45 protein-coding genes, 2 tRNA genes, 3 rRNA genes and 6 pseudogenes (1 of these 56 cut by a window edge) are annotated in these 57,671 nt (G+C 41.4%); 50 read left to right on the top strand and 6 right to left on the bottom strand.

Annotation, left to right across the window (positions count from 1 at the left end; all coding sequences use genetic code 11):
- Positions 1 to 30 precede the first annotated feature (30 nt).
- The 15 genes from ADJ67_07550 to ADJ67_07480 all read left to right on the top strand — a co-directional run bounded on the left by ADJ67_07550 (position 31) and on the right by ADJ67_07480 (position 9,118).
- Positions 31 to 585 carry an antitermination protein NusG gene (locus ADJ67_07550; GenBank protein AKT47717.1) on the top strand — a complete coding sequence of 185 codons (555 nt, stop codon included), beginning with the start codon at positions 31 to 33 and terminating at the stop codon, positions 583 to 585.
- A 25-nt stretch (positions 586 to 610) separates the two neighbouring features.
- Positions 611 to 1,036, top strand: coding sequence for a 50S ribosomal protein L11 (locus tag ADJ67_07545; GenBank protein AKT47490.1), 426 nt, complete (start codon positions 611 to 613; stop codon positions 1,034 to 1,036).
- An 80-nt stretch (positions 1,037 to 1,116) separates the two neighbouring features.
- Complete coding sequence (locus ADJ67_07540) at positions 1,117 to 1,812, top strand: 50S ribosomal protein L1 (protein AKT47489.1); 696 nt, start codon at positions 1,117 to 1,119, stop codon at positions 1,810 to 1,812.
- Between the two features lie 175 nt (positions 1,813 to 1,987).
- The gene (locus ADJ67_07535; GenBank protein AKT47488.1) at positions 1,988 to 2,482 is read left to right on the top strand and encodes a 50S ribosomal protein L10; all 495 of its coding nucleotides are present in this window, start codon (positions 1,988 to 1,990) and stop codon (positions 2,480 to 2,482) included.
- A gap of 44 nt (positions 2,483 to 2,526) precedes the next feature.
- Positions 2,527 to 2,892 (top strand): 50S ribosomal protein L7/L12, encoded by a 366-nt coding sequence (gene rplL / locus ADJ67_07530; protein ID AKT47487.1) that lies wholly within the window; start codon positions 2,527 to 2,529, stop codon positions 2,890 to 2,892.
- A 99-nt stretch (positions 2,893 to 2,991) separates the two neighbouring features.
- Positions 2,992 to 3,615 (top strand): hypothetical protein, encoded by a 624-nt coding sequence (locus tag ADJ67_07525; GenBank protein ID AKT47486.1) that lies wholly within the window; start codon positions 2,992 to 2,994, stop codon positions 3,613 to 3,615.
- Positions 3,608 to 4,090, top strand: coding sequence for a hypothetical protein (locus ADJ67_07520; protein ID AKT47485.1), 483 nt, complete (start codon positions 3,608 to 3,610; stop codon positions 4,088 to 4,090). Before ADJ67_07525 ends, ADJ67_07520 begins: the two co-directional genes overlap by 8 nt.
- A gap of 2 nt (positions 4,091 to 4,092) precedes the next feature.
- Positions 4,093 to 4,641, top strand: coding sequence for a hypothetical protein (locus ADJ67_07515; GenBank protein ID AKT47484.1), 549 nt, complete (start codon positions 4,093 to 4,095; stop codon positions 4,639 to 4,641).
- A 119-nt stretch (positions 4,642 to 4,760) separates the two neighbouring features.
- Entirely contained in the window at positions 4,761 to 5,396 is a 636-nt protein-coding gene (locus ADJ67_07510; protein AKT47483.1) for a CAAX protease, read from the top strand.
- Positions 5,397 to 5,516: 120 nt separating this feature from the next.
- Positions 5,517 to 5,792: a hypothetical protein gene (locus ADJ67_07505; protein AKT47482.1), complete on the top strand. Its 276-nt coding sequence runs from the start codon at positions 5,517 to 5,519 to the stop codon at positions 5,790 to 5,792.
- 51 nt (positions 5,793 to 5,843) lie between these two features.
- Positions 5,844 to 6,149, top strand: coding sequence for a hypothetical protein (locus ADJ67_07500; protein ID AKT47481.1), 306 nt, complete (start codon positions 5,844 to 5,846; stop codon positions 6,147 to 6,149).
- Positions 6,139 to 7,797 carry a hypothetical protein gene (locus ADJ67_07495; protein AKT47480.1) on the top strand — a complete coding sequence of 553 codons (1,659 nt, stop codon included), beginning with the start codon at positions 6,139 to 6,141 and terminating at the stop codon, positions 7,795 to 7,797. The genes ADJ67_07500 and ADJ67_07495 overlap by 11 nt, the downstream gene beginning before the upstream one ends.
- A complete protein-coding gene (locus tag ADJ67_07490) occupies positions 7,785 to 8,198 on the top strand; it encodes a hypothetical protein (GenBank protein AKT47479.1) in 414 nt (137 codons plus the stop codon). The genes ADJ67_07495 and ADJ67_07490 overlap by 13 nt, the downstream gene beginning before the upstream one ends.
- 273 nt (positions 8,199 to 8,471) lie before the next feature.
- The gene (locus ADJ67_07485) at positions 8,472 to 8,708 is read left to right on the top strand and encodes a hypothetical protein (GenBank protein AKT47478.1); all 237 of its coding nucleotides are present in this window, start codon (positions 8,472 to 8,474) and stop codon (positions 8,706 to 8,708) included.
- Positions 8,696 to 9,118 carry a hypothetical protein gene (locus ADJ67_07480; protein AKT47477.1) on the top strand — a complete coding sequence of 141 codons (423 nt, stop codon included), beginning with the start codon at positions 8,696 to 8,698 and terminating at the stop codon, positions 9,116 to 9,118. Before ADJ67_07485 ends, ADJ67_07480 begins: the two co-directional genes overlap by 13 nt.
- Before the next feature lie 248 nt (positions 9,119 to 9,366).
- Here ADJ67_07480 and ADJ67_07475 read toward each other — a convergent pair whose 3' ends face one another.
- Entirely contained in the window at positions 9,367 to 9,675 is a 309-nt protein-coding gene (locus ADJ67_07475) for a hypothetical protein (protein AKT47476.1), read from the bottom strand.
- Positions 9,676 to 9,907: 232 nt separating this feature from the next.
- Between ADJ67_07475 and ADJ67_07470 the strand changes: the two genes are divergently transcribed.
- From ADJ67_07470 to glnQ, 9 genes are all read left to right on the top strand, one after another.
- Complete coding sequence (locus tag ADJ67_07470; protein ID AKT47475.1) at positions 9,908 to 13,591, top strand: DNA-directed RNA polymerase subunit beta; 3,684 nt, start codon at positions 9,908 to 9,910, stop codon at positions 13,589 to 13,591.
- Positions 13,592 to 13,608: 17 nt separating this feature from the next.
- Positions 13,609 to 17,493, top strand: coding sequence for a DNA-directed RNA polymerase subunit alpha/beta' (locus tag ADJ67_07465; GenBank protein AKT47474.1), 3,885 nt, complete (start codon positions 13,609 to 13,611; stop codon positions 17,491 to 17,493).
- A gap of 122 nt (positions 17,494 to 17,615) precedes the next feature.
- Positions 17,616 to 18,032: a 30S ribosomal protein S12 gene (locus tag ADJ67_07460; GenBank protein AKT47473.1), complete on the top strand. Its 417-nt coding sequence runs from the start codon at positions 17,616 to 17,618 to the stop codon at positions 18,030 to 18,032.
- A gap of 261 nt (positions 18,033 to 18,293) precedes the next feature.
- A complete protein-coding gene (locus tag ADJ67_07455; GenBank protein AKT47472.1) occupies positions 18,294 to 18,764 on the top strand; it encodes a 30S ribosomal protein S7 in 471 nt (156 codons plus the stop codon).
- Positions 18,765 to 18,787: 23 nt separating this feature from the next.
- Positions 18,788 to 20,860 (top strand): elongation factor G, encoded by a 2,073-nt coding sequence (gene fusA, locus ADJ67_07450; GenBank protein ID AKT47471.1) that lies wholly within the window; start codon positions 18,788 to 18,790, stop codon positions 20,858 to 20,860.
- A gap of 21 nt (positions 20,861 to 20,881) precedes the next feature.
- Positions 20,882 to 22,075: an elongation factor Tu gene (tuf, locus tag ADJ67_07445; protein AKT47470.1), complete on the top strand. Its 1,194-nt coding sequence runs from the start codon at positions 20,882 to 20,884 to the stop codon at positions 22,073 to 22,075.
- Positions 22,076 to 22,246: 171 nt separating this feature from the next.
- Complete coding sequence (locus ADJ67_07440; GenBank protein ID AKT47716.1) at positions 22,247 to 23,083, top strand: amino acid ABC transporter substrate-binding protein; 837 nt, start codon at positions 22,247 to 22,249, stop codon at positions 23,081 to 23,083.
- Positions 23,084 to 23,086: 3 nt separating this feature from the next.
- On the top strand, positions 23,087 to 23,746 hold the full coding sequence (locus ADJ67_07435; GenBank protein ID AKT47469.1) for an amino acid ABC transporter permease: 660 nt from the start codon (positions 23,087 to 23,089) through the stop codon (positions 23,744 to 23,746).
- 26 nt (positions 23,747 to 23,772) lie between these two features.
- Entirely contained in the window at positions 23,773 to 24,480 is a 708-nt protein-coding gene (gene glnQ / locus ADJ67_07430; GenBank protein AKT47468.1) for a glutamine ABC transporter ATP-binding protein, read from the top strand.
- 373 nt (positions 24,481 to 24,853) lie between these two features.
- On the opposite strand, the pseudogene ADJ67_07425 reads toward glnQ, so the two are convergent.
- Positions 24,854 to 25,555, bottom strand: a pseudogene (locus ADJ67_07425) (hypothetical protein).
- Positions 25,556 to 25,713: 158 nt separating this feature from the next.
- Between ADJ67_07425 and ADJ67_07420 the strand changes: the two are divergent.
- The 21 genes and pseudogenes from ADJ67_07420 (at position 25,714) to ADJ67_07320 (ending at position 48,731) form a co-directional block, all read left to right on the top strand.
- Entirely contained in the window at positions 25,714 to 26,436 is a 723-nt protein-coding gene (locus ADJ67_07420) for an NAD-dependent deacetylase (protein ID AKT47467.1), read from the top strand.
- Positions 26,436 to 27,188: a hypothetical protein gene (locus ADJ67_07415; GenBank protein ID AKT47466.1), complete on the top strand. Its 753-nt coding sequence runs from the start codon at positions 26,436 to 26,438 to the stop codon at positions 27,186 to 27,188. Before ADJ67_07420 ends, ADJ67_07415 begins: the two co-directional genes overlap by 1 nt.
- A gap of 350 nt (positions 27,189 to 27,538) precedes the next feature.
- Positions 27,539 to 28,120 (top strand): annotated as a pseudogene (locus ADJ67_07410) (hypothetical protein).
- A gap of 138 nt (positions 28,121 to 28,258) precedes the next feature.
- Positions 28,259 to 29,443: an acetyl-CoA acetyltransferase gene (locus ADJ67_07405; GenBank protein ID AKT47465.1), complete on the top strand. Its 1,185-nt coding sequence runs from the start codon at positions 28,259 to 28,261 to the stop codon at positions 29,441 to 29,443.
- Between the two features lie 144 nt (positions 29,444 to 29,587).
- Positions 29,588 to 30,139: a hypothetical protein gene (locus ADJ67_07400; GenBank protein AKT47464.1), complete on the top strand. Its 552-nt coding sequence runs from the start codon at positions 29,588 to 29,590 to the stop codon at positions 30,137 to 30,139.
- 2 nt (positions 30,140 to 30,141) lie between these two features.
- Complete coding sequence (locus ADJ67_07395) at positions 30,142 to 31,182, top strand: amino acid lyase (GenBank protein ID AKT47463.1); 1,041 nt, start codon at positions 30,142 to 30,144, stop codon at positions 31,180 to 31,182.
- 94 nt (positions 31,183 to 31,276) lie between these two features.
- Entirely contained in the window at positions 31,277 to 32,293 is a 1,017-nt protein-coding gene (locus ADJ67_07390) for a rod shape-determining protein MreB (protein ID AKT47462.1), read from the top strand.
- Positions 32,294 to 32,479: 186 nt separating this feature from the next.
- Complete coding sequence (locus tag ADJ67_07385) at positions 32,480 to 33,643, top strand: N-6 DNA methylase (GenBank protein ID AKT47461.1); 1,164 nt, start codon at positions 32,480 to 32,482, stop codon at positions 33,641 to 33,643.
- Positions 33,612 to 35,384: pseudogene (locus tag ADJ67_07380) on the top strand (hypothetical protein). Before ADJ67_07385 ends, ADJ67_07380 begins: the two are co-directional and overlap by 32 nt.
- A gap of 912 nt (positions 35,385 to 36,296) precedes the next feature.
- A 16S ribosomal RNA gene (locus tag ADJ67_07375) occupies positions 36,297 to 37,815 on the top strand.
- Positions 37,816 to 37,858: 43 nt separating this feature from the next.
- Positions 37,859 to 37,934, top strand: a tRNA-Ala gene (locus tag ADJ67_07370).
- A 222-nt stretch (positions 37,935 to 38,156) separates the two neighbouring features.
- Positions 38,157 to 41,045, top strand: a 23S ribosomal RNA gene (locus tag ADJ67_07365).
- A gap of 53 nt (positions 41,046 to 41,098) precedes the next feature.
- Positions 41,099 to 41,215 (top strand): 5S ribosomal RNA (locus tag ADJ67_07360).
- Together the 16S, 23S and 5S rRNA genes with 1 tRNA gene alongside form the textbook arrangement of a ribosomal RNA operon.
- Before the next feature lie 280 nt (positions 41,216 to 41,495).
- Positions 41,496 to 42,128, top strand: coding sequence for a hypothetical protein (locus tag ADJ67_07355; GenBank protein ID AKT47715.1), 633 nt, complete (start codon positions 41,496 to 41,498; stop codon positions 42,126 to 42,128).
- Between the two features lie 14 nt (positions 42,129 to 42,142).
- Positions 42,143 to 42,616: pseudogene (locus ADJ67_07350) on the top strand (hypothetical protein).
- A gap of 345 nt (positions 42,617 to 42,961) precedes the next feature.
- On the top strand, positions 42,962 to 43,921 hold the full coding sequence (locus ADJ67_07345; GenBank protein ID AKT47460.1) for a stage 0 sporulation protein: 960 nt from the start codon (positions 42,962 to 42,964) through the stop codon (positions 43,919 to 43,921).
- A 1-nt stretch (position 43,922) separates the two neighbouring features.
- Positions 43,923 to 44,666, top strand: a complete 744-nt coding sequence (locus tag ADJ67_07340; protein AKT47459.1) for a hypothetical protein — start codon at positions 43,923 to 43,925, stop codon at positions 44,664 to 44,666.
- A gap of 80 nt (positions 44,667 to 44,746) precedes the next feature.
- Positions 44,747 to 45,070: a hypothetical protein gene (locus ADJ67_07335; protein ID AKT47458.1), complete on the top strand. Its 324-nt coding sequence runs from the start codon at positions 44,747 to 44,749 to the stop codon at positions 45,068 to 45,070.
- A 17-nt stretch (positions 45,071 to 45,087) separates the two neighbouring features.
- On the top strand, positions 45,088 to 45,330 hold the full coding sequence (locus tag ADJ67_07330; GenBank protein ID AKT47457.1) for an AbrB family transcriptional regulator: 243 nt from the start codon (positions 45,088 to 45,090) through the stop codon (positions 45,328 to 45,330).
- 37 nt (positions 45,331 to 45,367) lie between these two features.
- The gene (locus ADJ67_07325) at positions 45,368 to 46,633 is read left to right on the top strand and encodes a UDP-N-acetylglucosamine 1-carboxyvinyltransferase (protein ID AKT47456.1); all 1,266 of its coding nucleotides are present in this window, start codon (positions 45,368 to 45,370) and stop codon (positions 46,631 to 46,633) included.
- A gap of 118 nt (positions 46,634 to 46,751) precedes the next feature.
- Positions 46,752 to 48,731, top strand: a complete 1,980-nt coding sequence (locus ADJ67_07320) for a fructose 1,6-bisphosphatase (GenBank protein AKT47455.1) — start codon at positions 46,752 to 46,754, stop codon at positions 48,729 to 48,731.
- Between the two features lie 224 nt (positions 48,732 to 48,955).
- On the opposite strand, the gene ADJ67_07315 is transcribed toward ADJ67_07320, so the two are convergent.
- A complete protein-coding gene (locus ADJ67_07315) occupies positions 48,956 to 50,296 on the bottom strand; it encodes a hypothetical protein (protein ID AKT47454.1) in 1,341 nt (446 codons plus the stop codon).
- Between the two features lie 479 nt (positions 50,297 to 50,775).
- Here ADJ67_07315 and ADJ67_07310 point away from each other — a divergent pair.
- From ADJ67_07310 to ADJ67_07300, 3 genes and pseudogenes are all read left to right on the top strand, one after another.
- Positions 50,776 to 51,894: pseudogene (locus tag ADJ67_07310) on the top strand (hypothetical protein).
- Between the two features lie 167 nt (positions 51,895 to 52,061).
- On the top strand, positions 52,062 to 52,775 hold the full coding sequence (locus ADJ67_07305; protein ID AKT47453.1) for an isochorismatase: 714 nt from the start codon (positions 52,062 to 52,064) through the stop codon (positions 52,773 to 52,775).
- A 19-nt stretch (positions 52,776 to 52,794) separates the two neighbouring features.
- Entirely contained in the window at positions 52,795 to 53,994 is a 1,200-nt protein-coding gene (locus ADJ67_07300) for a hypothetical protein (GenBank protein ID AKT47452.1), read from the top strand.
- 128 nt (positions 53,995 to 54,122) lie between these two features.
- Here ADJ67_07300 and ADJ67_07295 read toward each other — a convergent pair.
- The 3 genes from ADJ67_07295 to ADJ67_07285 form a co-directional block, all read right to left on the bottom strand.
- A tRNA-Arg gene (locus ADJ67_07295) sits at positions 54,123 to 54,199 on the bottom strand.
- Positions 54,200 to 54,488: 289 nt separating this feature from the next.
- Entirely contained in the window at positions 54,489 to 55,682 is a 1,194-nt protein-coding gene (locus ADJ67_07290; protein ID AKT47451.1) for a F420-0--gamma-glutamyl ligase, read from the bottom strand.
- 120 nt (positions 55,683 to 55,802) lie between these two features.
- On the bottom strand, positions 55,803 to 56,114 hold the full coding sequence (locus tag ADJ67_07285; GenBank protein AKT47450.1) for a hypothetical protein: 312 nt from the start codon (positions 56,112 to 56,114) through the stop codon (positions 55,803 to 55,805).
- A 298-nt stretch (positions 56,115 to 56,412) separates the two neighbouring features.
- Between ADJ67_07285 and ADJ67_07280 the strand changes: the two are divergent.
- Together ADJ67_07280 and ADJ67_07275 are read left to right on the top strand one after the other, a co-directional pair.
- Positions 56,413 to 56,655: pseudogene (locus tag ADJ67_07280) on the top strand (hypothetical protein).
- A gap of 690 nt (positions 56,656 to 57,345) precedes the next feature.
- Positions 57,346 to 57,671, top strand: partial view of an aminopeptidase gene (locus tag ADJ67_07275; protein ID AKT47449.1) — the start only. The gene runs 1,012 nt beyond the window's last position; only the first 326 of its 1,338 coding nucleotides appear in the window; its start codon is at positions 57,346 to 57,348; its stop codon lies beyond the right edge, outside the window.

Below are 57,671 nucleotides of genomic sequence, written 5' to 3'. Positions count from 1 at the left end.
AGGTGCAAAATGTCAGATTCAGAAAAAAACATACTTTCACCTTTAGAGGAAGAAGGTCTTAGAGGTGATGGCAATGCCAAGTGGTATGTCGTACACACTTATTCAGGTCATGAGAACAAGGTAAAAGTAAATATCGAAAAAATGGTCGAGAATCGTGGCATGCAGGATTTGATTCTTGATATCGTAGTACCAACGGAAGACAGAGTTGAAATCAAAGAAGGCCAAAGAAAGATTAAGACCAAAAAAATGTTTCCGGGATACGTCATCATTAAGATGATCGTAAATAACGAGTCCTGGTATCTTGTACGTAACACACAAGGCGTAACAGGATTTGTTGGTCATGGCTCGAACCCTATCCCGCTAACCGATACAGAGGTTGCGAGAATGGGAATCGAAAAGGTTTATATCGATCTGGATGTCGAGGTCGGTGACACAGTACGCGTTATCAGCGGACCATTTGAGAGCTTCATGGGTGAGGTTCTTGATATCAGCAAAGAGAAACAAATACTTACTGTCAGAGTTTCGATGTTTGGTAGAGATACTCCGGTTGAACTTGAGTTCGGCCAGGTAGATAAAATCCTATAGAATTCTATAGAGAAAGGAGAAACACATGGCTAAGAAAATAACAGGCTACATTAAGTTGCAGATTGAAGCAGGCAAGGCTAATCCAGCGCCACCAGTAGGTCCGGCACTAGGTCAGCACGGTGTAAACATCATGGACTTTTGTAAGCAGTTCAATGCAAAGACACAGGATCAGCCAGGAATGATCATTCCAGTAGTAATCACTGTTTATGCGGACAGAAGCTTTTCGTTCATTACAAAGACACCACCAGCAGCAGTATTGCTAAAGAAAGCAGCCGGATTGGCTTCAGGTTCAGGAGAACCAAACAAGACAAAGGTTGCAAAGCTTTCAAGAGCACAGGTAGAAGAAATCGCAAAGACAAAGATGCCAGATCTTAACGCAGCTAACCTAGAATCAGCTACAAGCATGATTGCAGGAACAGCAAGAAGTATGGGAATCGTTGTCGAAGACTAATTTTCTGGGAGGTCAGTAGGTTGTGCAAGAAAATGCAACCTAAGCGCAAGCAGGCCGATAGAACCAGCAGGAGGTAAAATATGCCAAAGAGAGGTAAGGGCTACAAGAACGTAGCAGAGAAAGTAGATAGAGCTACTTTATACGATGTACCTGGCGCTATGGCTAAGGTCGTAGAGACAGGACATGCAAAATTTGATGAAACAGTAGAAGTCCACATCAGACTTGGTGTAGACGGAAGACACGCTGACCAGCAGGTAAGAGGAGCACTTGTACTTCCACACGGAACAGGTAAGGAAGTAAAGGTTCTCGTTTTCGCTAAGGGTGCTAAGGCAGAAGAGGCGGAAAAGGCTGGAGCAGATTATGTAGGAGCAGATGAACTCGCTCAGAAGATCCAGAGTGAAAACTGGTTTGACTTCGATGTAGTAGTTGCTACACCGGACATGATGGGTGTTGTAGGTAAGCTAGGACGTGTACTCGGACCTAAGGGACTTATGCCAAACCCAAAATCAGGAACAGTTACAATGGACCTAGAGAGAGCATTGGCTGACATTAAGGCAGGTAAGGTTGAGTACCGTTTGGATAGACAGAACATCGTTCACACTATCATCGGTAAGAAATCATTCGGTCCAGAGAAACTACAGGAGAACTTCAAGGCACTAATCGAAGCTATTATCAAGGCTAAGCCAGCTACAGCAAAGGGTCAGTACATGAAGAGCATCTCAGTTTCCACAACAATGGGACCTGGAATCAAGGTTAACCCTGCAATTCTTGACTAAGCTCAAATTTAGTAATTTAATATTGAGAACTAAACCGTAGACAGCAGGTGTCGAAAGACTTAATTTCCTGCCGAGGTACAATACATAGATATTGACCCCGTCTACAAAATGATGGGGTTTTTTGTTGAGTACCGCATGCTATTCGCAATGTACACATTGCAGAAAGGAGAACTAAATGTCAGACGTAGCAAAACAACAGAAACAGCTAGTAATCGACGAGATTAAAGCTAAACTTGACGGAGCACAGTCTGCAATCCTTGTTGATTACATGGGAATCACAGTAGAGCAGGCAGACAAGATGAGAAGAGCTCTTCGTGAGGCAGATGTCGACTACACTGTATATAAGAATACTCTCGTAAAGAGAGCAATCGAAGGAACAGACTTCGAGTCATTGAAGGACCACCTTGCAGGACCAAGCGCTATTGCAATCAGCAAGACTGATGCAACAGCTCCAGCAAGAACACTTAACGGTCTAATTAAGGAAATCCCAGCAGTAGAATTCAAGGCAGGTGTTGTAGAAGGAACATTCTATGACAAGGCAGGCGTTGAAGCTATCGCTAACATTCCTTCAAGAGATGAGCTTATTGCTAAGTTCATGGGAAGCATTCAGTCACCAGTTTCAACATTTGTTAGAACACTTCAGGCTGTTGCTGATGCAAAAACAGAATAGTATTTAAAGTAAAATCAACATTATAAAATAAAAGGAGAATAATAATGGATAAGGATAAGATCATAGAAGCCATCAAAGGTATGACAGTACTAGAGCTAAATGAGCTCGTTAAAGCATGTGAAGAAGAGTTCGGCGTATCTGCTGCTGCTCCTGTAGCTGTAGCTGGTGCTGTAGCTGGTGGAGATGCTGGCGCTGAGCAGACAGAGTTCAACGTTGTACTTGCAGAAGTAGGTGCAGAGAAGATTAAGGTTATCAAGGTTGTAAGAGAAATTACAGGTCTTGGACTTAAGGAAGCTAAGGCTCTTGTAGACGGAGCTCCTGGCGTTCTAAAGGAAGGCGTTGAGAAGGCTGAAGCTGATGCAATGAAGGCTCAGCTTGAGGAAGTTGGCGCAAAGGTAGAACTTAAATAGTTCTAGGCTCGACTAAATATCTCGGGCTTTGGTTGAAACCAATTTCAATGGGAGCTGCTTATTATAGTGGCTCCCTTTTGTTTTACGGAGGGGAATATTATGACACAGCAGAGTATTGCAAAAAAGGGAATAGCAATTAACGGAGCACTTATCATAGCAACAGTTATTGCATTTATACTTGTAAGAATAACAAACTACATAATAGAGTATTCATATACAGATACAAATATTGCATTTATATTTAATTTACAGCGTTTCACATTCATTGGACTTGAGGTTATCTCAGCGGTTGCTATCGTACTAGCAATTGTACTTTTCATAAAAAGCAACATGAAGATGATGGGATTCATCTTGCTAGCTGTATCAGCAGGTGTCGCTTTGGTACTAGCGCTGAACTATGTGGTTCTCGGAATCATAACATGGGTTCTATCAGGACTTTCAATCAGCATGCTAAGAAAAGTTGGTGCTGAAAGTGAGTTCGAAAGAGGACTAAATTCAAGAAATTCAATGCACCAGTTTACTACTGCAAACCCAAATAACAGCTTTAATAACATAAACAATCAGAATGCTGCACCAGCGCCTACAGCTACACCAGTTGCAGAGCAGGCGTCAGAGACTGACCCAGTAACACCAGTAGAGGAGGCTCCGGTAGCACCTGTGACAGAAGCCCCAGTAGAAAATACAGCTTCTGTTGATGGCACAGAGAATACAATAAATGAATAATATTGATTCAAAGTTTTTTTCGAATATAGATGCATCAAAGAGAGTTACAAGGCTTGCAGGTGCGTATATAACTATTAGTATACTTAGGGTTCTCTTGTATATTGGATTTAAGATCTTTTCTGAAGATATATTCTTTGTGCAGGGTGGCTTTATGTATGTTGATCTAGATATGCTTGGCTTATCTAGTATAGTTTCACTGATTATATATGGATTATGCACTGTTGTGATAATCCTAGTATCGGCTATACTGCTGGCATCAAACTTCAAACTCATAACAGAAGATGCAAAGGAACTTAAGCAAAGCAGGCGCATGTGGGTATACCTAACTGTGATGATTGCAGATATACTAATCTCAGTTGGATTTGCATGCTCAGTGATATTGATTGGAGCCTTCGCTTTGGTTATGATCGCGATGTCAGCTGTGGAAATAAGTACTTTTGTATGGCTAATTGTAGCCCGAAGAAATGAGGAGTAGTAATGAGCAATTTTGTAGACGGTGAAGTTAGAATCTCAGAGCCGCTTAACTTAGTTTCAATTGCTCTTGGCGGTGTCCTTGGTGAAAAGGCGGGAACCCGTGTTTCAAGGGTACGCCTCGATAAAGCAGGAATAAAGAGATATCAAAAAACGGAAGAGGGGAAATGCCTAAAACCTTTTTTGATTGCTACATCAAGCATAGAACTTGATCTCAGACAGTCTCTGAGGACTGAATCAGTTTTGAGATATCGCTTGGGAAAGACCGGATGGGGGAATCCTATATTTGTACTACTGATGGTAGAGTGCGTTATCTTTTTGGTACTTGGTATAGCAATGGGCGTGATGCTAGAATTTCTAATGATGACTGTGGTAATATCTGCATTTGCAGCTGTTATAGGATTGTATGCAGCAGGTTATATATATTTACTAAGAAAAAATATCGAGAAAAATTTTCATAAGAACTTTCTTCCAAGACTTGACCGATATATAGATATTGTAAGATTGAAGCAAATGGAAGATGGAACATATCAAGATGAGTCGGAAGAAGACTAATTGACCTTAAAATGCAGCTTGCCAGAATGTTAAGCTTTGGCTTGCTGCTTTTGTATTTGTCGTATGTTTTATTGCTTGCAATTGATATCAAATGTTAAAATTAACTTGGAGCATGTAGTATGGATAGTAAGTACATAAAATCAAATATCTTCCCGATTATTGTGGAAAGCTTATTTATATTAGCGTGCTTGTTCTTTCGAAAATATTGTATATATATATTTTTTTTATTTTATATAGCACTGGCAGTATATTTCAAGCAGAGAAAAGATTTTTCAATCAAAGAATGGTTGAATTCCGTAAAAAAAGGACGCATTTTTTGGAAGCAAGTTCTGCTTACAATACTGTTCTGCGCTCATGCTTTTGCATTTACAAACGTCTTATCTAATATATTTCCACAACTTAATAACGGAATGATTAAGTTAAGAGTAAATAATTGGTTCAAGCTTATTCTATTTACATTTTCTACAATAATCCTACCACCAATTGTAGAAGAAAGTTTCTACAGGAAGAATCTCATATCATTCAAAAACAGAAGAATATTGGTTTTAACAACTCTTTTTAGTATGTTTTTATATGCTTTGGAACATGCACTTGCAATTTGGGGAATATTTCTATGTATGATATGGGCTTTGCCATTAAGCATTTCCTATATTAAAACTAAGAATATATATGTTGTGATGACCGCACATTTTATATGTAACATTGTTGTAAACGGTATGGCGATTGTAAAGTTATGTTTTTTTCTACTACATTGATAACTAAGACTAGTGTGATGGAACCGAAGTAACAAGTGGTTGATAAAGAGAATATATCTATAAAAAAAGTATATTGCATGATATAATACGATAAATAAGGTTTTCTTAAACGGAGATAATATGAGTAAGAATATAAAATTAGATTCCAGTTATGATGATTTTCTGAAAAAAAATAAGTCAAATATTAGTGATTTTACTTCCTTGAATTTTGATAATGACGATTATTCTCATTTATCTGTGAAATCTAATATGAGTAAAACAGAGGATATGTTAAATCAAATTTATCGTAAGTATCAAGACATAGCTCGTGTTGATGCGAGCAATTTTGCAAAGCTTGGGAAACAGTTTAAAGATTTAGATGAAGAAATTGCAAGAGATTTAGATAATACAAATTAGTGAATGAATTTTGCGTAGGTATTATAGGTATTAAAAGAGGGCTTAGGTAGTATGGACAAGTTAGAACAACAGATTGAAGATTTAGACACATTGATAAAGAGCTGTAAGAATGAGTTCGATGATATGGAGAAGCAAAGATTTCATCGCTTAAATCGGATTGACGAAGAAGCTTATAGATTCAGTACAGATAGAAACATAACTGCGAAACTTGATGAGCAGCGTAGTTTGGAGAGAAACATAAGGTATGAACAAGATGAGGTGCTGAACTCGTTACTACATTATCGCAGGAAATTATTCAATGAGAAGGAAGAAACAGAATACAACCAACGGCGAGAGGGTGTGAGCAATGGGGCTTAAAGTTGATCCCAAACTAATTCAGGCAGAAGCCAAAAGTATAACAGACAATGCAAATAAATACTATTCCTTAGTAAGCGGTATAAGAGATTCAATGAACTTTCTTGTAACAAACAGTACATCCGAAGGATTAGCTATTTCGGCTGCGAAAAATCAGGCTCATGCACATATAATTGCAATCGATTATTTCGAACATATTTCGGTAGAAATCCTTATGCAATACCAGAAGCTTGTAACAGCGATTTCTAATAATGAAATCACTGAGCAGCTTGATGAAGATGAGCTAAGGGCATTAATTAACCAAAAGCAGGAAGACTATCACTTCTATGATAGCATGGTCGATAATATAAGGACGATACAACGGAATTTTGAATTCTGTTCATCAGTATTTGATTTACTCAAAAGTCACTACAAAGCGGCTCGAGACAATGCTCTTTCGTTAAAGAAAGATTATGAGAAAAAGCTCAGTAACCTTATTAATTTGGAAAAAGCTAGCAGTTCGTATTATTCCTCAGTTAATACGATGATCAAGAAACAGAATATGTTACTATATGACCTATCTATCGCCGGGGCTAAAGGCAAATTTCCTAAAACGAAGCTTGCAAATGCACTATCAATATATTCAGCAATTCGAGACCATAACATAGATCCGAATAAGTTGTTATTTTGTAAGGATGCGAGTGGTAAAAAAGTAATATCTGTGGAAGCGATTGGGCTGTTTGCAGATACCGAGAAGAAAAATATGTCTCCGCTCCAGCTTTCTATGTATAACTATATTATTAATCATATACACTCAAGTAAATGTACGACTCATGATTTGGATAATATTATTGAGGGATATTATGGACAGGAAATTAGAACAAAAAGGGGTGATAGTATAGTTTCACTCAGGCAGCTCAAAAAATCTGCACCGAACCTCGTTTCAGACTTAAATGAAAACCTAACTAAGTTAACTAAGAACGGTAAATCAAATAATAAATTGGTCGAAATAACCGAGTTTGTAAATACCGTTTTTAAAGAAACAGAGGTGACCAAAGTCGGACAAGTTAAATACCATAATGGATATTCAATAAAGATTCATACCTATCGATATGAATATGGAGCTTGGAAATATGAAAATGGTGTTGCTCATAGTTCGACTAGAGCAGTAAGCTGTACAAAAGATATTACGGTGCATACCTTCGGAAAAGGACTTGTAGGTGCATGGGAATACAAGAATGCGGTACTGGGAGACTATATATCTAAAAATAAATTTTCTACAAGAAAAATAATGGCGAAGACAGGACTTAATCTTGCACAAGATTATATTTCTATCCCGGGACTTTCTTCGCTTATGGATTTTGCTAGCGATATGAATAATGACTATAATGCTAGAATTCTTGCAGAAAATATAATTAAAGTTGAATTAGCAACAACAACAGATTCATATGTCACTCAAGTTAATGATGAGTGTGTCATAAGATTTGGACCAAATACAGAAGCTGTTATGAGATATATGGATAATAAAGGCTATCCATTAAAAGGCTCAATGAAAGATAATATTGAAAGTTTAAGAAAATATGGTAAGCACAGAAATAAAGATTCAACTGTACTTGTTGTCAAAGATATTATTAATGGATTAGATAAAGGAGGTTACAAATGGATAGACTAAATAATAGGTTTGCTTTAGTTATTTGCGTTTCTATATTTTTCTCACTAACTTCACTTTTTTATATATACAAAACATCGAATTTTATTTATGCTAAACAATATATAATTCAAGTAGACATGAATATGTACTTATTGAGCCTTGACTGTCAAGTTTCAGAGTTTGAAATAATCAATGGGGAGATCATCTACAGTGTAAAAACGGGACCCAACACTAATGAGATTATAAAATATCTAAACAGTGAAGGTTATCACATATCAATTAAAGAGAAAAATAATAAAGCGAAACAGCTGATTGACTTTCAAAAGGATTATCGTGCTAAACACAGAATCAAAGGTAAGTTCAAGGATATTAGCGAGAATATACGGATTGATATGAAAGCCTCTGGATACCAATGGAGATGACCTTGTTTTTTAAAATCTATAGCTGTTTACGTTTTACAAGGGAGATTTAAGAAAATGAGCACTAAGCGAAAAATTATATTATGTGTACTTTTATTTATTAATATAGTATGTCTAGCATTTGTAGTGCGAAACTATCTAGAGTTGAAGAGCTTACATGAAGCGCTAGAAAGTATAGAAATCAAATAGTATTTAAGATTAATAATGAGAACACCATATTAGAATATTGGTAAAAATTAACGCAGGATACATTCAAACTTTTTTTAATGAATAAGGATGTATCCGTCGTTTTTTAGTACTGCATTAATTCAAGTAGAGAATAAAATAAAAGTCGGTAATGATGCTGTAATGAAATATATGAATGATAAAGGTTATCCTTTAGAAGGAACAATGAAGGAAAATATTGATAATATGATAAAATATGGTAAAGATATAAACAGAAACTCAACTGTACAGATTAGGGATCATATTATAAAAGAGCTTAGAGAAGGAGGCTACAAGTGGATAGATTAAATAAAAGATTTGCTTTAATTGTATTAGTTTCGATATTTATATCCATTTATTCGTGCTACTCCATACTTAGAATGAGTAATGCTATATATAATACAAAACTCTTAATCAATTTAGACATGAATATGTATTTATTGAGCCTTGACTGTCAAGTTTCAGAGTTTGAAATAAGAAATGGAGAGATCATCTACAGTGTAAAAATGGGGCCTAACACTAATGAGATTATGAAATATCTAAACAGTGAAGGTTATTACATATCAATTAAAGAAAAAAATAATAAAGCAAAACAGCTGATTGACTTTCAAAAATATTATCGTTCTAAAAACAATATAAAGGGAATGTATAAAGGTGTATATATTAGAGATAAGATACGCGAGGATATGACAAAAGCTGGATATCAGTGGGAATACTAACGAATATTGCGTGCATGTTGAGTTTTGTTACAAGGGAGATTTAAGAAAATGAGCACTAAGCGTAAATTTTCCATATGCCTCGCTACTTGGAAATACTGACCGTTGCCCCTTTAGTTTTTTTCACAGGCTCAATCAAATCATACCCTATGGAGAGATTTTTGCACCTACACGATAATTTAAAGTGCCGATTTAAAAGGCGACGTGCCGGAACGAGATATTCCGACGCGTCGCTTTTTTATGCGGTCTCTCTATTTTTTACTCTTTCTCTTGTAGTATTTTCTTTTAGAGCCTTCAAGCTTATTGCCAAAGAATAATCGGGTGCAGGTGCAGGTTTCTTCTGTTTGAGTTTTCTTGGAAAACAAACCGGATTGCTTTCCGTCAGCCCATATAACAAGACGTCCTGTATAAGCTTCCGCAAGCGCTATAACCGGAGCAAGCAGAGGGATAAATGCATAAGGAGCGTATTGTATAGGGGAAACTCCAAGCATCAATGTGTGGTGAGCACCGCATGATGTCCAAAGTATCATCGGGGACCATGCCTTAACATGATCAAACAAATTCGTCTCTGAAACACCTGCGGTAAGGTTAGTGGAATCTGAGAGAGGTGAAAATTTATCTCCCATAGCTGCGCCGGATATACACATACCGGTCGTTATTGCTGTACCTATAAAATGAATGTCAGGGGTTGATGTAAAATGAATGTCAAGTGGTTGACCTATTGATTTTATTGTGATAAAATAATAGACTGCCACACGAATGTAAACTGTTGAGACGTAAGGAGTGATGAAAATGCCAAAACCTATAGAAGTAGGTAGAAAAGAGCGTATGACCTTCTCTAAAATTAATGAAGTTAGTGAAATGCCTAACCTCATTGATATTCAGACAAAATCATACAAATGGTTCTTGGATGAAGGATTGAAGGAAGTATTTGAAGACATCTCCCCAATCAAGGATTATGCGAATAATCTCGTATTGGAATTCATTGATTATTCCCTAAGCGATCCCCCAAAGTACGAGCAGGAGGAGTGCAAGGAGAGAGATGTAACATACGCAGCACCACTGAAGGTAAGAGTTAGATTGGTTAACAAGGAAACTGGCGAAGTGAAGGAACAAGAAGTCTTCATGGGCGATTTCCCTTTGATGACCGAAAAAGGTACTTTCATATATAACGGTGCAGAGAGAGTTATTGTAACCCAGCTCGTGCGTTCACCTGGGCCATACTTCAGCGTCGAGACAGATAAATCGAATAGAAAGCTATATTCTTCACAGATTATACCTAACAGGGGTGCATGGTTAGAGTACGAAACCGATGCGGTAGAGACCCTTTCTGTTAGAGTTGACAGAACTCGTAAGCAGCCTCTTACAACTCTGCTAAGAGCTTTAGGTATCGCATCTGACAAGGAGATTATTGATATCTTTGGTCCAGATGAGAGACTTCTTAAGACACTTGAGAAGGATTCAACGACTGACTACGAGAGTGGACTAAGAGAGATATACAGGAGACTTAGACCTGGTGAACCACCTACAGTGGACAGCGCCAAGTCACTTTTGAATTCCCTATTTTTTGACCCTAAGAGATACGACCTCGCTAAGGTTGGAAGATATAAATACAATAAGAAATTAGGCCTGGCAAATAGATTGGTAGATGCAGTAGTGGCAGAAGATGTAATCGATCCAAGCACAGGTGAGATTTTGATTGAGAAGGATGGCAGAGTTTCAAGAACTCTTGCTAAGACTATAGAAGATGCAGGTGTTAACTATGTAATGGTTTACGCTATGCACGATGATTCTCATGAGAATGTGACAAAGGTAATAGGTAATAACTTCGTTGACATTAAGGGCTTTGTTGATTTTGATGTTACTGAGCTTGGCGTGGCTGAGAAGGTTTACTATCCTGTTCTCATGGAAATCCTAAACGAAAATGATGACGAAGAGGAAGTAAGACGTCAGCTTAGACTTCGCAGAGATGAGCTTTCACCTAAGAACATCATCATGGCTGATATTATCGCTTCAGTCAGCTATTTGCTGAACCTGAACTATGGTATAGGTGGAGTTGATGATATAGATCATCTCGGAAATAGAAGACTTAGAACTGTTGGAGAATTGCTTCAGAATCAGTTCAGAATCGGTCTTGCTAGAATGGAGAGAGTTGTTAAGGAGAGAATGACAATTCAGGATCTAGAGCTCGCTACACCTCAGGCTTTGATGAATATCAGACCTGTGACTGCTGCGATTAAGGAGTTCTTCGGAAGCTCACAGCTTTCACAGTTCATGGACCAGAACAATCCACTCGCAGAACTTACACATAAGAGAAGACTTTCAGCTCTTGGACCAGGTGGTCTGTCAAGAGAAAGAGCTGGCTTTGAAGTTAGAGACGTACACCATTCTCACTACGGAAGAATGTGTCCTATAGAGACTCCGGAAGGACCAAACATCGGTCTTATCGGTTCGCTTACAACATACGGAATTATCAATGAGTACGGATTCATTGAAACCCCATATAGAGTTGTTAAGAAGGGCGAGGGCATCGTAACTGAAGAAATCAGATATATAGATGCTGATGATGAAGAGCTAATGATTGTAGCTCAGGCTAATGAGCCTCTTGACGAAAACGGCAGATTTATCAATGCAAAGGTTGCAGCAAGAGGTAATGCTGGCGAAATCGCTATGTTCCCAAGAGAAGTTGTCGATATGATGGACGTATCACCTAAGCAGGTAGTTTCAGTAGCTACTGCTATGATTCCGTTCCTAGAAAACGACGATGCTAACCGTGCTTTGATGGGATCCAACATGCAGCGTCAGGCGGTTCCTCTACTCGTAACTGAGGCGCCATACGTTGGTACAGGAATGGAGTACAAGGCAGCTAGAGACTCTGGTGTTGTTTCACTTGCTAAGCATGCAGGAACAATCGAGTTTGTAGATGCTGATGAGATTCGTATTAGAAGAGATGACAATAACGAAGTAGACGAATACAAGCTACTCAAGTTCAAGCGTTCAAACCAGGGAACATGCATCAACCAGAGACCTATTGTTAGTCATGGCGAGCATGTTGAAGAGGGTGAAGTAATCGCTGATGGTCCTTCAACAGATCTAGGTGAAATTGCTCTAGGTAAGAATCTTTTGATTGGATTCATGACTTGGGAAGGCTACAACTACGAGGATGCTATCATCCTTAACGAAAGACTTCTTATGGACGATGTTTTGACATCACTTCATATCGTTGAATACGAGTCAGAGGCAAGAGATACTAAGCTCGGACCTGAAGAAATTACAAGAGATATTCCTAATGTCGGTGAAGACGCACTTAGGGACCTAGACGAGGATGGAATCATTCGCATAGGTGCTGAAGTAAACGCTACTGACATTCTGGTTGGTAAGGTTACACCTAAGGGAGAGAACGACCTGAGCGCAGAAGAGAGACTCCTAAGAGCTATCTTCGGCGAAAAGGCTAGAGAAGTAAGAGATACTTCTCTGAAGGTTCCACATGGTGAAACTGGTATAGTTGTTGATGTTAAAATCTTTACAAGAGAGAACGGGGATGAGCTAAATCCTGGCGTTAACAAGCTTGTAAGAGTATATATCGCAACAAAGAGAAAGATTAATGTCGGAGATAAGATGGCCGGCCGTCACGGTAACAAGGGTGTCATCTCAAGAATCCTACCGGAAGAGGATATGCCATTCATGGAGAATGGCAACAGCCTTCAGGTCATGCTGAATCCTTTGGGCGTACCTTCCCGAATGAACGTAGGACAGGTACTTGAGGTTCACCTTGGTCTTGCAGCAAAGACAAAGGGCTGGTACATCGCAACACCTGTATTTGATGGAGCATCTGAGAAGGATATTCGTGAGCTATTAGTAGATTGCGGATACTCTGAGACAGGTAAACTTAAGCTCAGAGACGGTAGAACAGGTGAATACTTTGATAATGCAGTAACTGTAGGATACATGTACATGCTGAAACTTCACCATCTTGTTGATGATAAGATTCACGCAAGAAGTACGGGTCCTTACTCACTCGTTACGCAGCAGCCTCTGGGTGGTAAAGCTCAGTTCGGTGGACAGCGTTTCGGAGAGATGGAAGTTTGGGCGCTAGAAGCATACGGCGCTGCATATACACTTCAAGAGATTCTTACTGTCAAGTCCGATGATATCGTCGGAAGAGTGCAGACCTATGAGTCAATCGTTAAGGGCGAGAATATTCCTGAACCAGGAATTCCTGAGTCCTTCAAGGTTCTCATCAAGGAAATGCAGTCACTTGCACTGGATGTAAGAGTTCTCGATGAAGACAACAAGGAATTGGAACTCAGGGAGTTCTCAGAGTACGAAGGACCTTCGGGAATCGACAGCATCATGGATGTTGACAATCGCATCGAGAATGAGCAGGAACTCTATTCTAAGGGATTCGGATTGAGCGAAGAAGGTCAAGAAGAGAGTGAAGAGGACTCAGCTGACCAATCAGATATAGAAATATAAGAAAGGGGCGCAGAGCTTTGACAGAAGTATCAAATAAGAAACCGAATAATTATGAATTAAATCATTTTGATTCGCTGCAGATTAAGCTTGCTTCAACAGATAAGATTTTAGAGTGGTCTCACGGTGAAGTAACAAAGCCAGAGACAATAAACTACAGAACTCTGAAACCAGAACGCGATGGCCTCTTTTGTGAACGCATCTTCGGACCTATGAAGGACTGGGAGTGCCACTGTGGTAAATACAAGAGAATCAGATATAAGGGTATAGTCTGCGACCGTTGCGGCGTAGAAGTTACAAAGGCTAAGGTAAGAAGAGAGAGAATGGGCCACATTGAACTTGCGGCTCCAGTTTCTCACATCTGGTACTTTAAGGGTATCCCTTCGAGGATGGGTCTTGTCCTAGACATTACTCCAAGAAATCTTGAGAAGGTGCTCTACTTTGCAGCTTACATCGTAACTGATCCAGGAGATACATCTTTAGCATACAAGGAAATCCTATCGGAAATCGAATATCGTGAGGCTAAGGAACAGTTCGGAGACAGATTCAAAGCAGCTATGGGTGCTGAGGCTGTTAGAACACTTCTTCAGAATATCGATATTGATGAGCTATCAGCTGATCTACGCGAAAAGCTTCAAGATGCAAGCGGACAGAAGAAGATTCGTATCGTTAGACGTCTTGAGGTTGTAGAAGCACTGAGACTTTCAGACAACAAGCCTGAGTGGATGATTATGGAAGTTGTTCCAGTAATTCCACCAGATCTTCGTCCAATGGTACAGCTCGACGGTGGCAGATTTGCAACATCAGATCTGAATGACCTTTACAGAAGAGTAATTAACAGAAACAACCGTCTCAAGAGACTTCTTGAACTCGGAGCGCCTGACATCATCGTCAGAAACGAGAAGAGAATGCTTCAAGAGGCAGTTGATTCACTAATAGATAATGGACGTCGTGGAAGACCTGTTACAGGACCTGGTTCAAGAGCGCTCAAGTCACTATCTGACATGCTCAAGGGTAAGCAGGGACGTTTCCGTCAGAACCTTCTTGGTAAGCGTGTAGACTACTCAGGACGTTCGGTTATCGTTGTAGGTCCAGAGCTAAAGTTCTACCAGTGCGGTCTTCCAAAGAAGATGGCGCTAGAGCTTTTCAAGCCTTTCATCATGAAGGAACTAGTAGCTCAGGGCTATGCACACAATATCAAAAATGCTAAGAAACTCGTAGAGAAGGTTAAGCCAGAAGTTTGGGACGTTCTCGAAGAGGTAATCAAAGAGCATCCAGTAATGCTCAACCGTGCGCCGACCCTTCACAGACTAGGTATTCAGGCATTTGAGCCAGTACTAGTAGAAGGTAAGGCAATCAAGCTTCATCCGCTCGTTTGTACGCCATTTAACGCAGACTTTGACGGAGACCAGATGGCTGTCCACGTACCGCTATCTGTAGAAGCACAGGCTGAGGCTAGATTCCTAATGTTGTCAGTTAACAACATTCTGGCACCAAAGGACGGCTCACCTATCACAGCACCTACACAGGATATGATTCTAGGTGCATACTACTTGACATATCCAGGTACAGCTCGCAAGGTTGAAGTCGTAAATGGTAAGGAACGTACAGTTTATGCTATGGACGAGTTCACAGATGTTAAGCTTTCTGAGGCTAACAAGGTAGCTGGCTTTGAGAGAATACCTGAAAAGGGTGACGGCAAGGTCTTCACAGATATGGATGAAATGATCATGGCATATCACGATGGAGTAGTAAACATTCACGCTAAGGTAAAGGTTAGAATGTTTGATGGTCCAGAAGATCTTCGCGGCGGACTAGTAGAGTCAACAGTAGGTAGATTCATATACAACCAGGGACTTCCACAGGACCTAGGTTACATAGACAGAAGCAAGGATCCATATTCACTAGAGGTTAACTTCCTCTGTGGAAAGAAGAAGCTAGGCGAGATAATCGACAAGTGCTTCAAGGTTCATGCAAACACAGGAACCGTTTTGATGCTTGACTACATCAAGTCTATGGGATACAAGTACTCAACAAAGGCTGCTGTTTCTATCGGTATCGATGACATGAAAATTCCTGACAGCAAGTGGGAAATCATCGAGGCTGCTCAGCAGGAAGTTGATAAGTACGAAAAGGCATATAGAGCAGGTCTTGTATCAAATTCAGAAAGATACGAGCAAATCATCAAAATCTGGAATAAGACAACAGATGACGTCGCAGACGCTTTGATGGATTCGCTAGAGCCTGCAAATAACCTAAATATCATGGCAACATCAGGAGCCAGAGGTAGTAAGAACCAGATCAGACAGATCGGTGGTATGCGTGGACTTATGGCGAACGCTACAGGACACACGGTAGAGATTCCTATCAAGGCTAACTTCCGTGAAGGTCTATCAGTACTCGAGTACTTTATTTCATCAAATGGTGCTCGTAAGGGTCTTGCCGATACAGCTCTTCGTACAGCCGATTCAGGTTACCTAACAAGAAGACTTGTAGACGTTTCACATAACGTAATCGTAAGAGATATAGATTGCGGAAGCACAGAGGGTGTCGAAGTAAGAGCGTTTGTGGATGGTAAGGAAATTATCGAACCGTTAAATCAGAGAATCGCGGGAAGAACTGCACTAAACGATATAGTTGATCCAAGAGATGGACGTGTTATCGTTAAAGCTAACGAGGAAATCGGCGATGATCAGTCACTAGAGGTAGTAGAAGCAGGTATTGAAGCTGTAACAATTAGATCAGCAATGACATGTAACAGTAAATCAGGTATCTGTGCTAAGTGCTACGGAAGAAACCTTGCGACAGGTGAGCATGTTAATATCGGTGAATCAATCGGTATCATAGCTGCTCAGTCAATCGGTGAGCCTGGTACACAGCTTACAATGAGAACCTTCCATACTGGTGGTGTCGCTGGATCTGATATTACACACGGTCTTCCTAGAGTAGAGGAGCTATTTGAGGCAAGAAAGCCAAAGGGACTTGCAGAAATCTGTGAGGAAGATGGTGTTGTCCGCGAAATCAAAGCTAGAACAGATAACAAGACAGAGGTTATCGTTCGAAGCGAAGAGGAAGGCGATAAGACCTACATCGTTCCTTACGGAGCTCGCCTTGCAGTAAAGGTTGGAGACGAAGTAAAGAAGGGTGGAAACATCACAAGTGGTCCGCTCAATCCACATGATATCATGAGACTGAACGGAGTAGAGGGTGTTTACCAGTACCTACTCAAGGAAGTTCAGCGTGTATATAAGAACCAGGGTGTAGACATCAACGATAAGCACATTGAGATTATCGCTAGCCAGATGCTATCAAAGTTCAAGATTGAAGATCCAGGTGATACAGATCTTCTCCCAGGTAGCATGTACACTAGACTGGAACTTGCAGAAGCTAACAGCAATGCTGAGGCTGAGGGCAAGGCACCAGCTAGCGGAAAGCGAGTTCTGCTCGGAATCACGAAGGCATCGCTTGCAACAAATTCGTTCTTGTCAGCGGCTTCATTCCAGGAAACAACAAGAGTGCTTACAGATGCTGCTATCAAGGGTAAGAACGATAAGCTACTCGGACTCAAGGAAAATGTTATCATCGGTAAGCTCATACCTGCAGGTACAGGTATGAAGAAGTACCGCAACATCAATCTTGATTACGGTGAGCATCAGGCTGACATCGACGAATACCTAAGCGAGGTTGAAGCGCAGAGAGAAGCTGAGAGAAGAGCTCGTGAGGAAGAAAAGAGTGTTCAGCAGATTAGACCACAGAGCGATGTGGAGCCAATCTTCGAGGAAATAGACGAAGATGAGAGCGTATCCGTTAACGAATACATTTCAAATCTTGAGGATATAGAAATCGGAGAAATCGCAAGTGAGACAGATTTCGAAGAACAGGTAGAAGCACCTGAAGAAGAATAGTTTCATCGCTTGCACATCGAGAAAATTTATGGTAGAATAAGGTTTGGTTTTCACTAAACTGGCCCTGATATTCATGAGGGTCAGTTTAGCTGTAAATAATATATCAAGGAAAGGAGAAATCAATGCCTACAATCAATCAATTAGTACGTCAGGGCAGAACAAGTGCTGTAAAGAAATCTACTGCACCAGCTCTCGGAAAGGGTATGAATGCTCTTAAGAGAACAGCAACAGATACTCATTCACCACAGAAGAGAGGCGTTTGCACATCTGTTAAGACAGTAACACCTAAGAAGCCTAACTCAGCTCTTAGAAAAGTTGCCAGAGTACGTCTAACTAACGGAATTGAGGTAACAGCGTACATTCCTGGAATCGGTCACAACCTTCAGGAGCACAGCGTAGTGCTTATCAGAGGTGGAAGAGTTAAGGACCTCCCTGGTGTAAGATATCACATCATCAGAGGAACACTCGACACAGCTGGAGTTAATGACAGAGGTCAGGCTCGTTCAAAGTACGGTGCCAAGAAACCAAAGAAAAAGTAAGTAAATTATTGATTCAAGCAATCGGGAACTAAGCCCTTGATATATTTTATATTGAGCGCCACGGCAAATAGCGTTTAGCGAATTTTGTCGAGTACCCCCGGACAGACTGAATGACCACAAGATTGCCGGGTCATCCAGAGTAATCGACCAGAGCACTTACGCTTTGAGTATCGGTGAAGAGAAGTCGTGCAATTAGTAGCATACCGCGAATGAGATATCGAAGTTTATATTTTGATGTTAATAAGCGAGGGAGGAAGAGAAGTGCCAAGAAAAGGAAACACACCAAAACGTATAGTACTTCCTGATCCAGTATACGGAAATCTTGTTGTAGCAAAGCTTATCAACAGTATCATGCTAGATGGTAAGAAGGGCGTAGCTCAGGCTATCGTTTACGGAGCTTTCGACAAGGTGAAGGAAATCACTGGTGAAGAACCATTGGAAGTATTTGATAAGGCAATGAACAACATCATGCCTGTTTTAGAAGTAAAAGCAAGAAGAATCGGTGGTGCGAACTATCAGGTACCTATTGAGGTTAGACCTGAGAGAAGACAGACACTTGCACTAAGATGGCTCACAGCAGCTGTTAGAGCAAGAGGCGAGAGAACCATGGCAGAGAGACTTGCAAAGGAACTGATTGACGCAGCTAACAGCACAGGCGCATCAGTTAAGAAGAAAGAAGATACACATAGAATGGCAGAGGCTAATAAGGCATTTGCACATTTCAGATGGTAGTTTGATTAGACGGAGGAAAAGTAATGGCAGGTAGAGAATTCTCATTAGAGAACACAAGAAATATCGGTATCATGGCTCACATCGATGCTGGTAAGACTACCACAACCGAAAGAATCCTCTTCTATACAGGTAAGTCACACAAGATTGGTGAGACACATGACGGCGCAGCTGTTATGGACTGGATGGAACAGGAACAGGAACGTGGTATTACCATTACTTCTGCTGCGACTACTGCACAGTGGAAGGGAAACAGAATCAATATCATTGATACTCCAGGCCACGTAGACTTTACAGTTGAAGTAGAAAGATCGCTTAGAGTACTTGACGGTGCGGTTACAGTACTCTGCGCTAAGGGTGGTGTTGAACCACAGTCCGAAACAGTTTGGAGACAGGCTGAAAAATACGGAGTTCCAAGAATGATTTTCATCAACAAGATGGATATCCTAGGAGCTAATTTCTACAGGGTAGTAGATATGGTAAAGGATAGACTTAAGGCTAACGCCGTGCCTGTTCAGCTACCAATCGGAGTAGAAGAAACATTCGTAGGTATCATTGACTTGGTAACTATGAAGGCGGAAATTTATAAGGATGATCTCGGAAAAGAATTCGAGATTACAGATATTCCTGAAGATATGATGGAAATAGCTCAGGAGTGGAGAGAAAAGATGATTGAGTCAGTTGCTGAGTGCGACGAAGAACTCATGATGAAGTTCCTCGATGGTGAAGAGCTGACAATCGAAGAAGTGAAGACAACTATCCGTAAGCAGACAATTGATTGCCAGATGGTTCCTGTATTCTGCGGATCAGCTTACAGAAACAAGGGTGTACAGATGATGCTCGATGGAGTTATCGACTATATGCCATCACCAGTTGATATCCCAGCTATCAAGGGTGTTGACCCTGTTACTGGAGAAGAGGCTGAAAGACCTTCATCAGATGAGGCTCCATTCTCAGCACTAGCGTTTAAGATCATGGCTGACCCATTCGTAGGAAAGCTTGCGTTCTTCAGAGTATATTCAGGAACTATTGAATCAGGCTCATATGTTTATAACTCAACAAAGGGCAAGAAGGGAAGACTCGGAAGAATCCTTCAGATGCACGCTAACAAGAGAGAGGAAATCGAGAAGGTTTACTCAGGAGATATCGCTGCAGCTGTAGGTCTAAAGGATGTTACAACAGGTGACACACTCTGCGACGAAAAGGATGAAATTGTTCTTGAGTCAATGGAATTCCCAGATCCAGTAATTGAGATTGCTATCGAGCCTAAGACAAAGGCAGGTCAGGAAAAGATGGGTATCGCTTTGGCAAAGCTTGCTGAAGAAGATCCAACTTTCAAGACATACACAAACGAAGATACAGGACAGACCATCATCGCAGGTATGGGTGAGCTCCACCTAGAAATCATCGTAGATAGACTTCTTCGTGAGTTCAAGGTAGAGGCTAACGTAGGTAAGCCACAGGTTTCATACAAAGAAACAATTACAGAAACTGCAGATGTCGATCACAAGTATGCTAAGCAGTCTGGTGGTCACGGTCAGTACGGTCACGTTAAGATCAAGGTATTCCCACGCGAGCCAGGTGCTGGATTCGAGTTCATCAACTCAATCGTCGGCGGTGCGGTTCCTAAGGAATATATCGGACCTATCGAGGCAGGTATCAAAGAAGCGATGGAGACTGGTCCAGTTGCTGGATATCAGGTAGTCGATGTAGGTGTTGAACTATATGATGGTTCATACCACGAAGTTGACTCATCTGAAATGGCATTTAAGGTAGCAGCATCCATGGCATTTAGAGAAGCAGCAAAGAAGGGTAAGCCAGTTCTCCTTGAGCCTATATTCAAGGTAGAGGTAACCGTTCCGGATGAGTATATGGGCGATGTAATCGGTGATATCTCTTCAAGAAGAGGAAGAATCGAAGGCTCAGATATGAACAACGGCGCTGTAGCAGTTAGAGGTATGGTACCTCTATCAGAAATGTTTGGATATGCAACAGACCTTAGATCTAAGACACAGGGTCGTGGTGTATATGTAATGCAGTTTGACCACTTTGAGAAGCTTCCAGATAACCTTGTTGAAAAGGTTAATGCAAGCAAGTAACCTAATTGGAGGAATATAATAATGGCAAAACAGAAATTTGAAAGAAACAAACCACATATCAATATCGGTACAATCGGACACGTAGACCACGGTAAGACAACACTTACAGCTGCGATCACAACAACACTAAACCAGAGATATGGACTAGGTGAGAAGGTTGAGTTCGACAAGATCGATAAGGCACCAGAAGAGAAGGAAAGAGGAATCACAATCTCAACATCACACGTTGAGTATGAGACACCAAACCGCCACTACGCGCACGTTGACTGCCCAGGCCACGCTGACTATGTAAAGAACATGATCACAGGTGCTGCACAGATGGACGGAGCTATCCTAGTAGTAGCAGCAACAGATGGACCAATGCCACAGACAAGAGAGCACATCCTTCTATCAAGACAGGTAGGCGTACCATACATCATCGTATTCCTAAACAAGTGCGATATGGTAGATGACGAAGAACTTCTAGATCTAGTAGAGATGGAAGTAAGAGAACTACTATCAGAGTATGACTTCCCAGGAGATGACACACCAATCATCAGAGGATCAGCGCTTAAGGCACTAGAAGATCCAGCAAGCGAGTGGGGAGACAAGATTGTAGAGCTATTCGAAGCAGTAGATAGCTACATCCCAGAACCAGAAAGAGATAACGATAAGCCATTCCTAATGCCAGTAGAGGACGTATTCTCAATCACAGGAAGAGGAACAGTAGCAACAGGAAGAGTTGAGAGAGGCGTACTAAAGGTTGGTGAGGAAGTAGAAATCATCGGACTCACAGAAGAGAAGAGAAAAGTAGTAGTAACAGGTCTAGAGATGTTCAGAAAGCTTCTAGATGAGGCAGAGACAGGAGACAATGTAGGAGCACTACTAAGAGGTGTACAGAGAAACGAAATCGAAAGAGGACAGGTTCTAGCAGCACCAGGAACAATTCACCCACATACAAAGTTCAAGGGACAGGTATACGTACTAAAGAAGGAAGAAGGCGGAAGACATACACCATTCTTTAACGGATACAGACCACAGTTCTACTTCAGAACAACAGACGTAACAGGAGACCTAAAGTTACCAGAAGGAACAGAGATGTGCATGCCTGGAGATAACGTAATCATGGAGATTGATTTGATCACACCAATCGCTATCGAAGAAGGCCTAAGATTCGCTATCAGAGAAGGTGGCAGAACAGTAGGTTCAGGTGTTGTAACAGAGATCATCGAGTAATAGGTCAAATTACAAGTAGACATAAGATGCCGGCACAACAGTGCCGGTATTTTTTATAAAAATTTAAAAAACGGTGTTGACAGTTTGAATTTTCAATGGTATATTTAACACATTAATACTTTAGCACGATAAATCAATAAAGTGAAGGGAAATAAAATGGCTAAGAATAGAATGTTTATAGGAGAAACAAAAGGAAAGAGAAGTAAGAGATTTATAATCTCAGCGGTTATATTAACTTTGATTATGACATGTGCTTTGACAGCATGCGGAGGCAAGGATGATACGAAGAAGGAATCTAAAGACACCTTGGTTGTGGGGCTTGACGATACCTTTGCTCCTATGGGCTTCCGAGATGCGAAGGGCAAGCTAGTTGGCTTTGATATTGATATGGCAAAGGCTGTCGGAAAGAAGCTAAATATGAAGGTCGACTTCAAGGCAATTGATTGGGATTCAAAGGAGATGGAGTTAAAGTCAGGATCTATTGACTGTGTATGGAATGGAATGTCAGTTACACCTGAAAGAAAAGAAAAGATGGCTCTTTCAGCTAAGTATCTAGATAACAAGATTGTGGTAATGGCACTAAATTCATCGGATGTTGATGTTAAGGATTCTAGTGAACTTGCTAATCTAAAGATAGGAACACAGGTTGATTCATCAGCTCTTGCCATGATTAAGGCTGATAAGAACTACAAGAGTTTTGCAGATAATGTATCTGAGTATGACACATATGATGATGCAATCATGGACCTAAGGGCAGGACGTGTAGATGTAATCGTTGTAGACCAAGTGCTTGGTGAGTATGCAAACAAGAATCTTGATGGCATTATGAAGAAATGCGAGTTCTCATTTGGAAACGATTACTATGTAATAGGTTTTGAGAAGAGTAATACAAAGATGCGCGATAAAGTCAATAAGGCGCTCAAGGAACTAATAGATGATGGAACTGCATCAGAGATAAGCAAGAAGTGGTTCGGAGAAGATATAGTTGTTTACGAAGAAGTGAAATAGAAAATGAATACAATTTTAGAATACTTACCATTTTTACTTAGCGGAGCAAAGGTAACAGTTGCTATATTCGTTTTGACACTGGTACTTTCACTGCCACTAGGGTTACCATTTGCGCTGGGAAGCGAGAGTAAAATCCTGCCGATAAGATGGTTTTGCAAAATATACATATGGATTTTTAGAGGAACTCCGCTGATACTGCAGCTTTACTTCTTCTACTATTTCTTCCCAATAAGCCTTGGAGTAAAAATCAATCCATTTCTTGCAGTAATTCTGACATTTGTTTTGAATTACGCAGCGTATTTCGGAGAGATTTATAGGGGCGGAATTGCAAGCGTAGATGAGGGACAGTATGAGGCAGCAGAGGCACTTGGTATATCAAAGTTTGCAACTATGAAGGACATCATCCTTCCGCAGACTATGAAGGCAGTGCTTCCACCAGTTGTAAATGAAGCAATTACGCTTGTAAAAGACACAGCGCTTGCGTCGACAATAGGTACCGTAATCGATTTGATGAGATCAACAAGCACAACGGTAAACAGACTTACAGATATGACACCATTTGTTGTAGCAGCGGTAATATATCTAATTATGACAGGGGCTTTAACCTTTGGTGCAGGTAAGTTAGAAAAGTATTTTAAAAAGTATGATGCAAAGTCAGCATAGAGAATTTTGCAAGAGAGAGTTAAGGGATGAGTTACACACTTAGAGCGGACAATATAAGTAAGCGATTCGGAACAGAAGATGCAGTCAAAGGCGTTAAGCTCAATATCAAAAAAGGAGAGACTGTTGCGATTATCGGACCTTCGGGATCAGGGAAAAGCACATTCCTAAGATGCATAGGTGGACTTGAAAAAGTGACATCGGGAAACCTAGAGCTAGATGGAAAATGCGGGATGGTTTTTCAAAACTTTAACCTTTTTCCACACATGACATGCCTTGAGAATATAAGCTATGCTCCGGTGAAGGTAAAGAAAATAAAGCGCAAAGATGCTGAGGAAAAAGCAAAGAAGCTGCTTGCTATGGTCGGACTAAGCGATAAGGAAGGCGCGTATCCAGCTCAGCTTTCTGGCGGACAAAAACAAAGAGTTGCAATAGCAAGGGCTTTAGCCATGGAGCCTGATTTGATGCTCTTTGATGAACCGACATCGGCACTCGATCCCGAGACAACAGGAGAGGTGCTTTCCGTGATGAAAGATCTCTCCTGCCAGGATATGACAATGATTGTTGTAACTCACGAGATGAACTTTGCAAGAGAGGTTGCAGACCGCATAATCTTTATGGATGCGGGAACTATTGTTGAGGAAGGAAGCTCTAGGGAAATCTTCGAAAACCCTAAGAGTGAGAGACTATCCAATTTCCTTGGCGCAACGCTCAGGTTTACAGGAGCTCAAAGCTAAGAAGCAATTTTGCAGCGCTTATCTCAGCAGGGAGAAGTTTCTTGATATAAGATTTGTTGAATATCGAGACTTCTCCATTTTCTTTGAGATTTTTGGCTATCAAAATAACCACTGTTTTCTTATTGAGGCTATTTAGGTATGCTTTGATAGTATTTGGATTTAGTTCCTGCTCTTTCAAAGCATCGCTGCGCTTGTTGAACTCTATAATAATATCAACAAGTCTTGCGATAAAACTTTTTCTCGTATATAGAATCAAAGGATCTAGCTCAAATATTGATGCTAGATCATCTATTTTTTTGAGAGTCTTCTTGTCGAATTCCTTCTTAGCAAAGCTATAAAGCTCGCCGTCGTAAATTCCGAAGACCTTCATTGCATCTAGATATCCAAGCCTCATAATATTCTCTGTGTTATCAGGATCAAATACGAGGAAGGAGCCGAGGTCCCATTTAGGGCTTATGAGCTTGATGTTTTCGGAGCTAGACATTTCCTTGTCCTTGTCATATCTACCGACTGCATCAAGATAGATTGCAATGATATTCGTTGCACCGCGCTCAACTGCCATGTGGATTGGCATATTGTTTTCGTAGCCACCATCGATATAGGTTTTTCCATCGATTTTATGAGGTTTTAGTGCAGGAAATGCAGAAGAGCTAGCAATTATATAGTCGCCAATCTTACCCTTTGGAATTTCATCCTTCCAGAGATAGTGAGGCTTCATTGCCGGTACTTCTACAGTCAAAAGGCCAAAGTCCATAGAACTATTTCTTATCTTATCCTCATCAAGATAGGTGTCGACAAGTTCCTTAAGGCCGCTGACGCCTGCACCGCCCTGTTTGAAAAATTCGGCTGCAAATTCCGTAATCTGGGCATCAGGCTTTACATCAAAGACTTTGTCGGTCTCGAGCCTACGCCAAAGTCCGGAAGCAAGGAAGGGATCTCCTTGTACTACCATGGCACTGTTCAAAGAACCAACGGAGACACCGACAACCATGTCAACTGGAATTCCAAGCTCAATTAAAGCTCTCCATGCACCGCACTGATAGGCACCGCGAGAACCACCACCACTCAAAACCAAAGCTGTTTTACCAGAACCGCTCGTACCAGTCTTCTGTCTTCCGTAAGAACTGTCGAGTGTCTTTTTCATGTTAACATACCCCCTCGAATGTGATATAATATACTTAATCTATTTATTTGTATATTATCACACGCAAATGTTTTTTAAAAGGAGCTCAAATGGATCCAAGATTAAAAAGTTTGATAGATAAGAGCAACAAGATTGTATTCTTCGGAGGAGCAGGAGTTTCAACGGAGAGTAATATCCCAGACTTCAGGTCTGAGAGTGGAATATATCATGCGAAAACTGAGTACGGCTATTCTCCGGAGTCTATTGTGTCTGCGGATTTTTATTTTAGCCATAACAAGCTGTTTTATAAATTCTACAAGGAGAATCTAGTTTACACAGAGGCTGAGCCAAATGATGCACACAAGGCGCTTGCTAAGCTAGAGCAAGAAGGCAAGCTCACGGCTGTAGTAACGCAGAACATCGATGGACTGCATCAGAAGGCTGGAAATCGCAATGTCTACGAGCTGCACGGAAGCGTGAACAGAAACTACTGCGAGAAGTGCGGAAAGTTCTATGACCTCGACTATGTTATGGATGAAGCTAACTGTAAAGAAGGCGTTCCATATTGTAGCTGCTCAGGTAGAATCAAGCCAGACGTAGTCCTCTTTGGAGAGATGCTGGATGATGCAACTATAGAGGGTGCGGTCAAGGCTATATCGGAAGCGGATCTTCTCATAGTTGGTGGAACATCGCTTGCAGTGTATCCAGCGGCAGGGCTTATAAACTACTACCGCGGTAAGGAGCTTGTTTTGATAAATAAGACTGAGACTCCGTATGATAGCAGGGCGAGTCTTGTTATCTACGACTCGATAGGAAAGGTAATGAAATATTAATGAATTTTTTACTCGTTAACGATGACGGCATTCATGCCGATGGAATAAAGGCCTTAGCAAAAGCTATGTCAGAAGTCGGTGATGTCTATGTCTGCGCGCCGAGCACACAGCAAAGCGGTAAGAGTCACTCCATAACCTTAGATGAGGAAATCTTCGTAAGACCCATAGAATTTCCTTGCGCCAAAATGGCATGGATGGTTTCTGGAACTCCGTCAGATTGCACAAAGGTCGGAATTCAAATGTGTGAGGCTAATGGCATAGAGCTAGATATTGTATATTCGGGTATAAACATGGGTAGCAATCTAGGAACTGATACCGTATACTCAGGAACCGTCGGAGCTGCTCTAGAAGCTACGATGAGAGGATATAAGGCCGTTGCAGTTTCGGTGAACGACCGCGATTCATCTCATTTTGATGGAGCATGCCGGGCAGCCATTTATTTGATAGATTACGTAAAGAATGAACTTGCGCCAAAGACGATTCTAAATATTAACTCGCCGAACAAACCGGTCGAGGAGCTCAAGGGCATTAAGCTATCAAAGTTGGGACCCGGATACTTTAACGATGGGTTTGTACATGTCGAGGATGATAGATATAAATTGAAGGGTCACATTCCAGACCATAAGGAAAATAAGGATGACGTTGATGTTTTCTACAACGCTTGTAACTACATCACGATAACTCCGCTGAGGGTAGACCTTACAGACTATGATGAATTAGAGAAACTAAAGGATTGGAGAATTGATATATGAGTATATTTAGCCACACATTTGAGGATCCCGAATCGGGAGACAGGGCTACTTTACTGAGATATTTTAACGGATATGACTATAGGGCAGCTGGCTATACATATATTACAAACTATATATGGAGAAGAAGCTACTGCTTAAGCTGGGACATCATCGAAGGTTATGTCTGTATGGCGGGTGGAAACTGCGCCGGTGACGGAAGTGACTCGGTAATCTCCATGCCTTTGACGGATAATGGGGAGTACGACATCCCAAGACTTCGCAAGGCCATTCTTGAATGCAAGAGAAGATTTGACGATATGGGAATCAAGTTCCGTATCGTGGCTATTCCAGAGAAAATGAAGGGCTTGCTAGAGGAGGCCTTCGGAGATGAGATAGAAATCTTTGAAAACCGTGATGCAGATGAATATGTCTACCTTAAGGATAAGCTAATAAATCTTTCGGGAAGAGCCTTGCATAAGAAGAAAAATCACATGAACTACTTCCTCAAGAATTTTGAGTACGAAGTAAAGCCAATCACTTTAGATATGAGAGATGAGGTTTTAGCATTTGCCACTGAGCAAAAGGAACTCAAGGAGCAGGATGAGGAGATAGATTCTCTAGAAACGGAGTTTGACGCTATAGGGCAAATCCTCAAGTTAGTAGAGGAACCAAATGTTTATTCGGCAGCTATTTATATCAATGGAAAGCTCGAGGGCTTTGCAATAGGAGAGACTGTTTCAGATAGCATGGCGATTGAGCATTTTGAGAAAGCAAATGACGATTTTAGAGGGATATATCAGATAGTCTGTAGAGAGTTCTGCAAGCAACTTCCTGAGAGCGTTGAGTATGTAAACAGGGAAGAAGACATGGGATTAGAAAATCTCAGACAGGCCAAGGAGGCCCTTAAACCAGAATATATGGAACGCCTTTTTTACGCCCATTTTAGGAAATAATTTGTTAAAGAATTTCTATTTTAGTATTGACTATTATTTAACAATGTTGTAAAGTGGGAGTATCAGGTTATTGTACTTATATTATATTAGGAAACAAGTAAATTTCGTAGAAAAATACGACATTAGGAGGTACTTACAATGAGAGAAGTTGTAATCGTAAGCGCAGTTAGAACAGCTATTGGTGGCTATGGTGGAACACTTAAGAATGTTTCAGCTAGAGAGCTAGGAGCAGTTGTTATAAAGGGAGCACTAGAAAAGGCTGGAGTTAAGCCAGAGATGGTTGACGAAGTTATCATGGGTAACGTTCTTCAGGCTGGTCTTGGACAGAACGTAGCAAGACAGATGATGCTAGATGCTGGTCTTCCAAAGGAAGTTCCTGCAATGACAATCAACAAGGTTTGCGGAAGCGGACTAAGAGCTGTTGAGCTTGCTGCTCAGATCATCAAGGCAGAAGACGCTGACATCATCGTTGCAGGTGGTGCAGAGAATATGTCACTAGCTCCATATGTAGTTCCATCAGCAAGATGGGGAGCAAGAATGTTCGACACAAAGATGGTTGACGCAATGGTTAACGATGGACTTTGGGACGCATTCAACAACTATCACATGGGTGTAACAGCTGAGAACGTAGCTGAAGAATGGGGTCTAACAAGAGAACAGATGGATCAGTTTGCTCTTGATTCACAGCTAAAGGCTGAAGCTGCTGTTAAGTCAGGCAGATTCAAGGATGAAATCGTTCCAGTAGAAATCCCACAGAAGAAGGGTGATCCTATCGTATTCGATACAGATGAGCACCCTAAGTTCGGTTCAACAATCGAAAAGCTTGGCAAGCTAAAGCCAGCATTCAAGAAGGACGGAAGAGGAGTTACAGCTGGTAATGCATCAGGAATCAACGATTCAGGCGCTGCTGTAGTAGTAATGTCAGCTGACAAGGCTAAGGAGCTTGGCCTAACACCACTAGTAAAGATCGTTTCATACGCATCTGCTGGTGTTGATCCTAAGATCATGGGAATCGGACCTGTTCCATCATCAAGAAAGGCTCTTGAGAAGGCTGGACTATCAATCAATGATATGGATCTTATCGAAGCTAACGAAGCATTTGCAGCTCAGGCTCTAGCAGTTGGTAAGGACCTAGGAATTGATCCTGCTAAGCTAAACGTTAACGGTGGAGCTATCGCACTTGGTCACCCAATCGGAGCATCAGGATGCCGTATCCTAGTTACATTGATTCACGAGATGCTAAAGAGAGAAGATGCTAAGAAGGGTCTTGCTACACTTTGCATCGGTGGCGGAATGGGAACAGCTCTAGTAGTAGAGAAATAGCATTAAGCCATTAAACAAAAATGATTTTTACCCGAACTGAGAATACTCAGTTCGGGTTTTTTGTATCTAATAATATAGTCCTATTTCATTTGACAGAGAACGCAGGTGTGTTATTATAATCGATAGGAAAAGCTAGGAGAATATATGGCAAAGAAAAAGAAGACTGCTAAAACTTCATACTTAATTATGGCACTGATATGCCTTGCAATTAGTGTTGTTTTACCGATGCTTACTGATCAAGTCCCGCGTTTTGGGCAAGGACTTCGCCCTATGCATATTCCGGTTTTGATAGCTGGCTTTGCTTGTGGACCAGTGATTGGATTTATTGTTGGCCTGGCTGCGCCAGTGCTAAGCCTTTTAATACATGGAGCGCCAGCTTTGATGCAGGCGGGATTTGCAATGAGTCTTGAGCTTGCGACCTATGGCCTTATAGCGGGCTTGCTATATAGTCAGCTTCCTAGGAAGACGGGGAGTATATATGTATCCCTGATAACGGCAATGATAGTTGGTCGAATTGTTTGGGGAGCTAGCATGATTGCACTCTCAAGTAGGGACGGACTTCGTTTCACATATCAAATGTTTATGAAATATGCTTTTATAGATGCGGTGCCGGCAATACTTTTTCATATAGTTTTGATTCCGGCCGTCGTAATAGCTTTAGAAAAGGCAAACTTAACATATAGAGGGAGGAAATAGGCATGATTTATTTTAGGTCGGATTATAGCCAGGGAGCACACCCTAAGGTCCTAGAGGCTTTGCAGAAAACCAACCTTGAGCATACAGACGGATATGGTCTAGATGTTCACTGTGAGAATGCAGCAAAGATGATAAAGGAACTTATCGGAAGGCAAGACTGTGATGTGCACATGATGGTAGGCGGTACTCCATGCAATGTGACTTTGATATCAGCAAGCCTAAGACCTTACGAGGCGGTTATAGCTGTTAAGGCTGGTCACATATATTCACATGAGACTGGTGGGGTTGAGGCGACAGGTCATAGGATAATTGGCATGCCAGATGAAGACGGAAAACTCACAGTAAAGAATATAAATGCAGCTTGGGATGAATATGAGGATGAGCATACTGTAATCCCTAAGCTAGTGTATATCTCTCAACCAACAGAGTGTGGATCTTTATATAGTAAAGCTGAGCTCGAGGCACTGTATGATTGTTGTAAGGCAAGAGATATGTACCTATATATTGATGGTGCGAGAATGGCCTCGGCACTCACAAGTAAGTACTGTGATGTGAGATTAAAGGAACTTGCAAAACTATGTGATGCTTTTTATCTAGGTGCAACCAAAAATGGGGCTCTTTTCGGAGAGGCGCTCATAATATCAAATCCTAAGATGAACGAGCATTTCCGCTGGATGATTAAACAAAACTGCGGTCTTCTCGCAAAGGGGAGACTTATAGGTGTCCAGTTTGAAGCTTTGCTCGAAGGGGGAGAAGATAGTATCTACTTCGGAATGGCAAAACATGCAAATGAGCTAGCAGAAAAGCTGAGAAATGGACTAGAGAAGCTTGGATGCGAATTTTTGGGAACATCTCAGACGAATCAGGTATTCCCTTATCTGCCAACTGAGGTTGTAAAGGAACTTGAGAAGGACTTCTTCTTTTATGAATGGACTCCTGAGAGAGATGGCAAAATCGTAGCAAGGTTTGTAACTGCGTGGGGTACGACGGAAGAGGATGTAGATGCTTTGATAAACTCCATCAAAAATCTACTTAAAAATTAGCTCTTTTACAAATCAAAAACATGCTTTGCATTGAAAAAAGTTCATATCTTGTATATAATAGGAGTAACTATTTTGTTGATGGAAAGGAAATTTTATGGCAACTGAAGTTGGAATAGATTTGGGAACAGCCAATGTATTGGTTTATATAAAGAATAAGGGTATCGTACTTGAGGAGCCGTCTGTTGTTGCGGTTAATCAGGATACAGATGAGATTCTTGCAGTAGGTGAAGAGGCAAGACAGATGCTAGGTAGAACACCTGCTAATATAGTTGCAGTTAAGCCACTTAGAGATGGTGTAATCTCAGACTATGATATTACAGAGAAGATGCTTAAGTACTTCATCAAGAAGGCTTGTGGCAGCGGTTTCTTCTTTAAGCCAAGAATCATGGTTTGCGTGCCTAGTGGAGTAACCGAAGTAGAAAAGCGTGCGGTTAGAGAAGCGGCTACACAGGCGGGCGGCAAGAATGTTTATCTAATTGAGGAACCCGTAGCAGCAGCTATCGGTGCTGGTCTTGATATCGCTAGGCCAGACGGAGTTATGGTAATAGACGTCGGTGGTGGTACAACAGACATTGCGGTAATCGCTCTGGGCGGTATCGTTGCTAGTGCTTCTGTTAAGGTTGCCGGAGATAAGTTTGACGAGTACATCGTTAGATATATGAGAAAGAATCACAAGCTCTATATAGGTGAGAGAACAAGTGAGGATCTCAAGAAGAAACTCGGAACAGCATCACCAAGAGAAGAAACCATAACTGCTGAGTGCAGAGGTAGAGACCTTGTAAGTGGACTTCCTAAGGTTGTAGAGATAACATCAGAAGAGATCATGGAAGCTCTTGAGGAGCCTCTATACACAATCTGCGAGGCGGTGCATAGCGTTCTTGAGCAGACACCTCCTGAACTTGCGGCCGACATCACAAGCTCAGGCATAGTTCTAACAGGTGGTGGTGCCTACCTCTACGGACTTGACAAGCGTATCCAGGCAAGAACAGGAATGAACGTAAGAATTGCTGAGAATCCTGAGCAGTGCGTTGCGATAGGAACCGGAAATGCGCTAAACGTTATCGAGTCAATTGAGAGCAACAAACTCAACAGAAGAGAACCTTATCTATAATGTGCATAATACTGGAGAACACATTTTATAAATAAGTCAGATTAGTGGATGCTTCCTTGTGTTTCACATGGGAGGCGTCCATTTTTAAATGGGAGCTAGCCTAAGGCTATACCACAAAGGGATAATTATCTTTGATGTATGAATTCGCGCATCAAAGGAAGATGTTAGAAGATATAGGAGAAGACGATGAGATATGAGCTGATAGCAACAGCAACCTTTGGACTTGAAGCTGTTGTAAGGCGCGAAATAGAAAGCCTTGATTACAAGGTGCTCAAAACTGAGGACGGAAAGGTTACCTTTGAGGGCGACGAGCGTGCCATAGTAAGGAGTAATCTTTGGCTGAGAACGGCCGATAGAGTTTTGCTAAAGATGGCAGAGTTTGAGGCAAGGACCTTTGAGGAGCTCTTTCAACAGACAAAGGCTTTGATGTGGGAAGCGCTTATACCGCCGGATGGAAAGTTCACAGTTACTGGAACTTCGGTTAAGTCTCAGCTTCATAGCGTTCCTGCGTGTCAGGGAATCTGTAAGAAAGCAATAGCATCTAGGCTCGGCGAGGCATATTTGATGGAGACTCTTCCAGAAACGGGCGCAGAGTACACGGTAAAGGTGACCATACTAAAAGACAGGGTTACTTTGACAGTAGACACAAGCGGATCTGGACTTCATAAGAGAGGTTACAGGGTTAAAACTGTAGCTGCTCCAATCAAAGAGACTCTTGCAGCTGCAATGGTACAGCTTTCGTTTTGGAATAAGGACAGGGTATTACTCGACCCTTGTTGTGGATCTGGAACCATAGCAATAGAGGCTGCGATGATAGGAAGGAATATTGCGCCAGGGCTTTCAAGAAGCTTCGCATGTGAAGAATGGGAAGCCATAGACAAGAAGCTTTGGAAGGAAGAGAAGAAGCGCGCCTACGATTTGATGGATGATGAAGCAAAGCTAGACATCGTCGCAATCGATATAGATAAGATGGCTATCGAAGCGGCAAAGGAAAATGCTATCGAAGCAGGAGTTGACGACTGCATTAGGTTCATAAATGCAGATATGTCTAGGATTAAAGCATCAAAACCTTCAGGAATAATCATAACCAACCCGCCTTATGGCGAGAGAATTGGTGAGCAAAAACAGATAGCAGCAATCTACAGCAAGTACAAGAAGTTCTTTGCCGAAAATCCAAGCTGGTCTATGTTCATGGTAACCACGGACAAGGACATTGAAGCAAAGGTCTTCGGAAGAAAGGCTGATAGAAGGCGCAAACTCTACAACGGTAGACTTGAGGTGTGCTACTATCAATTTCATGGAAAGAAGCTAGGGGATAATGGAAAAGCAAAACGGCCTGAGCAAAAATAGAAACATATGCGAGCTACTTGCCCCTGCCGGAAGCAAAGAGGCTTTTATTGCGGCAGTCGAAAGCGGGGCAGATGCTGTCTATGCAGGAGGCAATCTTTTTAATGCTAGAATCAATGCACATAATTTTGAGCTAGATGAGATAGAAGAGGCGGTGCACTTTGCACATAAAAGAAATGTAAAAGTCTACATAACAATAAATGTCCTTATAAAGGATGAGGAACTGCTCGAAGCACTAGAATACGCAAAGAATCTATATGAGATTGGAGTCGACGCTATAATTGTTCAAGACATAGGCTTTGCTAATCTTGTGAGAAAGCACCTTCCTGGTTTCGAACTTCATATGTCAACACAGGCATCTGTCTTTGATAAGGACGGAGTGTATCAGGCAATGGACCTAGGCTTCAGTCGTGTCGTACCAGCAAGAGAACTATCGCTAGCCGAAATCGAAACTCTATGCAAAGAGACGCCTTGCGAGATCGAGGTCTTCTGTCATGGTGCAATATGTGTCTGCTATTCAGGACAGTGTCAGATGAGCCGCTACATAGGTGGGCGAAGCGGAAACAGAGGAGGCTGTGCCCAGCCGTGCAGACTTCCATATAAAAGTGCGGACAGAAGCGGCGGAACAAAAGAAACTGCTCTTCTAAGTCCTAGCGACATGTCGATGATAGACCATCTTGACAAACTCTGCGAAGCAGGAGTGCGCTCGCTCAAAATCGAAGGCCGAATGAAATCACCGGAATATGTTGCGGTCGTAACATCAATATATCGCAAATACCTCGACATCTATGCAAAGAATGGAAGCTATAAGCTTAGCAAAGAAGATAGACTTGCATTAACGCAGATATTCAATAGGGGCTTCACAAGCGCATATCTAAATGAACAAAATCCATCAGACTTCATGTCGGGTGAAATATCAAAGCACAAAGGCGTCGAAATAGGCAAGGTTCTAAACGCAAATGCAGGTAGAAACCTAATCAAAATAAGCTCTAGCAAAGAGCTGCGCCTAGGCGACGGAATTGAAGTCCGCGGAAAAAATATCAGGGCAGGCAACGTTATAACGTATCTAAAGGAAGATGGCAAAGGCGTATACATAGTTGGTGACATCAAAGATCGTGTCGAGAAGTCGTACGCAGTCTACAGGATAACTAGTAAGGATCAAATCGAGCTAGCAGCAAATAGTTATAAGAACAAAGACTGGAACGAGGGCAAGTTCTTACGTAAAGCAAGGATAAATATAGAATGCAATGAACTAGATGGCAAGATACAGATTCGCATAAGCGATGAAAGCGGAATCATAAGCGTAGTAAATGAGACGGAGCGTTTTGAGCCTGCAGAAATATCTGCAAGAGATAGAATAGCTAAAGCCTTAACCAAATTAGGCGGAAGCCCGTTCAGTGCCGAAAAAATCGATTTTAACGGAGAATTCTGTCTAAAGGTTCAGATGTCCGAACTAAACAAATTAAGGCGTGAGACGCTAAGTTTATTCGAATCAGCCCTATGTGAAGGAAGGAACGGATATATAAAAAACGGAAAGCCGACGCTTGAGCTTCCTAGTTCGCTTCCTAAAGCAAAACGAGATGATAGCGCAAGACTAGAAATGTTCTTCTACAGCCTAGATGCATATAAAAAATTCGATAGAACTGAAACCGAAGCAAAGTGCGCAGAATCGGAAGTCGAACTCAGCTATCTAATTCCTGCAGCGGATCTAGTGAAGGAACCCTATGCCGACGAAAGAATCATTCCATATATAAGCAATATATCAAAGGGCAAGGAATATAAGATTCTATCAAAGGGTGAAGAGGCTCTTTGGAAACTGGCCAGTAAGCATGGAATATATATAGGTAACCTCGGTACGCTTGCATTTATTAAGACGCTCGAAAGAAAGTATGGTCATGGAGAATCTTTGCATCTATATGCTGACTATGGTTTTAACGTATACAATGAAGAGACGATAATCTTGCTTCAAGAGCTAGGAGCAGAGAGGGTAATTGATTCACTCGAAACAGGTGGAGTGCACTACGGAGCTCTTCCATTAATGGTCAGTGAACATGGATGGGATGAGAGCGAATTCATAGACAGAAAGTCTAAAGAATATAAGATTATCAAAAGAGATATATCTGATCAGGATATAATTGCAGCTACAGACTTTGTTGATATATCTGCATGCATCAGAGAAGCAAAGAATCAAAATAAGACTGTAAGGATATATGTAAATTAGGGTCTTATTTGCATGGCAAAATAGCTGTTAGATTTATTTAAAATAATTTTTAAAAAGCGATTGACAAGGTATTTAAAGCTGTGGTAATATAATCAAGCTGTCGCGAAGAGCGGCAGAGAAAAACCATTTAGAAAAGTTAAAAAAAGAATGAAAAACTTCTTGACATAGCCTAGTAAAAATGGTAATATGATTAAGCTGTCAAATGCGACAGCAAGAACCTAGAAAACCTCATAGCATAGAAATAGTCAAATAAAATTTGACCATGTAACATGGTAAGAACTAATTATGGTTCTGCAATCTTAAATGATTGCATGTATCGAAAGATACAACGACAATTTCTCAAACAAAACAATGATTCTGAATAGAATATTGCAAACGCAATAGCGTTCTTAGAGAAATAGGATAGATATTCAAGCGAAAGCTTAATATACAAACTAATTGAGAGTTTGATCCTGGCTCAGGATGAACGCTGGCGGCGTGCCTAACACATGCAAGTCGAGCGAGAAATAAAGGAATGAAGCTTCGGTAGATTTTCTTTATGGAAAGCGGCGGACGGGTGAGTAACGCGTAGGCAACCTGCCCTGTACAGGGGGATAGCCACCCGAAAAGGTGATTAATACCCCATAACGCAAGAGATACACATGTATCACTTGTCAAAGATTTATCGGTATAGGATGGGCCTGCGTCTGATTAGCTAGTTGGTAGGGTAACGGCTTACCAAGGCAACGATCAGTAGCCGACCTGAGAGGGTGATCGGCCACATTGGAACTGAGACACGGTCCAAACTCCTACGGGAGGCAGCAGTGGGGAATATTGCACAATGGGCGCAAGCCTGATGCAGCAACGCCGCGTGAAGGATGAAGGCCTTCGGGTTGTAAACTTCTGTCCTAGGGGAAGAAACAAATGACATTACCCTTGGAGGAAGCCCCGGCTAACTACGTGCCAGCAGCCGCGGTAATACGTAGGGGGCGAGCGTTATCCGGAATTATTGGGCGTAAAGAGTGCGTAGGTGGCACCTTAAGCGCAGGGTTTAAGGCAATGGCTCAACCATTGTTCGCCTTGCGAACTGGGGTGCTTGAGTGCAGGAGGGGAAAGTGGAATTCCTAGTGTAGCGGTGAAATGCGTAGATATTAGGAGGAACACCAGTGGCGAAGGCGACTTTCTGGACTGTTACTGACACTGAGGCACGAAAGCGTGGGGAGCAAACAGGATTAGATACCCTGGTAGTCCACGCCGTAAACGATGAGCACTAGGTGTCGGGGTCGCAAGACTTCGGTGCCGCAGTTAACGCATTAAGTGCTCCGCCTGGGGAGTACGCACGCAAGTGTAAAACTCAAAGGAATTGACGGGGACCCGCACAAGCAGCGGAGCATGTGGTTTAATTCGAAGCAACGCGAAGAACCTTACCAGGACTTGACATCCTCTTGACAGATCCTTAACCGGATCCTTCTTCGGACAAGAGAGACAGGTGGTGCATGGTTGTCGTCAGCTCGTGTCGTGAGATGTTGGGTTAAGTCCCGCAACGAGCGCAACCCTTGCCATTAGTTGCCATCATTTAGTTGGGCACTCTAGTGGGACTGCCGGGGAAAACTCGGAGGAAGGTGGGGATGACGTCAAATCATCATGCCCCTTATGTTCTGGGCTACACACGTGCTACAATGGCCGGTACAACAGGCAGCGAACCCGTGAGGGGGAGCGAATCCCAAAAGCCGGTCCCAGTTCGGACTGTAGGCTGCAACTCGCCTACACGAAGTTGGAGTTGCTAGTAATCGCGGATCAGAATGCCGCGGTGAATGCGTTCCCGGGTCTTGTACACACCGCCCGTCACACCATGGAAGTTGGGGGTGCCCGAAGTCGGTTAGTTAATCTATCGCCTAAGGCAAAACCAATGACTGGGGTGAAGTCGTAACAAGGTAGCCGTATCGGAAGGTGCGGCTGGATCACCTCCTTTCTAAGGATAGACCATTTCATGCTATGAGAATTTTCTCTGGTATCGTGGGGAATTAGCTCAGCTGGGAGAGCACCTGCTTTGCACGCAGGGGGTCAAGGGTTCGATTCCCTTATTCTCCACCATGAACCTTGAAAACTAAATAACGTGTATCACAAAAAAACGAAAAGATTTGTAAAACAACAAATCACAACGAAACGAAATCGAGAAATTTTTGCTAGAAACGTAAGTTTCTAAGATAATCGAAAGAGAGTCTAACGAATAGCAAGGGTAAACGATTTCAACCGAGAAACCAGAAAAGAGCAATTTACTGAAGTTAATTAATAATGGTAAAAGCTACACACTTGATGGTCAAGTGAATAAGAGCATAAGGCGGATGCCTTGGCACTGGGAGCCGACGAAGGACGTGACAAGCTGCGATAAGCTACGGGGAGGAGCACATATCCGTCAATCCGTAGATTTCCGAATGGGGGAACCCACCTATAGTAATGTGTAGGTATTTTCGTATGAATCTATAGTACGAATAAAGGCAACCCGGGGAACTGAAACATCTAAGTACCCGGAGGAAGAGAAAGAAAAATCGATTTCCTAAGTAGCGGCGAGCGAAAGGGAAAGAGGCCAAACCGTTAGTTTACTAACGGGGTTGTGGATCACAGCCGTGGTAGATACAAGTTTAGCAGAAGACAACTGGAAAGTTTGCGACACAGAGGGTAATATCCCCGTATGCGAAAAATGAGTATCACCTATGTGACACCAGAGTAGGACCGAACACGTGGAATTCGGTTTGAAGCCGGGGGGCCCACCCCCCAAGCCTAAATACTACCCAGTGACCGATAGTGAATAGTACCGTGAGGGAAAGGTGAAAAGGACCCCGGGAGGGGAGTGAAATAGAACCTGAAACCTTATGCTTACAAGCAGAGGGAGCGCAAGTGACCTCGTACTTTTTGTAGAACGGGCCAACGAGTTATGGTATGCAGCGAGGTTAAGGTGCTGGAGCACTGGAGCCGTAGAGAAATCGAGTCTGAAAGGGCGAAAGTTGCATGCTGTAGACCCGAAACCGGGTGATCTATCCATGTCCAGGTTGAAGTAACTGTAATAGGTTATGGAGGACCGAACTTATATCTGTTGAAAAAGGTTAGGATGAGGTGTGGATAGGGGTGAAATTCCAATCGAACTCGGATATAGCTGGTTCTCCTCGAAATAGCTTTAGGGCTAGCCTCGTAGTAAGATACCTGGGGGTAGAGCACTGAATGTTCTAGGGGCCTTCACCGGTTACCGAAAACTATCAAACTCCGAATACCAGAGTATCATCTACGGGAGTCAGACTATGTGAGATAAGTTTCATAGTCGAAAGGGAAACAGCCCAGACCGTCAGCTAAGGTCCCAAAATATAGGTTAAGTGGAAAAGGATGTGGGGTTGCACAGACAGCTAGGATGTTGGCTTAGAAGCAGCCATTCATTCAAAGAGTGCGTAATAGCTCACTAGTCGAGTGACCCTGCGCCGAAGATAAACGGGGCTAAAACCTATTACCGAAGCTACGGATACTTAATGTATGGTAGAGGAGCGTCGTATACGGGTTGAAGCAGTACTGTAAGGTATTGTGGACTTTATACGAGAGAGAATGTTGGCATGAGTAGCGCGAGGCAGGTGAGAATCCTGCCCACCGAAAATCTAAGGTTTCCTGAGGAAGGTTCGTCCACTCAGGGTTAGTCGGGGCCTAAGCCGAGGGCGAAAGCCATAGGCGATGGACAACAGGTAGAAATTCCTGTACCACCGAAGGTTGTTTGAATGATGTGGGGACACAGGAGGATAAGCTGAGCACGCCGTTGGTAGAGCGTGTCCAAGCGTCAAGGGAGTATGGATAGGCAAATCCGTTCATATATATTCTGAGGCGTGATGGGGTGGTCAATAGACCTGAAGCAGCTGATTTCACACTGTCAAGAAAAGCCGCTAATTAGACCTAAGGTGCCCGTACCGCAAACCGACACAGGTAGATGAGGAGAGAATCCTAAGGTGAGCGAGAGAACTATTGTTAAGGAACTCGGCAAAATAACCCCGTAACTTCGGGAGAAGGGGTGCCTGCTTCGGCAGGCCGCAGTGAAAAGGCCCAGGCAACTGTTTACCAAAAACACAGGTCTCTGCAAAAGCGAAAGCTGAAGTATAGGGGCTGACGCCTGCCCGGTGCTGGAAGGTTAAGGGGACGTGTCATCGCAAGAGAAGCACTGAACTTAAGCCCCAGTAAACGGCGGCCGTAACTATAACGGTCCTAAGGTAGCGAAATTCCTTGTCGGGTAAGTTCCGACCCGCACGAAAGGCGTAATGATCTGGGCACTGTCTCAACAATAGACTCGGTGAAATTGTAGTACCGGTAAAGATGCCGGTTACCCGCAGCAGGACGGAAAGACCCCGTGGAGCTTTACTGTAGCTTGATATTGAGTTTCGGCGTTGCATGTACAGGATAGGTGGGAGACTATGAAGCAAGTACGCCAGTATTTGCGGAGTCATCGTTGGGATACCACCCTTGTAACGCTGGAATTCTAACCATGTACCGTGAACCGGTGCTGAGACAGTGTCAGGTGGGCAGTTTGACTGGGGCGGTCGCCTCCTAAAGAGTAACGGAGGCGCCCAAAGGTTCCCTCAGCGCGGTCGGAAATCGCGCGTAGAGTGCAAAGGCAGAAGGGAGCTTGACTGCGAGACATACAAGTCGGGCAGGGACGAAAGTCGGGCTTAGTGATCCGGTGGTTCCGAGTGGAAGGGCCATCGCTCAACGGATAAAAGCTACCCCGGGGATAACAGGCTGATACCCCCCAAGAGTTCACATCGACGGGGGTGTTTGGCACCTCGATGTCGGCTCGTCTCATCCTGGGGCTGGAGTAGGTCCCAAGGGTTGGGCTGTTCGCCCATTAAAGAGGTACGCGAGCTGGGTTCAGAACGTCGTGAGACAGTTCGGTCCCTATCCGCTGTGGGCGTTGGAAATTTGAGTGGAGCTGTCCTTAGTACGAGAGGACCGGGATGGACATACCTCTGGTGCACCAGTTGTTCTGCCAAGGGCATAGCTGGGTAGCCACGTATGGACGGGATAAGCGCTGAAAGCATCTAAGTGCGAAGCCCCCCACAAGAATAGATTTCCTCCTTTAAGGTAAGACCCGTGGGAGACTACCACGTGATAGGTCAGAGGTGTAAGTGCAGTAATGTATTAAGCTGACTGATACTAATAGGTCGAGCACTTGACCAGTGGTTTCAAAGGAAAAGAAATGCTAGTGAGAAGCGTTATTTAGTAAGGTTTAATCCGGTGATTATAGCGAAGAGGTCACACCTGTTCCCATCTCGAACACAGTAGTTAAGCTCTTCAGCGCCGACAATACCTGGTGGGCGACTGCCCGGGAAGATAGGACGTTGCCGGTTCATTAAAGACTGCTTATGCAGTCTTTTTTTATGTCTAGAATACTTTTACTAGATTGTAATTATTTGGTACAAATGGTATAATTTACCTATATGTAAATTTACATTTAAGGAGCAGATATATGTTTATTTTTAAGATTATATTTTGCATACTCTTAGTTTGTCCAATGGCATATATTACTTTTCTGCTCTTTAACAGAATGATAGATATGGTCATTAAAAGGAAATAGATATGTGCAATGACAAGAGAATGCCAGGAATCGTGCCTAAGTGTGAACCTGATTTGAACAAGGGTATATTTATATCCGTTGAGGGAGGCGATGGTTCCGGAAAGTCTACACAGCTAGCTAATATTAAGGATTACTTAGAGGCTAGAGGCGTTGATGCTTTGTTTATTAGGGAACCAGGTGGCACAAGCATAGGTGAAAAGATAAGAGACATTCTTTTGGATCCAGCTAATGCAGAAATGTGTGCTATGACTGAAGCAATGCTTTACGCTGCTTCACGTGCACAGATTGTAAGTGAAGTTATTAAACCTGCGCTTTCAGAGGGCAAGGTTGTTGTATGCGATAGATTCGTAGATTCGAGTATTGCTTATCAGGCCTATGGTAGGCAGATGGGTAATGCAATTTGGGATATTAACAAATACGCAGTAGATGGATTTATGCCTGACTATACATTCTTTCTTGATATAAACCCACATATTGCTTCTAGCCGTATAGATAGCAGGGGGGAAGGTAAGGATAGGATGGAACTTCAGGAGGATTCCTTCCGCATGAGAGTGTATAATGGATATCTTGCACTTATGGATGACGAGGCAAATAGAGATAGAATCATAAGGATTGATGCATGCAAAGATATTGAGTCAGTTAAGTCTGAGATTATTGAAAAGCTCGATGTGATTCTTGCAAGGTAAATTCAGAGGTTGTTGTGGGACTTAGTAAGTATTTTAAATATGGTAAATCGCTAGAGTCTCTCAGCGATGCGATTATAAAAGGTAATATTACACATGCATATATTATCGAGGGCGATAGCCTAATTGATAAGCCAGGGATTGCAAAGGCTTTTGCAAAGGCTACTTTATGCAAGGAAAAACCTGGTGAGGGGTGTGATCAGTGTAGCATTTGTAAGCGCATAGATAAGGATTCTTACGAGGATCTTCACTACCTTCAGGATGAGAAGTCAATCAAGAACGAGGCAATAGAACATTTGCAGGGGGAGCTTGCGATGCTTCCTTCAGCAGAGGGAAAGATGCACATTGCAATCATCGAATCTGCGGATACAATGACGGATAGGGCGCAGAACAGACTTCTTAAGACACTTGAGGAGCCGAAGGCGAGCTCTTTGATAATGCTTTTGTCTGAGAACAGCGTAAATTTACTTCCGACCGTTAGATCAAGATGTGCTAGCATCAGAATTAATGATGCAGATTTGTGTTTGGCAGATGATGCAAAGTTACTCGCCAACGCTGAGGCTTTGATAAAGATGGTCGTGGATCGCAATTTGTTTTATGAGCAGAAGAATTTACTGGATAAATGTGTGAAGGATAGACGCGGGGCTTTGAGCTTTCTTGATGCGATAGAAAGAGTTTTGAGAGAGCATCTGATAAACAGTGGCTCTGCGGTAATGAATAGAAATAAAGCTGCGAAGTACATTTCCTATGTTGAGGAGGCTAGACGCAGCATTAATGGCAATTCTAATTTTAGATATGCTATGAAGAATTTAATTTTAAAGATGGGAAGGTAAGCGATGATAAATGTAGCCGGCGTTAAATTTCGCAACAATGGTAAGGTATACTATTTTGATCCGCTAGATTTAGAAGGACTCGAGGTCGGATGCGGTGTAATCGTAGAGACTGCTAGAGGACTCGAATTTGGATATATTGCAATGCAGCCTAATGCTATCAAGGATTCGAGCTTGGTTAAGCCGCTCAAGCCTATTATCAGGATAGCTACGGAAGAAGATATCAAGCGTAGGGATGAGAACGAGAGCAAGAAGTCTGAAGCGATGCGTATTTGTCAAGAGAAGATTGACAAGCGCGGACTTGAGATGAAGCTCATAGATGTGGAATATACTTTTGATAATAACAAGATTGTGTTTTACTTCACTGCGGATGGCAGAATAGATTTTAGAGAGCTTGTCAAGGACCTAGCTAGTGTTTTCAGGATGAGAATAGAGCTCAGGCAGGTGGGAGTTAGAGATGAAGCCAAGATTATTGGCGGATGCGGACCTTGTGGTAAAGGACTCTGCTGTGCTTCTTGGCTAACAGATTTTCAGCCTGTATCTATCAAGATGGCAAAGACTCAGAATCTCTCCCTAAATCCTGGAAAGATTTCGGGTATATGTGGAAGGCTAATGTGTTGCCTAAAGTATGAGAACGATGTGTATATCGAGCTTCGTAAGGGTATGCCTGAGAGCGGTGAGATAGTTAAGACAAGTGACGGAAGAGCAAAGGTTGTAGATTCTAATATATTTAGAGAGACCGTGAGAGTAAGGCTTTTTACTGGCGAGAAGGAAGAGGACGGAAGCGACAAGCTTTCAGAGGATATCTACACATATCGCAAGGAAGAGATAAAGAGGCAGTTTGACAAGAACAAATCCGGTAAGGATAAGAGGTCAAAGGGCGGACATAACAATGACCGAGAAATTCTAAACGAGGTCGATGAAGAATACAAGGCAGAGCTCGAGGAGCTTATGAAGAATAACTAGCATGAAGAGACGAGTAGATGATATAGGTTTCGGTGGACTTAAGCTAGCTCAGGATGAGGATGCCTTCTGCTACGGAACGGATGCAGTTCTTTTAGCTAATATGGCTTGCAGGAAATTGCAGATTACTGAAGATATGAGGGTCTGTGATCTTGGTACAAATACAGCGGTAATTCCACTGATTATGTCAGCTAGATGCAGGGCTAAGGAAATTGTTGGAGTTGAGGTTCAGGAGCAGGCCTTTGAGCTTGCGCAGGAGAACCTTAAGCTTAACTCTTTGATGGATAGACTTAAGCTTGTACTTGCCAATGTTAAAGATATTAAGGGCATGGAGAGTCAGCTACTTGGGGCGGAGGGCTTTGATGTAGTGACGACCAATCCACCGTATATGGAGTCAGGTAGGGGCCTTGTGAGCGGTAATACGGCAAAGGCTATTGCAAGGCATGAGCTTCTTGCGGGGCTTGAGGAATTCCTAGAGGCGGCGGCTTTTTTGCTCAAGGATGGCGGAAGCTTATTCATGGTTCATAGACCAGGAAGGCTGATAGATATATGTGAGGCGAGCAGGAGATTTGCGCTTGAGCCTAAGACTATTCAGCTTGTTAGCGGTAAGCCTGGCGGCGTGCCCAATATACTGCTTATGCACTTTGTTAAGGGAGGCAGGAGGCAGCTCAACTGGCTTGAGAACATCAGCGTAAGAAATGAAGATGGCAGCTTTACGAAAGAAGTTTTGGAGGCCTATGAGGTCTAGCTTTGAGGCTGGAGGCTAAGTTAGTCAGTAATTATTAAGATAAATTAATTGGAGATCAAAGGAGATACCGGGAGGCTTATATGGTTACTATTGATTTGAACAACATGTTATATATTATTTTGATTGCAGTAGCGATAATATTGCTCATATTTTTGATTGTAGCAGTTGCACGTCTTATACAGACGCTTAAGAGAGTGAACGGTATTTTGGAGGATGTTTCTGTTGTTAGCGGAATCGTTAGCGAAAAGGCGATTGAGACAAAGCCAGTTGTAGATGATCTATCAAAGACCATTGCAAGCTTTGCAAGCGCTGCTGCTGGGAATGAATCAAGGGTCGCTTCGCTTTCGAGCATAGCAAAATCAATAAGCTCTTTGATTTCGCTTATCAAAAACGGAAAGAACTAGTTGGAGGGAGAAGATAAATGAAATCGACGGGAATAGTAAGGCCGGTTGACGCGCTAGGGAGAATTGTAATTCCTATTGAGCTAAGACGAAGCCTAGACATAAATACAGATGACAGCCTTGAGGTCTTTGTTCAGGATGACTACATAATGCTAAAGAAGTTCGAAGCGCGATGTGTGTTTTGTGGAAGCGATGAGGATGTACAGGAAGTGCACGGCAAGAACGTGTGTGGAGCATGCATCAAAGAGCTAAAGAAGCTATAGAAATCGTCATAGAAGATTGCTGAATTCGGAGGAAGTCGTGGCAAAATTTTTAGTACAAAACGGAGCGCCACTTTATGGAGTGGTTCAGATAAGCGGAGCCAAGAACGCGGTGTTACCAGAGATGGCATCTGCTATCCTAACAAAAGAAAAATGTAAGATAAGCGACGTGCCTAATTTGATAGATGTTAAGGTCATGAAGGAGATTTTGGTATCTCTTGGTGGAAGCATCAATCAGATAGAGGAAAACGTGCTAGAGATAAATATGGAAGAGCTAACAAAGCGTGAGGCGAGCTACGAACATACGAGCAAGATGCGTGCATCATTTTTGCTGATGGGACCTCTTCTAGCTAGAGCTGGGTACGCTAAGGTGTATATGCCTGGTGGATGTACCATAGGTGAGAGACCTATAGGGCTTCATCTTAAGGGATTTGAGGCTCTTGGTGCTGAGATTATAGCAAAGGAAAACTATATCGAAGCAACAGCGCCAGAGAACGGTCTCAAGGGTGCAGCTATCTATCTTGACTTCCCAAGTGTAGGAGCGACTGAGAACATCATGATGGCTGCTGTTTTGGCAAATGGAACAACATATATTGAGAACGCGGCTCAGGAGCCTGAGATTGTAGATCTTGCTAACTTCATGAACAAAATGGGAGCAAAGATCAAAGGTGCAGGTACTGATACTATTAAAATTGAAGGTGTTAAGTCACTTCACGGGGCCGCTCACAATGTAATTCCTGATAGAATAGAGACTGCTACTTTTATGCTTGCAGCTGCGATTACTCGTGGTGAGGTTATGATAAAGAATGTGGTTCCAGATCACGTTAAGCCTATAACTGCAAAGCTTAGAGAGTGCGGAGTTACAGTTGAGATAACGGAAGAAGGTCTTTATGTAAATGCAGCGGACAAGAAACTTATAGCAACTGATCTTAAGACTCTTCCATATCCAGGGTTCCCAACTGATATACAGTCACCTTTCATGTCATTTTTGACGACTGTTGAGGGTTCAAGCACTGTTATTGAGACTGTTTTTGAGAACAGATTCATGCATGTTGCTGAGCTTAACAGAATGGGTGCAAATATTAAAACCGAAGGTAATCGCGCAATTGTTCAGGGTGGAAAGAAGCTTGAGGGTTCAAGCGTAATTGCAACCGATCTTCGTGCAGGTGCTGCAATGGTACTCGCAGGTCTTGTTGCGTCTGGAACTACTGAAGTTTCACAGATTTACCATGTTGAGCGTGGATACGAGAAGTTCGTAGAGAAATTTCGTGCGCTCGGCGCAAATATATTGAGAATAGAAGACTGACGGCTCATACTGACAAGGTTGAGCCGTTGTCAGCATATAGGATAAATACAAAGTAGATAATATAGTGCTTTGATGATGTCTTGGAAAGAGATGCAATCGAGTTTTAAAGGAGTAAAATATGTCAGATTCAAATTATCTAGAGCTTCTTGCAGACAGATACCCTAATATAAGAGCGGCTACTGCCGAGTATATAAACCTTAAGGCAATACTTGCTTTACCTAAGGGAACTGAATACTTTTTGAGCGATCTTCACGGAGAGCATGAGGCTTTCATTCACATGCTAAGAAGTGCTTCAGGTACGATAAAGACAAAGATTGACGAGCATTATGCGGGGATTTTGAGCGAGGACGATAGGGAGGACCTAGCGGCTTTGATATATAATCCTCAGGCTGAGATAGAAAGACGTAAGAAGACGGAGATTGATTTTTCGCAGTGGTGCGTGACTGTTATCTATAGACTGGTTACAATCTGTAAGTCGGTTTCAACAAAGTACACTAGATCAAGGGTTAGAAATAGACTTCCTAAGTATCTCGATTATGCTATGGATGAGCTTCTTCACGCTGACGATGAGGAAAACCGTGTTCACTACTACAGCGAGATTATTAATACGGTTGTAAACTTTGGTTTTGGTGAAATCTTTATTACAGAGATGGCTGATGCCATAAGCAGACTTGCAGTTGACAAGCTTCACATCATAGGTGATATATATGACAGAGGTGCGCATCCTGATACAATTATGGACTATTTGATGGACTACCACGATGTTGATTTCCAGTGGGGTAACCACGATATCGTCTGGATGGGTGCTGCGGCAGGAAACCTTGCCTGCATAGCTAACATCATTAGAATGAACATCAGCTATAATAACTTTGATATGCTTGAGGTTGGATACGGAATTAACCTTAGAAGACTTACAACATTTGCTGCTGATACATATGGAAACGACGAATGCAAGAAGTTCTGGCCACATGTTTTGGACAAGAACAAATTTGATCCTGTAGACGACCAGCTTGCTGCACGCATGCACAAGGCGATTGCAATAATGCAGTTTAAGCTAGAAGGACAGCTTATCAAAGAGCATCCTGAATTTGATCTAGACAAGAGACTTTTGCTAGACAAGATTGATTTTGAGAATGGTACGGTCAATGTCGAAGGCACAGTTTATCCGCTAAACGATACTTTCTTCCCAACTATTGATCCAAACAATCCATACGAGCTTACCGAGGATGAGCGTGCAGTTATGAATTCGCTCTCAGCGTCGATAATTAACTCTGAGAGGCTGCAAACTCATATAAGGTACATGTTTAGCCATGGAGCACTTTACAAGCGTATAAACGGCAATTTGCTCTTCCACGGATGCATTCCTATGGATGAGAACGGTGACTTCCTTCCTGTGGATATCTACGGAGCAAAGTGTGCAGGTAGAGCTTTGATGGATCATCTCGATAAACAGATTAGAGCCTCGTATTTCTCGCCTGAGAAAATTAAGAAGTACGGAAAGCCTGGAGACCTAATGTGGTACCTATGGCTTGCTAAGGATTCTCCTCTGTTTGGCAAAGAGAAGATGACGACTTTTGAGAGATTGTTCATCGACGACAAAGCTAGCCACAAGGAACCTGTAAGACCTTACTACAAGCTAATAAACAGCAAGGAGCCATGCGAAAAGATTTTACGTGAGTTTGGACTTGACCCAAGTCACTCCAAGATTTTGAACGGACACGTTCCAGTAAAAATCAAAAATGGAGAAAGCCCAATCAAAGGAGGCGGCCTCCTCTACGTAATAGATGGCGGTATATCAAAGGCATATCAAAAGCAGACAGGGATAGCAGGATATACATTTATCTTTAACTCGAGATTTATGGCTCTGGCTGAACACAAGCCTTATGAGCCTTTGAAAGAGGATGGCACTCAGAAATTCTTTAGCCCTAGCATGAAGACTGTGGATACTCTCAAGACGAGAATGCTAGTTATCGATACTGATGAGGGAGCCGAACTTCTAAGACAGGCAGAGGCGGTAAAGCGTCTTGTTGAGGCATACAAAACAGGTGAGATTAAAGAGCGTCCCGAGGGTAAGTATTCGGCGTATAAGGGGAAATAAGTATCTGTCTACTTGTAAAATCGGTGGTTTACATAAGATATAAAAAGAACTGAACAATTTGATACATTATAAATAAGAACATATCGTTAACGAGTCAAAAATAACGATAGTATAAATTATCGGGTTGGTTAGAAAAATCCATCTCTAAACTATCGGGTTGGTGACTATGAATAAAAAGGACATTTTTCGCATGAAATTCATGTGGAAAATGTCCTTTTATATTGCTACTCTTTATTGTATGGACCTCTCTTTCGTCCAATCCTCTTGTTTGTTTTAAGGTTGTCCGATATTGCAAAGTATATTTTTGGATTTAAAGCGAATAGAGTTCTACATCTAAACCGTTTAAAGTTGCCAAGCCCTCTGGATACAGTTATGTATGTTCGGAGTTTTCCGTTGATATTCTCAGAATAAGCATTGGAAAGTTTTCTGTTTTCATATGGTCTTCTGAAAGAATTAAGTATTTCAGTTTTCCATTTTACTAATATGGATGCAAATTCATCATATTGAGGAATTCCGGAGTTATTAAAAAGCCTTACAACATCATCATATTTTTCAACTGCCTCCTCATAGGTTGCTGTTTTGTTTAGCCTTCTGTAATACTCTTTTAATTCATATGCTTCGCCAAGGATTGGGAAAGTATCTTTGATCATCATTAACAAATCTCTTCGATTTAAGGTGGTTTGGAATCTGTGATTATATGCTTTAGCGTTATCTAAATCTATGCCGTCCTTATTTAATAGCCAGTTCCATTTCTTTAAAAGATAATAGCCATTTGAATCGTAAGGACATTGTTTCATAAGGCTAATTCTAAGATTTTCAAAGTCTCTGCACAGGTGTTCAATTACATGAAAAGGGTCAACTGCCACTATTGCATTTGGTAAAAATGACTTTGCAACATCACGGTAAGGTTCCCACATATCAATAGTTACATATTTTACATTATGCCTTTCTTCTCTTGTTTTACTCACGAAAAAATTTGATAGATAATCTTTACTTCTGGAATCCAGAATATCGTATAGGCAACGCTTTTCGTTGTCTACAATTACACATAAATAGCTAGCATTCTTCCTTGAAAGAGAAGGACTATGAAGTTCATCAATGCCAACGGATTCAGGAAGAGGAAGATTAGGGACAACAACATATGAATCAAGATAATTGTTTATCTGTGTGGTTGAAATATTCAGTTCTTCGGAAATCATTTCTAGAGTGTAGCCAAGGTTCTTTAATTTCTTCATAACTTCATCAAGAAGCAAGTATGATGAATTGAATTCAGAGAATGCAAAAGGATTAGGTTCCATGGAAATCTTGCCACAGCCTTTACAGAGATATCGATTGGCATTATATTTGATATATCCGTTAGTATCTCTCAAAACAGGGTGATAGATTGTTTTCATTCTGTGTCCATATCCGATAGTTTCACAACGGCAATATGGACAGGAAAAAAGCTTCCTTTTAAGCTGAACATTGTAGTAAGTTTTACCATTTTCTGTAGAAACAAAGAAATATTCCAGATCAGAATCTCTGATATTGAGAAAAGTTGTGATAAAATCAGTATTAGGAATCATAGAGTTCCTCCCTTCGTAATTAGAGTATTGTGCTTAAATACATTATATGCGAAGGGTTATTTTTTTTACCAACCCGATATTTTAGAGTCCACCAACCTCAAAGAAAAAACGGTCTGTTTTTACCAACCCGATAATTTAGAGAGTACCAACCCCAACCCAATATTTTAGAGCGCCAAAATAACATATGGATACTAAGTGTTGATTAACGCTAGTATCCATTTTTTTCTTTGAGTTGATTCATTATTATCATATCTTAGTGATATGAATATATTGACGATTGTAAGAAATAGCGATATAGTTGAGCTGAAAATGCAATAAATTGCAAAAGAGGTATTCTGATGAAAAACGACAATTTGACGAATCTAATCAAAGCTACAATCCCTATAACGGATGCATTAAAGTATGCTATTGAAATTAAAGATTTAAACGGTGATAGAGTATATGCTAACAGTTCCTTTAATGATATGCGTAAAAGGGGCAGCAGGGAATTTGTAGTAGATGAAAACGACATTTACTTAGATGATGTAAAAGTTGGTGGTATATCTGTTTATCATGATATGTCAGAAATTACTCGACTCAAAATGGAAATTTCAAGGCTAAATAAAAAACTAAGAAAAGTGGAGAGAAGATATACATTTGCAGATATAATAGGACGAGATGTTGAGTTGCTTAAAGTAGTACAAACGGCGAAAATTGCGGCTACAACACCAGCTACTATAATGTTACGAGGGGAAAGCGGTACAGGTAAAGAATTGTTTGCAAACGCAATTCATGGAGCAAGTAAACGACGAACTGAGAAATTTCTCAAAATAAATTGCAATTCGATTCCTGAGGAACTTTTAGAAAGTGAACTATTTGGATATAAAGATGGTTCTTTTACAGGTTCAAGACGTGGAGGAAAAGTGGGATTGTTTAAAGAAGCTGATGGAGGAACACTTTTTCTAGATGAGATTGGTGACATATCCCTAAAAATGCAAGTCAAACTCCTAAGAGTTTTACAAGAAAAAGAGATTATGCCTATAGGTGCGACGGAACCTGAATTTGTTGATGTTAGGATAATTTGCGCAACTAATAAACCTCTTGAAAAAATGATTAGAAATGGAGAATTTCGTGAGGATTTATACTATAGATTAAATGTTTTTCCTATTGTAATACCACCTCTAAGGGAGAGGAAGACAGATATCGGTATTATTGTTATGCATATAATAGAAAAATACAATGAGTTTTACGAGAGGCATGTAAGTAGAATTGATGAAGATGCATTAGAACTACTGTATGAGGAAGATTGGCCTGGGAATGTAAGAGAACTAGAGAATGTAATTTCGAGGGCTCTGATAAACTCAAGAGAAGATAATGATGTTTTGTCACGCTCGGATATAGAATTTGCCTTAAAAGGGATGAATGTTAAAACAGAGCCGTCGCGAATTATGTATCACATGGATATTCCGGACAATTTGAATACTGCTATAAATATGTTTGAGAGCTTTTGTATTCGCGAAGCGATTGACAAATGTGGGGGAGATAAAAATAAGGCTGCAAATATATTAGGTATACCTATAAGAACATTGTACTATAAGTGTAGAAAGTTAGGACTGTGATATGCAATAAATTGCGCTAATGCAATTAATTGCAGCAGTAAATTGCGTAAATAATTGTACTGTAATATAAAATAGTGGTTTTGGATTCTATATCTTATGTGGCATGAATTTTGCTATATATCTTTATATGTTAATATAAAGCTATTTATATAATAAGGAGAGAAAAAATGGATAAAAATAATGCTTTAAATGAATTTGTGGAATCATATTATGGACAATTATCAGATCTAGTGTATAAGAATCCAGTTATGTTATCACCGGAGGAAACTGCTCTTATAATAATAGATGCACAGAAATGTATAACTAAGGAATACTTTATTGCTGGATTTGAATCAATGGGAATAGAGGTTGAACCTTTAATGCCTATTTTAGAACAATTAGAGTCAAATACAAAAGTTGCACTGGAAAATATCAATAAAATTCTTAAAAACTGTCGTAAGGTCGGAATAAGACCTATACACATTAGAATTCAATCGTTACTTAGCGATGCAAAAGATACCGGCGTATTACATAGTTCTGCCGGAATGTATTATCCTCCGGGATGTACCGCGTCGGAATTTTGTGATGAAGCAATGCCGTTAGAGAATGAGATTGTACTTAATAAGACATGTTCAGGAATAGTCGTAGGGACACCAATAGACAGGATTCTTAGAAATTTAGGAATAAAAAATGTAGTAGTTACAGGATTCTATACAGATCAATGCGTAAGCACATCGGTAAGAGATTTGGCAGACCTTGGATATAAGGTGGATATGATTGAAGATGCTATGGCAGCTATGAGTCAAGAAAGACACGACAAAGCGTTGCAAAGTATTAAATACATATATGCGAATTGTGAGAAAACCCAGGAGTTAATTGAGAGGTTAGAGCAGTTAAACTAAATAGAAGAAGGTTAGAAAGATGTATATAAATCAGATAAAACCAATGGTTAAAGCAAACCTCGACGAAGTGATTTCGTGGAGAAGGCATTTTCATGAATTCCCAGAATTAAGCTTCGAGGAATTTGAAACTTCTAAATTTATATCTGAAAAACTTAATAAAATGGGATTTGAAGTAAAGAATAACGTAGGAGGAACAGGAGTTATAGCTACTTTTGACTCGGGAATAGGTGGCCCTAATATTGCATTCAGAGCAGATATGGATGCTTTACCAATTTTGGAAGATACAGGGCTGGAATTTGAGTCTAAGAATCACGGGGTTATGCACGCGTGTGGACATGATTGCCATATGGCTATTTTGTTGGGTACGGCATTTATGATATCACAGATGAAAGATTCGTTTAAAGGCACTATAAAATTTATATTTCAGCCAGGTGAGGAGGCTAATGGAGGTGCAAAATGTATTATCAATGATGGTGCGTTGGAAAATCCAAATGTAGAAGCAATATTTGCTCTTCATATGATGCCCGAACTTGCGTGCGGAACCATTGGAACGAAAAGCGGACCACTCTCTGCAACAGATGACGAATTTGAAATAAGAATAAGAGGAAAGGGAGCTCATTCATCAGAACCACATTGTGGGGTAAATGCGATTATTATTGCAGCACAAGTAATCAGTGGTCTACAGTCGGTTTTAAGCAATGGGATTGATCCATTTGATGTTGCAACATTTTCAATATGTCAAATAAATGGAGGCGAAGCTGTAAATATAATTCCAGACTATGTGGAAATGAGGGGTATGATTCGATGTATAGATAAGTCAAGTAAAGAAATTATAAAGAATAAAATGAAACAAATTGTTGTTGGGACAGCAGAGGCTATGGGAGGTAACGGAGCAATTGAATTCATAACAGGATTTCCATCAGTAAACAACGATACAATACTTACCGAAAAAGTGATTGATGTGGCGGAATCAATATTAGAGTCAAAAGAATGTTGTATAAAGATCAAAAGACCGCATATGGGATCAGAAGACTTTGCATATTATCAAGAAGAAATACCTGGATCAATTTTTATGCTCGGATGTGCACAGGATGACATTCCTACAGGAACTCTTCATGATGCTACACTTAATATTAATGAAGATTCAATATCGGTAGGGATAGAGATGTTTGTGAATTTGGCCTTAAGCCTATGCGGAAAGCAGTATGAACGAGTGTAGGGGAATATGCTTTATTAAAAAATATACTATAAACTATTTGCGATTACTAAAGAAAACAAAGCTGCTTTTCAGCAAAGAAAAAACCTTGAATGACTGTAAAACACAGTGTTTTCAAGGTTTTTATCTTATGGTGCGCCATGAGGGGCTCGAACCCCCAACCTACTGATTCGTAGTCAGGCACTCTATCCAATTGAGCTAATGGCGCATGTAAGTAATAATGCTTACCTAAAGTATTATATTAAAAATTGGGGGCTTTGTAAAGCAGAATCTTTAGAAGCTTGGCAAGTAGCGGTGCACCTGACTCTTAATCAGGGTGTCCAGGGTTGATAGGGTGAGTTCAAGATAAAAACTATAAGAAAGAAAAATAAAAAGCGACCCAGTAGCCTGCTAGCGATATAGATGCTAAGCTTACCGGGTCGCCCTAAATGTCTTTTAAGGAGAGCTGGTGACGTCACGAGCTAACAATAGCTTAGATATGGCGTACCAGTCAAATATTAGTTTGTATAGTTGTCGAAGTAGCCCTGGATGTAGACTACTGGAGTTCCCTTGTCGCCTGAGCCTGATGTCAGATCGCAGAGGCTTCCGAGAAGGTCTGTTAGCTGTCTTGGGGTTGTACCCTGAGTTGCCATCTGGCCTACTAGGTTGTCTGACTTGGACTTAATAGCTTCTTTGATAGCTTCCTTGAGCTCGTCGCCACGCAAATCCTTGAAATCATTGTCTGCGAGGTATTTGAGCTTTAGCTCGTTTGGTGTTCCCTCAAGTCCGCTTGTGTAGCCAGGTGATACGACTGGGTCAGCAAGTTCCCAAATCTTTCCGACAGGATCCTTGAAAGCTCCGTCTCCGTAAACCATAACCTCGATGGTTTTGCCTGTGCGCTTCTTGACTTCAGCCTGGATTGCCTCAACTAGAGGAGAACATTCGCGAGGGAAGAGCTTGATCTGGTCTTCAGTTGACTTGTTTGAACCGAGAAGGCCGTACTTTTCGTTATAGCCTGAGCCGTCTATTGGCGCATTCATGATATCGTCGAGACTGCGTACACATTCAGCACCATTCTTTAGAAGAAGGTTCTTGGTGCGCTTTCTTGTGTGGATGTCGCAGTTGATAACGTATTTGGTGTGAGCTAGGATTGCTAGTGGATCGTTTGAGAATATGATTTCGCACTTTTTGCCGCAGTCCTCTACGAGCTCCTTGTAATATGCAACATAGTCGATACCTGTGAACTCGTGCTTCTGGTATCCGAATAGCTCGCGATACTTAGCCTCTGAGATAGTCTCTCTCCAAGGGTTGATACCTGCGTTGTCGAGCTGGTCTAGTGTAATTAAGTGGTTTCCAACCTCGTCTGATGGAAGTGAAAGCTGAAGAATTACCTTCTCTACATCTGCGCTTGCAATGGCTCTTAGAACTATAGCAAAGCGGTTTCTGCTTAGGATAGGAAGGATTACTCCAAGTTCCTTACCAGCAAAGTCAGGGTTAAGATCCTTAGCGACCTGGTCTATTGTAACGTAGTTACCCTGTGTACGAGCGACAACGCTCTCAGTGATAGCAACGACGTCCTTTTTGCCAATCTCTATGTTCTCTTGTTCAAAAAATCTATCTAATAAATCGGGGATCATCTGGACAAGATCGTCGCCTGCTTTAAAAATTGGCGCACGCAATCCTCTTACAACCGTTCCCACTACTTTTTCCATATTATTCTCCTTTAGATATAAAACGCTTTGTTAAATTTTTTACTAGCTACTAAAATAATATATCAAAATGGGCAAGTTGTAAAATAGGAAATTTGTATACAGTTAAATTTTAGGCAAATTTTAAGATATAATCCTATAGCTGGCTGCAACAGAATATTGTTTCTCGCGGATTTCTTTGATGGCCTTGCTGTAGTCTCTTTTTTTGAAGTCTTCCTTATATCTCTTTAGGAAATCTTCTGTGATGTTATTGCCATCCTTGTCCTTGATCTCAGAACTTACAGGATTTTCCTCGACTGCTTGTAGCATTTTGGTCAGCTGCTGATTATTTGCATTTAGAGTGCGAAAATAATCAAAACAAACAGTAGCAAATATTACTAGAATTATAAAAACTGCAATAGCGATATTCTTTTTTGTTACTAAATTATATTTCATAATAGTACCTCTCATTCACAAAGAAATATCTCAATCTATATGCATAAAGGTGGTAAGCATAGCTTTACCTATCTTAACTTCATCTTAATCCTTATTCACAGAAATATCAATCTAATTTTTCAAAACGTGCATTTTCCGTCAAAGATAAGCACCCTTTTCTGATTATAATGTGGAGTAAGTGTAAGAAAATTTGTACGATGTTGATTATTATACAAATAAGTAGTATGATGAGTATATACAATTGAATGACCAATATAGGCGTAGACGTGTAAAGTATGCAGAATTAGAGGAGACGAGTATGAATGACAACAAAAAGCATAGCGATAGACGTGTTAAGAAGACCAAGAAAGCGATTCAGGATGCGCTTATGACGCTTATGGACAAGAAAAACATTTCCGATATTACTATTATCGAGTTAACGAAGGAAGCGGATGTGAATAGAAAAACCTTCTATAATCACTATTCCGATATCTACCAGGTTATGGACGAAATCGAAAATAACTTAGTAGAAGATCTCAACGGACTATTGGTCGATTGTATAGCAAAGTCTCATGTGGATATGGCAAAGTACGAGGGCAAGAATCAGATGTCAGCAGAGCAGGAGGAACTATCAAAGATTATACTTCCTATCTTTGAGAATCTGATTAATCAGCTTAGGTATAATCCAGAGCTGTTTAAGCTTGTGATGTATTTTGACGGGCATTCGAGACTTACTAAGAAGATTGTAAAGCAGGAGAAGGCGACCCTGATTGCCTATGCAGGGGCTAACGAAAAGAGCATGCCTTGGATGGATTTATATCTGACCTTTGTTATGGAGGGAATGCTTGCAACAATCTTTCTTTGGAAAGAACTGGACTACCCGGTTAGCGACGACGATATTGCGCTATTCTTGAGCAATATAACGGCGAGCGTAGGAACGGTAGGAATGGCGCTAGTCGAGGAGCGAAGCTAAGTTTTGTTGCGAATATCCGACGGATGAGGCTAGGGCAGAACGCGCCAGTGCTAGGTATACTTGAGCTGTGCCGAATTTAGGAAGTCGAAACCTAAGTCCAAGCATAGCTTGGTTAAGCTCGGCAAGTTTTTATGTAGCAGTCAAGTAATTTATGGTTTTGATGAATTTAATTACAAAACAAAATATATAGATCAAAATAATTAACATTTATTTAACAAAATCTCTTTGTAATGTCGTATAATAGTATTAGTACAATTGATAGAGATTTTGGAGGATGAAATGTACGAAAATTCAACGAAGGCGCTTATGGGCTTCCTAGAAAAGTCTCCTACGCCCTTTCATGTCGTAGCAAATATGCGTGCGATACTGGAGGAGCAGGGCTTTGAGGAACTCAGCGAGGGCAGTTCGTGGAATCTAAAAAATAACGGCAAATACTTTGTAGTCAGAAACGAGTCATCGGTTCTGGCTTTTAGGCTGCCCAAAAATAATTTTAAGGGATTCCAGATTGCTTCAGCGCACACTGATTCACCATGTTTCAAGATTAAGGGTGATAGACCTGAGCTTGAAGAGGGTGAGCTATATGTCAAGCTTAATGTGGAAGGCTA

This window comes from Eubacterium sulci ATCC 35585, assembly GCA_001189495.1.
GTDB lineage: Bacteria > Bacillota > Clostridia > Peptostreptococcales > Anaerovoracaceae > Eubacterium_B > Eubacterium_B sulci.
The sequence above is the reverse complement of the archived record's forward strand: the minus strand, read 5'-3'. Positions and strand labels throughout refer to the sequence as shown.

Excerpts from the sequence above, each read along its gene's own strand:
- ADJ67_07390 (AKT47462.1), top strand. The coding sequence starts at position 31,277 with ATGGCAACTGAAGTTGGAATAGATTTGGGAACAGCCAATGTATTGGTT.
- ADJ67_07340 (AKT47459.1), top strand. The coding sequence starts at position 43,923 with ATGAAGAGACGAGTAGATGATATAGGTTTCGGTGGACTTAAGCTAGCT.
- ADJ67_07400 (AKT47464.1), top strand. The coding sequence starts at position 29,588 with ATGGCAAAGAAAAAGAAGACTGCTAAAACTTCATACTTAATTATGGCA.
- ADJ67_07540 (AKT47489.1), top strand. The coding sequence starts at position 1,117 with ATGCCAAAGAGAGGTAAGGGCTACAAGAACGTAGCAGAGAAAGTAGAT.
- ADJ67_07440 (AKT47716.1), top strand. The coding sequence starts at position 22,247 with ATGTTTATAGGAGAAACAAAAGGAAAGAGAAGTAAGAGATTTATAATC.
- ADJ67_07545 (AKT47490.1), top strand. The coding sequence starts at position 611 with ATGGCTAAGAAAATAACAGGCTACATTAAGTTGCAGATTGAAGCAGGC.
- ADJ67_07525 (AKT47486.1), top strand. The coding sequence starts at position 2,992 with ATGACACAGCAGAGTATTGCAAAAAAGGGAATAGCAATTAACGGAGCA.
- ADJ67_07520 (AKT47485.1), top strand. The coding sequence starts at position 3,608 with ATGAATAATATTGATTCAAAGTTTTTTTCGAATATAGATGCATCAAAG.
- ADJ67_07510 (AKT47483.1), top strand. The coding sequence starts at position 4,761 with ATGGATAGTAAGTACATAAAATCAAATATCTTCCCGATTATTGTGGAA.
- ADJ67_07300 (AKT47452.1), top strand. The coding sequence starts at position 52,795 with ATGTATATAAATCAGATAAAACCAATGGTTAAAGCAAACCTCGACGAA.
- ADJ67_07500 (AKT47481.1), top strand. The coding sequence starts at position 5,844 with ATGGACAAGTTAGAACAACAGATTGAAGATTTAGACACATTGATAAAG.
- fusA (AKT47471.1), top strand. The coding sequence starts at position 18,788 with ATGGCAGGTAGAGAATTCTCATTAGAGAACACAAGAAATATCGGTATC.
- ADJ67_07470 (AKT47475.1), top strand. The coding sequence starts at position 9,908 with ATGCCAAAACCTATAGAAGTAGGTAGAAAAGAGCGTATGACCTTCTCT.
- ADJ67_07490 (AKT47479.1), top strand. The coding sequence starts at position 7,785 with ATGGATAGACTAAATAATAGGTTTGCTTTAGTTATTTGCGTTTCTATA.
- glnQ (AKT47468.1), top strand. The coding sequence starts at position 23,773 with ATGAGTTACACACTTAGAGCGGACAATATAAGTAAGCGATTCGGAACA.
- ADJ67_07420 (AKT47467.1), top strand. The coding sequence starts at position 25,714 with ATGGATCCAAGATTAAAAAGTTTGATAGATAAGAGCAACAAGATTGTA.
- rplL (AKT47487.1), top strand. The coding sequence starts at position 2,527 with ATGGATAAGGATAAGATCATAGAAGCCATCAAAGGTATGACAGTACTA.
- ADJ67_07385 (AKT47461.1), top strand. The coding sequence starts at position 32,480 with ATGAGATATGAGCTGATAGCAACAGCAACCTTTGGACTTGAAGCTGTT.
- ADJ67_07335 (AKT47458.1), top strand. The coding sequence starts at position 44,747 with ATGGTTACTATTGATTTGAACAACATGTTATATATTATTTTGATTGCA.
- ADJ67_07395 (AKT47463.1), top strand. The coding sequence starts at position 30,142 with ATGATTTATTTTAGGTCGGATTATAGCCAGGGAGCACACCCTAAGGTC.
- ADJ67_07415 (AKT47466.1), top strand. The coding sequence starts at position 26,436 with ATGAATTTTTTACTCGTTAACGATGACGGCATTCATGCCGATGGAATA.
- ADJ67_07505 (AKT47482.1), top strand. The coding sequence starts at position 5,517 with ATGAGTAAGAATATAAAATTAGATTCCAGTTATGATGATTTTCTGAAA.
- ADJ67_07330 (AKT47457.1), top strand. The coding sequence starts at position 45,088 with ATGAAATCGACGGGAATAGTAAGGCCGGTTGACGCGCTAGGGAGAATT.
- ADJ67_07320 (AKT47455.1), top strand. The coding sequence starts at position 46,752 with ATGTCAGATTCAAATTATCTAGAGCTTCTTGCAGACAGATACCCTAAT.
- ADJ67_07495 (AKT47480.1), top strand. The coding sequence starts at position 6,139 with ATGGGGCTTAAAGTTGATCCCAAACTAATTCAGGCAGAAGCCAAAAGT.
- ADJ67_07435 (AKT47469.1), top strand. The coding sequence starts at position 23,087 with ATGAATACAATTTTAGAATACTTACCATTTTTACTTAGCGGAGCAAAG.
- ADJ67_07515 (AKT47484.1), top strand. The coding sequence starts at position 4,093 with ATGAGCAATTTTGTAGACGGTGAAGTTAGAATCTCAGAGCCGCTTAAC.
- ADJ67_07485 (AKT47478.1), top strand. The coding sequence starts at position 8,472 with ATGTATCCGTCGTTTTTTAGTACTGCATTAATTCAAGTAGAGAATAAA.
- ADJ67_07345 (AKT47460.1), top strand. The coding sequence starts at position 42,962 with ATGATAAATGTAGCCGGCGTTAAATTTCGCAACAATGGTAAGGTATAC.
- ADJ67_07290 (AKT47451.1), bottom strand. The coding sequence starts at position 55,682 with ATGGAAAAAGTAGTGGGAACGGTTGTAAGAGGATTGCGTGCGCCAATT.
- ADJ67_07460 (AKT47473.1), top strand. The coding sequence starts at position 17,616 with ATGCCTACAATCAATCAATTAGTACGTCAGGGCAGAACAAGTGCTGTA.
- ADJ67_07285 (AKT47450.1), bottom strand. The coding sequence starts at position 56,114 with ATGAAATATAATTTAGTAACAAAAAAGAATATCGCTATTGCAGTTTTT.
- ADJ67_07405 (AKT47465.1), top strand. The coding sequence starts at position 28,259 with ATGAGAGAAGTTGTAATCGTAAGCGCAGTTAGAACAGCTATTGGTGGC.
- ADJ67_07305 (AKT47453.1), top strand. The coding sequence starts at position 52,062 with ATGGATAAAAATAATGCTTTAAATGAATTTGTGGAATCATATTATGGA.
- ADJ67_07315 (AKT47454.1), bottom strand. The coding sequence starts at position 50,296 with ATGATTCCTAATACTGATTTTATCACAACTTTTCTCAATATCAGAGAT.
- tuf (AKT47470.1), top strand. The coding sequence starts at position 20,882 with ATGGCAAAACAGAAATTTGAAAGAAACAAACCACATATCAATATCGGT.
- ADJ67_07535 (AKT47488.1), top strand. The coding sequence starts at position 1,988 with ATGTCAGACGTAGCAAAACAACAGAAACAGCTAGTAATCGACGAGATT.